The organism is Rhodococcus sp. PvR044 (assembly GCF_040548995.1).
GTDB classification, from domain to species: domain Bacteria; phylum Actinomycetota; class Actinomycetes; order Mycobacteriales; family Mycobacteriaceae; genus Rhodococcus_G; species Rhodococcus_G oryzae.
On sequence record NZ_JBEPSX010000011.1, the window covers coordinates 56410 to 114080 of the forward strand.

Annotated in this window: 49 protein-coding genes and 1 tRNA gene (1 of these 50 running past the window's edge); 31 read left to right on the forward strand and 19 right to left on the reverse strand. The window is 68.9% G+C overall.

Going from position 1 to position 57671, the window contains the following annotated elements:
• Positions 1-34: 34 nt before the first annotated feature.
• Positions 35-571 (reverse strand): hypothetical protein, encoded by a 537-nt coding sequence (locus ABIC28_RS22180; protein ID WP_097213166.1) that lies wholly within the window; start codon positions 569-571, stop codon positions 35-37.
• A gap of 488 nt (positions 572-1059) precedes the next feature.
• Here ABIC28_RS22180 and ABIC28_RS22185 point away from each other — a divergent pair, with 488 nt between their 5' ends.
• Positions 1060-1845 carry an SDR family NAD(P)-dependent oxidoreductase gene (locus tag ABIC28_RS22185; protein WP_097213167.1) on the forward strand — a complete coding sequence of 262 codons (786 nt, stop codon included), beginning with the start codon at positions 1060-1062 and terminating at the stop codon, positions 1843-1845.
• Between the two features lie 45 nt (positions 1846-1890).
• Here ABIC28_RS22185 and ABIC28_RS22190 read toward each other — a convergent pair whose 3' ends face one another.
• From ABIC28_RS22190 to ABIC28_RS22220, 7 genes are read right to left on the reverse strand one after another with little or no spacing between them, the layout of a single operon-like run.
• Complete coding sequence (locus ABIC28_RS22190; protein WP_354580899.1) at positions 1891-5349, reverse strand: protein kinase domain-containing protein; 3459 nt, start codon at positions 5347-5349, stop codon at positions 1891-1893.
• 6 nt (positions 5350-5355) lie between these two features.
• A complete protein-coding gene (locus ABIC28_RS22195) occupies positions 5356-6210 on the reverse strand; it encodes an alpha/beta fold hydrolase (protein WP_354580901.1) in 855 nt (284 codons plus the stop codon).
• A complete protein-coding gene (locus tag ABIC28_RS22200; RefSeq protein WP_354580903.1) occupies positions 6207-6659 on the reverse strand; it encodes a MaoC family dehydratase in 453 nt (150 codons plus the stop codon). Before ABIC28_RS22200 ends, ABIC28_RS22195 begins: the two co-directional genes overlap by 4 nt.
• Before the next feature lie 33 nt (positions 6660-6692).
• The gene (locus ABIC28_RS22205; protein ID WP_354580905.1) at positions 6693-8408 is read right to left on the reverse strand and encodes a PHA/PHB synthase family protein; all 1716 of its coding nucleotides are present in this window, start codon (positions 8406-8408) and stop codon (positions 6693-6695) included.
• Entirely contained in the window at positions 8405-9844 is a 1440-nt protein-coding gene (locus ABIC28_RS22210) for a phytoene desaturase family protein (RefSeq protein WP_097213172.1), read from the reverse strand. The genes ABIC28_RS22205 and ABIC28_RS22210 overlap by 4 nt, the downstream gene beginning before the upstream one ends.
• A complete protein-coding gene (locus tag ABIC28_RS22215) occupies positions 9841-11640 on the reverse strand; it encodes a DUF3556 domain-containing protein (RefSeq protein ID WP_354580908.1) in 1800 nt (599 codons plus the stop codon). The genes ABIC28_RS22210 and ABIC28_RS22215 overlap by 4 nt, the downstream gene beginning before the upstream one ends.
• 4 nt (positions 11641-11644) lie before the next feature.
• Positions 11645-13153, reverse strand: coding sequence for a class I adenylate-forming enzyme family protein (locus ABIC28_RS22220; protein ID WP_354580910.1), 1509 nt, complete (start codon positions 13151-13153; stop codon positions 11645-11647).
• Between the two features lie 251 nt (positions 13154-13404).
• On the opposite strand from ABIC28_RS22220, the gene ABIC28_RS22225 reads away from it, so the two are divergent.
• Together ABIC28_RS22225 and ABIC28_RS22230 are read left to right on the forward strand one after the other, a co-directional pair.
• Positions 13405-14694, forward strand: coding sequence for a PucR family transcriptional regulator (locus tag ABIC28_RS22225; RefSeq protein ID WP_097213174.1), 1290 nt, complete (start codon positions 13405-13407; stop codon positions 14692-14694).
• 438 nt (positions 14695-15132) lie between these two features.
• A complete protein-coding gene (locus ABIC28_RS22230; RefSeq protein ID WP_354580912.1) occupies positions 15133-15549 on the forward strand; it encodes a DoxX family protein in 417 nt (138 codons plus the stop codon).
• Between the two features lie 40 nt (positions 15550-15589).
• Here ABIC28_RS22230 and ABIC28_RS22235 read toward each other — a convergent pair whose 3' ends face one another.
• The 4 genes from ABIC28_RS22235 to ABIC28_RS22250 all read right to left on the reverse strand — a co-directional run bounded on the left by ABIC28_RS22235 (position 15590) and on the right by ABIC28_RS22250 (position 21403).
• Entirely contained in the window at positions 15590-16567 is a 978-nt protein-coding gene (locus ABIC28_RS22235; protein WP_354580914.1) for an NAD(P)H-quinone oxidoreductase, read from the reverse strand.
• Positions 16568-16668: 101 nt separating this feature from the next.
• Positions 16669-18099 carry an ATP-binding protein gene (locus ABIC28_RS22240; protein WP_354580916.1) on the reverse strand — a complete coding sequence of 477 codons (1431 nt, stop codon included), beginning with the start codon at positions 18097-18099 and terminating at the stop codon, positions 16669-16671.
• On the reverse strand, positions 18096-19754 hold the full coding sequence (locus ABIC28_RS22245; RefSeq protein ID WP_354580918.1) for an NAD(P)/FAD-dependent oxidoreductase: 1659 nt from the start codon (positions 19752-19754) through the stop codon (positions 18096-18098). Before ABIC28_RS22245 ends, ABIC28_RS22240 begins: the two co-directional genes overlap by 4 nt.
• 50 nt (positions 19755-19804) lie before the next feature.
• On the reverse strand, positions 19805-21403 hold the full coding sequence (locus ABIC28_RS22250; protein WP_209926573.1) for a Na+/H+ antiporter: 1599 nt from the start codon (positions 21401-21403) through the stop codon (positions 19805-19807).
• A gap of 66 nt (positions 21404-21469) precedes the next feature.
• On the opposite strand from ABIC28_RS22250, the gene ABIC28_RS22255 reads away from it, so the two are divergent.
• From ABIC28_RS22255 to ABIC28_RS22265, 3 genes are all read left to right on the forward strand, one after another.
• Positions 21470-21796, forward strand: a complete 327-nt coding sequence (locus ABIC28_RS22255) for a UBP-type zinc finger domain-containing protein (RefSeq protein ID WP_354580921.1) — start codon at positions 21470-21472, stop codon at positions 21794-21796.
• Between the two features lie 191 nt (positions 21797-21987).
• Positions 21988-22458, forward strand: a complete 471-nt coding sequence (locus ABIC28_RS22260; protein WP_209926568.1) for a hypothetical protein — start codon at positions 21988-21990, stop codon at positions 22456-22458.
• Positions 22459-22533: 75 nt separating this feature from the next.
• Positions 22534-22713: a tautomerase family protein gene (locus ABIC28_RS22265; protein WP_027502040.1), complete on the forward strand. Its 180-nt coding sequence runs from the start codon at positions 22534-22536 to the stop codon at positions 22711-22713.
• A 15-nt stretch (positions 22714-22728) separates the two neighbouring features.
• Here ABIC28_RS22265 and ABIC28_RS22270 read toward each other — a convergent pair whose 3' ends face one another.
• Positions 22729-23202 carry a MarR family winged helix-turn-helix transcriptional regulator gene (locus ABIC28_RS22270; protein ID WP_097213272.1) on the reverse strand — a complete coding sequence of 158 codons (474 nt, stop codon included), beginning with the start codon at positions 23200-23202 and terminating at the stop codon, positions 22729-22731.
• Between the two features lie 80 nt (positions 23203-23282).
• On the opposite strand from ABIC28_RS22270, the gene ABIC28_RS22275 reads away from it, so the two are divergent.
• Complete coding sequence (locus tag ABIC28_RS22275) at positions 23283-24065, forward strand: dioxygenase family protein (protein WP_354580924.1); 783 nt, start codon at positions 23283-23285, stop codon at positions 24063-24065.
• Between the two features lie 6 nt (positions 24066-24071).
• Here ABIC28_RS22275 and ABIC28_RS22280 read toward each other — a convergent pair whose 3' ends face one another.
• Positions 24072-24545 (reverse strand): peroxiredoxin, encoded by a 474-nt coding sequence (locus ABIC28_RS22280; protein WP_097213192.1) that lies wholly within the window; start codon positions 24543-24545, stop codon positions 24072-24074.
• An 81-nt stretch (positions 24546-24626) separates the two neighbouring features.
• Here ABIC28_RS22280 and ABIC28_RS22285 point away from each other — a divergent pair, with 81 nt between their 5' ends.
• From ABIC28_RS22285 to ABIC28_RS22345, 13 genes are all read left to right on the forward strand, one after another.
• Positions 24627-25343 (forward strand): hypothetical protein, encoded by a 717-nt coding sequence (locus ABIC28_RS22285; protein WP_354580927.1) that lies wholly within the window; start codon positions 24627-24629, stop codon positions 25341-25343.
• 49 nt (positions 25344-25392) lie between these two features.
• Positions 25393-26967, forward strand: a complete 1575-nt coding sequence (locus tag ABIC28_RS22290) for an anthranilate synthase component I (RefSeq protein ID WP_354580929.1) — start codon at positions 25393-25395, stop codon at positions 26965-26967.
• On the forward strand, positions 26960-27670 hold the full coding sequence (locus ABIC28_RS22295) for a TIGR02234 family membrane protein (RefSeq protein WP_097213195.1): 711 nt from the start codon (positions 26960-26962) through the stop codon (positions 27668-27670). Before ABIC28_RS22290 ends, ABIC28_RS22295 begins: the two co-directional genes overlap by 8 nt.
• Positions 27671-27752: 82 nt before the next feature.
• Positions 27753-28562 carry an indole-3-glycerol phosphate synthase TrpC gene (gene trpC, locus ABIC28_RS22300; protein ID WP_097213196.1) on the forward strand — a complete coding sequence of 270 codons (810 nt, stop codon included), beginning with the start codon at positions 27753-27755 and terminating at the stop codon, positions 28560-28562.
• 113 nt (positions 28563-28675) lie between these two features.
• Positions 28676-29935: a tryptophan synthase subunit beta gene (gene trpB, locus ABIC28_RS22305; protein WP_097213197.1), complete on the forward strand. Its 1260-nt coding sequence runs from the start codon at positions 28676-28678 to the stop codon at positions 29933-29935.
• Positions 29932-30753 (forward strand): tryptophan synthase subunit alpha, encoded by an 822-nt coding sequence (gene trpA, locus ABIC28_RS22310; protein ID WP_097213198.1) that lies wholly within the window; start codon positions 29932-29934, stop codon positions 30751-30753. The genes trpB and trpA overlap by 4 nt, the downstream gene beginning before the upstream one ends.
• A complete protein-coding gene (lgt, locus tag ABIC28_RS22315; protein WP_209926560.1) occupies positions 30750-31751 on the forward strand; it encodes a prolipoprotein diacylglyceryl transferase in 1002 nt (333 codons plus the stop codon). The genes trpA and lgt overlap by 4 nt, the downstream gene beginning before the upstream one ends.
• 30 nt (positions 31752-31781) lie before the next feature.
• Positions 31782-32366 carry a TM2 domain-containing protein gene (locus ABIC28_RS22320; RefSeq protein ID WP_257017639.1) on the forward strand — a complete coding sequence of 195 codons (585 nt, stop codon included), beginning with the start codon at positions 31782-31784 and terminating at the stop codon, positions 32364-32366.
• A 217-nt stretch (positions 32367-32583) separates the two neighbouring features.
• Positions 32584-37167, forward strand: coding sequence for a glutamate synthase large subunit (gene gltB / locus ABIC28_RS22325; RefSeq protein WP_354580933.1), 4584 nt, complete (start codon positions 32584-32586; stop codon positions 37165-37167).
• Complete coding sequence (locus ABIC28_RS22330) at positions 37160-38665, forward strand: glutamate synthase subunit beta (protein ID WP_354580935.1); 1506 nt, start codon at positions 37160-37162, stop codon at positions 38663-38665. Before gltB ends, ABIC28_RS22330 begins: the two co-directional genes overlap by 8 nt.
• A gap of 95 nt (positions 38666-38760) precedes the next feature.
• Positions 38761-40179: a pyruvate kinase gene (gene pyk / locus ABIC28_RS22335; protein ID WP_077041837.1), complete on the forward strand. Its 1419-nt coding sequence runs from the start codon at positions 38761-38763 to the stop codon at positions 40177-40179.
• Positions 40180-41082 (forward strand): acyl-CoA thioesterase, encoded by a 903-nt coding sequence (locus tag ABIC28_RS22340; protein WP_097213202.1) that lies wholly within the window; start codon positions 40180-40182, stop codon positions 41080-41082.
• Positions 41083-41248: 166 nt separating this feature from the next.
• The gene (locus tag ABIC28_RS22345) at positions 41249-43108 is read left to right on the forward strand and encodes an ABC transporter ATP-binding protein/permease (RefSeq protein ID WP_280923540.1); all 1860 of its coding nucleotides are present in this window, start codon (positions 41249-41251) and stop codon (positions 43106-43108) included.
• A gap of 9 nt (positions 43109-43117) precedes the next feature.
• Here the strand turns inward: ABIC28_RS22345 and ABIC28_RS22350 are convergent, their stop codons facing one another.
• Positions 43118-43309, reverse strand: a complete 192-nt coding sequence (locus ABIC28_RS22350; RefSeq protein WP_143548497.1) for a hypothetical protein — start codon at positions 43307-43309, stop codon at positions 43118-43120.
• Positions 43310-43614: 305 nt separating this feature from the next.
• Between ABIC28_RS22350 and ABIC28_RS22355 the strand changes: the two genes are divergently transcribed.
• Positions 43615-44598, forward strand: a complete 984-nt coding sequence (locus ABIC28_RS22355) for an alpha/beta hydrolase (protein WP_354580939.1) — start codon at positions 43615-43617, stop codon at positions 44596-44598.
• A gap of 15 nt (positions 44599-44613) precedes the next feature.
• Here the strand turns inward: ABIC28_RS22355 and ABIC28_RS22360 are convergent, their stop codons facing one another.
• The gene (locus ABIC28_RS22360; protein WP_097213205.1) at positions 44614-45075 is read right to left on the reverse strand and encodes an SRPBCC family protein; all 462 of its coding nucleotides are present in this window, start codon (positions 45073-45075) and stop codon (positions 44614-44616) included.
• Positions 45076-45190: 115 nt separating this feature from the next.
• Here ABIC28_RS22360 and ABIC28_RS22365 point away from each other — a divergent pair, with 115 nt between their 5' ends.
• From ABIC28_RS22365 to ABIC28_RS22380, 4 genes are all read left to right on the forward strand, one after another.
• A complete protein-coding gene (locus ABIC28_RS22365; protein ID WP_354580941.1) occupies positions 45191-46267 on the forward strand; it encodes a phosphatidylinositol-specific phospholipase C domain-containing protein in 1077 nt (358 codons plus the stop codon).
• Between the two features lie 205 nt (positions 46268-46472).
• Positions 46473-48173, forward strand: coding sequence for an ATP-binding protein (locus tag ABIC28_RS22370; RefSeq protein ID WP_354580943.1), 1701 nt, complete (start codon positions 46473-46475; stop codon positions 48171-48173).
• A complete protein-coding gene (locus tag ABIC28_RS22375; protein WP_354580945.1) occupies positions 48095-49153 on the forward strand; it encodes a hypothetical protein in 1059 nt (352 codons plus the stop codon). The genes ABIC28_RS22370 and ABIC28_RS22375 overlap by 79 nt, the downstream gene beginning before the upstream one ends.
• A 52-nt stretch (positions 49154-49205) precedes the next feature.
• Positions 49206-50603, forward strand: a complete 1398-nt coding sequence (locus ABIC28_RS22380; RefSeq protein ID WP_354580947.1) for an FAD-binding oxidoreductase — start codon at positions 49206-49208, stop codon at positions 50601-50603.
• 63 nt (positions 50604-50666) lie between these two features.
• Here ABIC28_RS22380 and ABIC28_RS22385 read toward each other — a convergent pair whose 3' ends face one another.
• The 3 genes from ABIC28_RS22385 to ABIC28_RS22395 form a co-directional block, all read right to left on the reverse strand.
• On the reverse strand, positions 50667-50906 hold the full coding sequence (locus ABIC28_RS22385; RefSeq protein WP_097213216.1) for a hypothetical protein: 240 nt from the start codon (positions 50904-50906) through the stop codon (positions 50667-50669).
• Positions 50907-51005: 99 nt separating this feature from the next.
• Positions 51006-51293, reverse strand: coding sequence for a hypothetical protein (locus ABIC28_RS22390; protein WP_354580950.1), 288 nt, complete (start codon positions 51291-51293; stop codon positions 51006-51008).
• 402 nt (positions 51294-51695) lie between these two features.
• Positions 51696-51772 (reverse strand) — tRNA-Leu (locus ABIC28_RS22395).
• Positions 51773-51878: 106 nt separating this feature from the next.
• On the opposite strand from ABIC28_RS22395, the gene ABIC28_RS22400 reads away from it, so the two are divergent.
• The 6 genes from ABIC28_RS22400 to ABIC28_RS22425 form a co-directional block, all read left to right on the forward strand.
• Positions 51879-52490, forward strand: a complete 612-nt coding sequence (locus tag ABIC28_RS22400; RefSeq protein WP_097213218.1) for an ANTAR domain-containing response regulator — start codon at positions 51879-51881, stop codon at positions 52488-52490.
• Between the two features lie 292 nt (positions 52491-52782).
• Positions 52783-54009 (forward strand): branched-chain amino acid ABC transporter substrate-binding protein, encoded by a 1227-nt coding sequence (locus tag ABIC28_RS22405; protein WP_097213219.1) that lies wholly within the window; start codon positions 52783-52785, stop codon positions 54007-54009.
• Between the two features lie 95 nt (positions 54010-54104).
• On the forward strand, positions 54105-55142 hold the full coding sequence (locus tag ABIC28_RS22410; protein WP_097213220.1) for a branched-chain amino acid ABC transporter permease: 1038 nt from the start codon (positions 54105-54107) through the stop codon (positions 55140-55142).
• Positions 55143-55261: 119 nt separating this feature from the next.
• Positions 55262-56398, forward strand: coding sequence for a branched-chain amino acid ABC transporter permease (locus ABIC28_RS22415; protein WP_373560279.1), 1137 nt, complete (start codon positions 55262-55264; stop codon positions 56396-56398).
• Between the two features lie 26 nt (positions 56399-56424).
• Positions 56425-57357, forward strand: a complete 933-nt coding sequence (locus ABIC28_RS22420; RefSeq protein WP_425467871.1) for an ABC transporter ATP-binding protein — start codon at positions 56425-56427, stop codon at positions 57355-57357.
• Positions 57344-57671: the 5' end (the start) of an ABC transporter ATP-binding protein gene (locus tag ABIC28_RS22425; protein ID WP_097213221.1), read on the forward strand. Its footprint extends 452 nt past the window's final position; only the first 328 of its 780 coding nucleotides appear in the window; it begins with the start codon at positions 57344-57346; its stop codon lies beyond the right edge, outside the window. Before ABIC28_RS22420 ends, ABIC28_RS22425 begins: the two co-directional genes overlap by 14 nt.

Consider the following 57671-nt stretch of genomic DNA (forward strand, 5'->3'; position numbering starts at 1 on the left):
AGACGATGGACCGTCCAATGTGGGGAGGGGCCGGTCAGAGATGTCCGGCGAAGAGCGCCGGTGCGACGCGGGCCGATCCGATACCGCGGTCCGACTTGCCGAGCCGGAACCGCACCCGCGACTTCAGCACGGTCCCCGACTGAGCCAATCCATCGATCAGCTCCTCACCGGCAAACAAAGTGAAGGTCCACCGATCATTGTGCTCAGAATCCGGAAGGAACGCGTTACCGGCCTGAAGCACGCGCGCACCCCACAACTGACGGGTCATGCCTGCACGAACGTCATTACCAGCGACGTCGAAATTCACCGCTTCGGCTCCCCGGATCTGCTGATAGCTACCCGCCGACACGCCATACCGACCAACACACGTGACGAAGAACGCCCCAGCCGCATCTTCCTGAACCGCGTCGACGCCGGCGTCCAAACGGCCATCGAAGACATCCCCGGTCAGGTCGGGATGCTGCTGCCGCCGAATGCCCGCCTCCACCGGCTGTCGGGTATCCAGCACCCGCACCGAGGGCACGAACAGCAGCCCGACCTCGACATCGTCGGCGAATCGCTTGTCCGCCACCCACTTCTCAAGTTCGCCCCCCAGCGTTTCAACCCTGCCCCACCACCGTCGCCCCTGCTTACTGAGGAATCGATGTGGATCGTTCGGCAGGAGCGTCCGCAACCCAAGAACCCGAGTCCACCCACTCTCCTCGAACCGCGCGACCTCCCGCTCCGCCGTCAGCCCACGGCGTGTGGTCACTGCCCTACACCGATCGTCTCGCATATATCGGGCGAGGGACGCGACTGAAAGAAACGGCGACGATCACGGCATCCACCTCCACTACGCACCGTACGACCCCACCCCGACAACCACCCCTGTGCGTGGGGTGAGGATTCGATGGGAGGGAGCCCGATGCACCGCGTTCCGGTACCTGCGGACCCGTCTGCTGGATATCCTCACTTCAGCCGGATGTCGTTTGTGACGGTCCGGGTCTGGGATTGCGGTGCTGTGCGGGGGAGTGCGCCCCGCAGGACGGGTATCGGTTCCGCCCCTTTTGGAGGGTGACGATGGATCTGCATCTCGACGGGAAGATCGCGGTGGTCACGGGCGCGAGCAAGGGCATCGGTCTCGCGATCACCGACCGCCTCGCCGAGGCGGGGGCACACATAGTCGCGGGATCACGCACCCGCAGCACACGGCTCGAGGAACTCGAGTCCGATGGACGGGCGACGTTCGTGCCCGCGGACCTGTCGACGAGCGATGGCCCTGTCGCGCTGGTCGAGGCCGCCGCGCGGCTGGGGGGCGTCGACATCCTGGTCAACAACGCGGGCGGGGTCACCCCGCGGCCGGGTGGGTTCGTCACGGTCACCGACGAAGACTGGAATGCCTCGTGGTCGCTCGGGGTGATGGCCGCGGTGCGCACCACGCGGGCGGCGATCCCGGAGATGGTCCGTCGCGGTGGCGGGGCGATCGTCACGATCGGCTCGGTCAACGCGTTCTACCCGGACCCCGGCGTTGTCGACTACTGCGCGGTCAAGGCTGCGGTAACGAACCTCACCAAGGCTCTGTCGAAGGAGCTCGGCCCGAAAGGTATTCGTGCGAACTCGATCAGCCCTGGCCCAGTGCTGACGGATCTGTGGCTGGGCGAGGGAGGTGTCGCCGAGGTGATCGCAAAGGCCAGCGGGGCCAGTCCGCAGGACGTCGCGGACGGCGCGGTGTCCGGCACACCCACCGGGCGGTTCACAACCCCCGACGAGGTCGCTGACCTGGCGCTGTTCCTGGCCTCGGACCGGGCGGCGAACATCACCGGCGCCGACATGACGATCGATGGCGGATTCATCACGACGGTGTGAGCAGGCGCAGCCCGTCCGTCATGGACCATCGGGGAGGTCCCCGGTTCAGCTCATCATGTCGGCAGCCGCAGTGAGGAATTCGGACGGTACAGGCGGCTGGCCCGATGGCCACCGGCCGGCACGCTGGTCCTCGAGGAGTGCCCGTAGAACAGACTGCAGCTGGGGGCCGCCGTCTGGAAGGAAGCGGATCATCCCGTGATCGGCGCACACTGACGCCGCTCCTGCGAGTATCGACTTGGCCTGGTCGGTCCGTCCAGCCGTGGCCAGGCAGGCTACGAGGAGCCGGGCGGATTGCAGGGCCGCGCGCTTACGGGCACCTCCCGCGAGTACCTGAACCCATTCCTCGGCCCACCCACACGCCGATTCGATCGAGTCCGGCTCCCCGGAGGCGAGCATCAGCCGGATCGCGGTGTCGTCCTCGAGTTGGGCGGTGATCGCCTCCGGGCCATCGGTCGAGCGGACCCGCCGCGGCCGCTGCACGGGCCGATAGCCGGGCCGCACCGGGAAATCCCACACCACCCGCTCGTTGTCCATCCGCGCCAACAGTCTTGGGAGCGAGAGCGATTCGGCCGCGGCCGTCCCGTCGCCCAGACGTAGCGCCGCCGCGGCGCGGTCGCCTCGGAGGGCCTTGATCCGGGCCCCGATGGCGTATTGGGAGATCATGAACTCGACCACCCCGCCACCCGAACCGAGCTCACTGCTCTCGTCCAGCAACCTCTCAGCCTCCTCGATCCGGCCCCGCTCGTAAAGCAACTGCCCGAGCAACGCGCCCCCCAGGCGTGCGGCGTGTGAGTGGGTCCCACCCGCCTCCACCGCGAGGCGACGAGCCGTCAGGAAACTGTCTTCGGCCTGATCGAGGTCGAGCTGCGCGTCCGAGACCAAGCCAAGGCAACAATGCCCGTACATCACGCTGAACGGGCCCCCTGTTCGATGGTGGTAGGTGCCGGCCCAGTGTTGGAGCCGGCGTGCGGCGTCGAAGTCGAAGCGGTGGAGGGCGAGAAAGGAGGCCACATTGGCCGCGACAGAGACGACCCAGGGGCGCAGGGTGTCCGGCCTGGACAGGCTGGGCGCGACGAGTTCGTCGACCCCGCTGACCTGGTCGGCGAAGACCATGAGGACGGCGCGCACCACATCGGCTTCGAGCTGCAGATCGGCGATCGCCTGATCGGGTTCGGCGCACTGGTCGAGCGCGGCGCATGCCCGATCGAGCGCGGACAGCCCGGCGGAGCCGCGCTGCAGGAGGACGTTCGCCCAGGCCTGCGCGAGTAGCAGTCGCGGCCGGGTATCCACGACGTCGGCGGGGAGCTTGTCGATCAGGGCGAGCAGGGTCGCCATCTGCGAGTGTTCGAGCAGGACGGTTCCGTCCCGCTCGACGAGCTCCACTGCGCGCCGTATGTCGCCTGCGGCCAGGCCATGGTGGACGGCCTCGCCGAGCAGACCGTGATCGGCGAACCACGATGACGCTGTGCGGTGCAGTGACCTGACACGGGCGGGCTGGTCGCGTTCGAGACGACGGCGTAGGTGGTCCGCGAACAGTCGGTGGTAGCGGAACCAGAAATCGTCCTCGGTTCTGCTCAGGAACAGGTCGCGCTCCTCGAGCGTTTCGAGCATCGCCTGCCCTCGGGGGATGTCGGCAAGATCCGCGGCGAGGTCGCCGCACACCCGCTCGGTGAGACACGTGGCAAGCAGGAAGTCGAGGATCTCCGGCTCCAGTGCGTCGAGTACGTTTTCGGCCAGGAACTCTCCCAGCACATGCTGGCGGCCTGCCAGCCTGCCGATCATCTCGGCGGGGTTCGCAGCCCCGCGCAAGGACAGTGACATCAGCTGTAGCGCGGCCGCCCATCCATCGGTCGACCGCGTCAGCTCGCTGACCTCGTCGGAATCGAGCGCCAGCCCGCCGACGTCGGTCAGAAAGGACATCGATTCGTCGAGATCGAATCGCAGGGCGGTGGCGTCTATTTCGATCAATTCGTCGCGTACCCGCATGCGGCTGAGCGGCAACCCGGTCTGGGTGCGGCTGGTCACGATGACCTGTAGGTGATGACAGGCGTTGTCCAGCAGGTAGGTCAGGGCCGCAACGGTTTCGGGTCCGGCCGCGCGGTGCCAGTCGTCGATGACGATCGCGAGACGCTCGCCGGTGTCGTGGAAATCGTCTATCAGCGAGGACAGTACGTACCGTTCGGCACGATCGGCGTGCTGCTCGAGCGTCTGCTGTAGTTCATCGGCGAGGGTCGGGCGCACCCGCCGAACCGCCTCGATCAGGTGCGCGAGGAACCACACCACGTTGGTGTCGTCCTCGTCGACGGCGAGCCAGGCGACGGTAACTCCCTCGTGGGTCAGTACTTCACGCCATTGAGCGGCGAGGGCGCTCTTGCCGAACCCGGCGGGTGCGTGGATCGCTACCAACCTCCGGCGCTCACCGCCGCGCAACATGTCGATCAGGCGGGTCCGGGGAACCAGCGGACGAGAGGAGGTCGGTGGCCGGAACCGGGTCGCCGGTGCCGGCGGCGTGTCGATCGAGACCATGCGAATTCCGCTGTGCCGAGCCGCCGACGCAACACGGCCTCCGTTGGTTTCGGCGCCCGGGAGGCCGGCGGCGAGGTCCGCGGGCAGTGGCAACTCGTCGACGACCAGTTCGTGGCGGGCCTGCACCGCACGAAACAGCTCACCCATTTCGAGGGCCGTCGCGGGCCGCTCGGTGGGATCGCGCGCCATCGCCTTCTCGACGGCCGCGGACACGTCCGGCGGTATGTCCGCCCCGTGCAGCACCGGAACCGGTTCGCGGGTGATCCGGACGAACTGGGCGATCAGCTTTTCCCCGCTGCGGCGTTCGAACGCGGCGTGCCCGGTGAGGGCGCAGAACAGAGTTGCCCCGAGCCCGTAAACGTCCGATGCGGGGGTCGGTGCCCGCCCCTCCAGTACCTCCGGAGCGGTGAAGGCAGGGGATCCGGCGATGTCGCCGGAGGTGGTCTCGAAGCCACCCGAGAGTCGGGAGATACCGAAGTCGGTCAGCTGCGGCTCCCCGTAGTCGGTGAGCAGGATGTTCGCGGGCTTGACGTCGCGGTGCAGCGCGCCGGCCCGGTGCGCGGTCTCGAGTGCGCCGGCCATCTTGATGCCGAGGTGCAGGGCCTCGCCCCAGGAGAGTGGGCCGCTGCGTCGGATCCGGGACTCCAGCGAATCGTGTGGGTGGTACTCCATCACCAGGTACGGGCGTCCCGATCCGGTCGCCCCCACCTGGTAGATCTTCACGATGTTCGGGTGCCCGGAGAGGCGCCCCATCGCCCGCTCCTCGCGCAGGAATCTATCGAGGCTCTCGGGATCCGGATCGGAAGTCAGCACCTTGATCGCCACCGTCCGGTCGAGGGACCGTTGCAGGCATCGGTAGACGACGCCGAATCCGCCGCGTCCGATCTCCTCGGCGTTCTCGAATCCCGCGGCCCGCAGCTCAGTCGCGATCCGCGGCGCCGGACCGCGCTGCGTCGCCAGCGGATCGGTCTCCGCCACGTCGGCTCACCTCTCGCTCGTCGCCCTCCCAGAATATCCCCGTCCGGGCCGCTCGGAATCGAGAAATCGCTCGATCAGGGGCCCGAACACGTCGGCACGGGTGAGCAGGTCGACGTGCCCGCCGGCGTGGAGTTCGAGGGTGGAGTTCGGGAGCAGTCGACGCATGATCCGGGCGTTGACGATCGGGATGATCGGGTCGTCGGTCCCGGCGATGAGGAGGGTGGGCTGCCGGATCAGGGGCAGGGTGAACAGGCTCGTCCAGACGGCACCGGCCGCGAGTTGGTGCAGGTAACCGCGCATCGACCCGCCCGTGCGCTGATAGCCCAGTGTCTCCACCAGATCCGCGCCGCCGTGCCTCGCGGTGCCTCCGTAGATCGTGTCGGCGACCATGGCCAGATGGTCGGGGTCGGTGAACCGGCGTGGGGTCATCATCTTCGCCAGCACCTCGAGCCGTGCCGGAACCATCAGCACGCCGGTTCCTGTCGCCGCCAGCACCACGCGGCGGCATCGGCGCGGATTCTGTAGGGCGAACTGCTGGGCCAAACCGCCGCCCCACGAGTAGCCGAATACGTCGACGCGATCGTGCTCGAGTGTGTCGAGCAGGCGACCGAGAGTGCATGCGAGGCGGGGAAACCCCTGTGGCAGTGCGCCGGTCGGCGAACCGCCTGACCCGGGGGCGTCGAATCGGATGACGGTGCGGTCGGGGCTGAGGTGGTCGACCAGCGGATCGAGCACCTCGAGTGATGCGCCGATCCCATTGCACATCACCAGGGGAGTCCCCGTTCCCGCCCGCACGTCAACCCGTAGTGGCTGCCCGCACACGGTCACGATCCGTCGGAAGTCACCCGTGTCCGCCGTCATCGGTAGATCACGACGCACTCGGCGACGCAGGCCGGCCTGGGCGAGCCGTCGACCTCGAACACCACCCCGAGCACGGCCTCGACCCCGGCGTCGCGTTGCTGCGCCGAGACGACCCGCGCGCTCGCCCGGACCTTCGAGCCCACCGGGACCGGCGCGGGAAAGCGGACCTTGTTCAACCCGTAGTTCACGGCCGCCTGGAGGTTCTCGATCGCCAGCAGCTCGGCGATCGCCCGGGAGGCGAGGGCGAGGGTGAGGTACCCGTGCGCGATGGTGCCCCGGAACGGCCCGGTGGCGGCGCGGGCCGGGTCCGTGTGGATCCACTGGCGGTCGCCGGTGGCGTCCGCGAACTCGTTCACCTGTTCCTGGGTGATCGGGTACCAGTCGGTGGTGCCGAGTTCCGTTCCGGCGAGATCGATCAGGTCCGTGGGGCGTTCGATGCTGGTGGTCATGACGAGCTTCCCTTCGAGAGTGTTTGTGGAGGTTCAGCGTTCGCGGACGTACGAGCCGGGTGCGGGCATCAATGGCGGCAGGTCGTCGCCGCCGAGCGCCGACGGCGCGGCCTTCTGCGGCCCACTCCGGTCGGCGAGCCAGGAGGTGTAGTGCCGCCACCAGGAGTCCGGGTGCTTCCCGGCTGCCGCAGCCCACTCGTCCGGGCTCTCCGAATCAGGGGCGCCGACGCGGAACGACGCGCGGGGGTTGCCGGGCGGGTTCACCAGCGAGGCGATGTGGCCGCTGGTGGACAGCACGAAGTCGACGTCGCCGCCGAGGAGTCTGGCACTGCGGTAGCAGGCCTGCCAGGGACTGATGTGGTCGGCCACGCCGGCCACCACGTAGGAGTCCGCGGTGACCTTCGACAGGTCGACCGCGGTGCCGAGCATGGTCGCGGCGCCGGGCTCGGCGAGTGCGTTGGTCAGGCCCGTCTGCACCATGTCGCGGTGCAGGGCGGCGGTCATCCGGGTGGTGTCCGCGTTCCAGAACAGGACATCGAACGGGGGCGGCGTCTTGCCCTGGATGTAGTTGTTCACCACGTACCGCCACACCAGATCGGTCGGGCGCAGCCAGGCGAAGACCTCCGCGAGCGACCGGCCGTCGAGGTATCCCCGCGCCGCCGAGACGCGGACGGCCTCCTTGGCGGTGTACTCGTCCAGCGCGGCAGACGCGAACCCGGCGCGATTCTGGTCGAGTACCGTCACCGCCAGCGCCAGACTCGCCACCCGGTCGCCCTCGCCGATGTCCGCCAGATGCGCCGCCACCATCGCGGCAAGCATCCCGCCCGAGCAGGTGGCGAACAGGTGGGTCCGATCGCTTCCGGTGATCTTCTCGACCGCGTCCAAAGCGTCGACAATGGCCTTACCGTAGGTGTCGAAACCCCATGTGCGGTGGCGGGTTTGCGGGTTCCTCCAGGAGATGGTGAACACCTGCTGGCCCTGGTCGAGGAAGTACTCGGTGAGGCTGCGTCCGGGAGACATGTCCACTGCGTAGAACTTGTTGATCACAGGCGGCACGATCAGCACCGGCGTCGTGCAGACCTTCTCGGTCCGCGGGGTGTACTGGATCAGCTCGAGCACGCGCGACTGAAAGATCACCGATCCCGGTGTCGCGGCGACGGTCCCGCCGACGGTGAACGCGTCGGGTTCGACCATTGCCGGCACCCGCGGCATGGTGGTGAGGTCGCGGATCAGGTGGCCGGCGCCGCGCACCGCGCTCGCGCCGCCGGTGTCGATGATCGCCTTGTAGCCGAGTGGGTTGAGCAGCGGGTTGTTGGTCGGTGCCGCCGCCTCGACGAGGTTGTCGACGACGAACTGCATGCGTTCGCGGTCGCGCCAGTTCAGATCGGCGTCGCCGAGCAACTGGTTTGCGGTCTCGGAAGTCGCGAGGTAGGACTGCATGATCCTCCGCAACAGCGGGTTGCCGGACCACGCCGGGTCGGCGAACCGCTTGTCGGACTTGGCGGGTTGCCGCGCCGAGCGGCCGCGCGCGATTTTGGCCAGCTCCACGGTGAGCCCGCGTCCGCGACCGGCCACGAAATGGGGTGCGGAGGCGAGGCTGGTGGCCAGGCGAAGCCACGAGCGGTTGGGCAGCATCCGTCGGGTCAGGCCCAGCGCCGACTCGGCCAGCAGGAGGTCGAGCGGCGCGGCGAGTTCGTCGGCGCCGGCTTCCCCGTTCTTCGTAGTGGTCACAGCCTTCTTGGTGGTCATGAGATGTAGTCCTTCGTGTCGTCTCGGGTGAGCGCGTTCAGCGCGGAGGTGGCGGCGTTGTATCCGCCCATGCCGTGCACGCCCGCCCCGGGCGGGGTGGCGGCCGAGCAGATGTAGACGCCGGGGATGCCTGTCTTGTAGGGGTCGAGCGCGATACGCGGCCGCATCGCGACCTGCAGTGGGTCGTTGGAGCCGGTGAGGATGTCGCCGCCCACGTAGTTCGGGTTGTAGGCGGCCATCGCGGACGCCGAGCGCGCGTGTCTGCCGACGATCCGATCGCGCAGGCCGGGCGCGAACTGTTCGATCCGGTCGATCACGATTTCGGTCGCGTCGACCGGATAGCCGTGCGGGACATGGGCGTACGCCCATACTGGGTGTACGTCACCCGCGGAGCGGGACGGGTCGGCCAGGTACTGCTGACCGACGAGAACGAACGGGCGCTCGGGCATCACGCCCGCCGCGACCGCCCGTTCGGCGGCGGCGATCTCGCCGAAGGCGCCGCCGACGTGCACGGTCCCGGCCCGGCGGGAGTCCTCGTTGATCCACGGGACCCCGCCTTCGACTGCCAGGTCGACCTTGAACGCCGATGGGCCGTAACGCCATCGCCGGTAGGCGCGGGCGACCCTGGGCGGCAATCGATCCCCGGCGATGTGGGCCACGGCGGTGGGCGAGAGGTCGAGCATCACGATGTCGGCGGCGGGCAGCTCCGACAGCGACCGGACGAACCTACCGGTCTCGATGCTGCCGCCGTTCGCGAGGAGCAGCGATGCGAGCGCGTCGGTGACGGCGCGCGAACCGCCCTTGGCTACCGGCCACCCGTATCGGTGCCCGGCGGCGATCATCATCAGTGCCACTGCGGAGGTGGTCGGCCGCGACAAGGGTTGAAGGGCATGCGCCGCGATCCCGCCGAACAGGGCCCTGGCCTCTGGGGTGCGCCAGCGCCGCGCGGTCCACGTCGCGGGGGTCGCGGCGTCGAGCCCGAACCGGGCGAGCGCCAACGGGTGCCGCGGCGCGTGCAGTATCGGCCGGAACAGCTCGCCCGCGAGGACGTCGAAGTTCGCCGCGCGAGGACCGAAGTAGCGAGCCCAGGCCGCGCCGTCGCGGCCGAGGCCTGTCGCGGTGTCCTCGATCGACCGGTGCAGGACCCCCGCCGCACCGGATTCCAACGGGTGCGCGACGGCGACCTCGGGGTGGAGCCACTGGAGCCCGTGCGATTCGAGGTCGAGGGACCGGAAGAACGGGGACGCCACGCCCATCGGGTGGACCGCCGAGCAGTGGTCGTGCAGTACGCCCGGCACGGTCAGTTCGCTGGTGCGGGTGCCGCCGCCGATCGTGTCGGCGGCCTCGACAACGGTGACGTCGATGCCGGCCTCGGCCAGGGTCACGGCGGCGGCGAGGCCGTTCGGTCCGCTGCCGACGATGATTGCGTTCGTCATCGCCGCTCACCCTTCGCGCTCAGCGCGCCAGGAACGTATCCCGGCCTGGTCCATGCGACGGTGAGCGGGATCGGACCATCGGGCAGCCACGGCTGCTCGCTGACGGCATCCGACACCCGCCAGGTCCCACGTTCGACCACCCCGAGTGCCGCGTCGATGACCCGGTAGGACTGGGTCTTGGACTGGACGGGCTGGGACTCGACGTACATCACCTGCAGTTCGCCGGGGGCGAAGTTCAGGCGGCTCTGGACCGCTCTGATCAGCCCCTCGTCGTGCAGGTGCCCGTCCCCGAAGTTCCAGCCGACCAACGTGTTGCACACGAACTCCGCCTCCCGCACGGTGCGGGTGTCGAGATCGTCGACGTGCCGGATCAGCAGCGAGTTCAGTCCTCGCCCCTGGCTGTGCATGGATCGCCAGGCAAGCGTCATCTGCATGGTGATCTCGGCGGCATCGGGCTCGTAGCCCATCGCCTGCAGCTGGTCGACCTGGTTGCGGGCTGGATTGTCGAGCTCGTTGAGTCGCGCCTCGCACCCGGGCGCGAAGACCCAGATCGCCGACGCCCAGTTGCCGGCGTACTGACGCATCGATGGCAGGAAGGAGACCAGGTCCGGACGAAGGGTTCCCAGCACCGGGAAGAACAGCAGTCCGGCCACGATCACGGGCAGCATCCAGGGCTGGGAGAAGTCGAACACGCTGAACCCGTCGCCTGCCGGGTACCCCACGAAGAGAAACACCGCGGCGAACGCGAACAGGACGTTCCATTCCAGCGGCACCGCCAATGGGAAGGTCGAGATGATGAACAGGTGGAACGCCACCATCGCGATTGCCGCGATCACGGTGATCGTGGGGTTGGTGGAGAACAACAGGACCAGCGGGATCGCGATCTCGACGGTGGTGCCTGCCACGTGCGCCATGAACCAGGCGAGGCGTGAGGGCCGCAGGTCCGCGGGGTACTCGCGGTAGTGCTCGCGCTTGAGTCTGCGGAACGGGTTGAACGGCGCATTGGAGACCATCGGCGGGATCACGTTGATGAAGTGCTCGCCGATCTTCGAGAACCCGGCGCCCATCCAGGCGACGAGGATCACCAGCTTGAAGGCGATGATCATGTCGACGAAGCCGAGAGTCGCCGAGAACAGCAGGACCGGAAGGTACTGCTCGGCCCGCGCGGCGAGGAAGACGACCTTGTCGCGCAGCCCGATGATCACGAGCAGCGCCATGATCGGCACCAGAGATCCGGCCCGCAGCAGGCCGCCGGTGCTGTCCGGGACGGCCTCGCTGAGGCCGTGGCTGGCCACCCCGGGCAGGGCGAGCGCGACCACGAGGCTGATCAGCAACGCCAGGTAGAGCAGGACGTCGCCGGTCGTGCGACGGTCGCCGCCGGTGAAGGGGACCTTCGTCGGCCACGGCGCGAGGCGTATGGTGCCGGGGCGCAACCAGTAGGTGATCCCGCCGGTCATCGGCTTGAAGTGCCCGGCCAGCGGACCCCAACTGCCTGCCAGTCCGCAGACCTCGAGCAGGACGGTCCACAACACCAGCTTCTGGTAGACGATGGGTTCGTTCCACCACGAAGCGATGTCGAACGGCGAGCCGACGTCCGAGGTGAGCGTCGCGACTGCCACGCCGCCGACGATGTACAGCAGCGCCAGCTTGGCCAGGTAGATGACGTGCACGATGCGGGGTGTGCCGAACCCGTTGTCGACCCAGTGAGTCGCCAAAGTTCGCATGCGGTCGAAGAACGGCTGTCGAAGGAAGGTCGACGGGTCGACCTGAGGGGATGTCTGTGTGAGGAATCCCATGACGTCACGCTCCTTGGCGTGTAGTGGAGGGGGTGGTGGGAACCGAGCGGCCGGCGGGCGTCAGCGTGCGCAGGGCACGTTTGTCCACCTTCCCGATCGGGTTCTTGGGGAGGTCGTCCAGGATGTGAATCGCGACCGGGACCTTGATCTTGGTGAGGTGGGTGCGGCACAGCGTGCGCAGATCATCGGCGTCGAGCGCGACGTCGGGATAGGTCGAGACGTAGGCGACGGGAACCTCGCCGTAGAGGGCGTCGCCGGCGCCCACGACCGCGGCCTCCAGCACATGCGGGTGGCTGTGCAGGACGGATTCGATCTCCTTGGGATAGATGTTCTCGCCGCCCCGGATGATCATGTCCTTGATCCGATCGACCAGGGTCAGGTAGCCGTCCTCGTCGAGCACGCCGACGTCGCCGGTGTGCAGCCAGCCGTCGCCGAGCGCGTCCGCGGTGGCCTCCGGACGATTCAGGTAGCCCTGCATCACGTTGGGGCCCTTGACGACAACCTCACCGCGCTCGCCGGGTGGCAGGACGGTGCCGTCGTCGCCCATGATCGCGACGCGTTGCCCGGGCAGTGGTACTCCGACGGTGCCGAGTTTGCGTGGCCCGTCGACCGGATTGGCGGTGCACGCGCAGGTGCTCTCGGTGAGCCCGTACCCCTCCACGAGCCCGAATCCGAATCGCTTCTCGGTCGCGGCGAGCAATTCCCTTGACGCGGGCGCCGCACCGCAGATCGCGAATCGGATCGAGGAGGTGTCGGCGACGACATTTGCGGGCTGCGAGACGAGGTGCGCGTAGATCGTCGGCACAGCCGAAAAATAAGTCGGGCGAAGGGTTTTCACCGCAGCCAGGAACTCCAGCGGGCGGAATCGCTCCTGGAGGGTGAGCTGTCCGCCCACCGAGATCGGCGTGACGAAGCCGACGCAGATCGCGTTGACATGGAACAGCGGCAGGACGAGCAGGCAGTGGTCGTCTCGGGTGATACCCAGGTGCTCGGACATCATCGATGCCATCGACCCGACGTTCCCGTGGCTGAGCATGACGCCCTTCGGCCGGCCGGTCGATCCGCTGGTGTAGACGAGTAGCGCGATCTCGTCGGCGGTCGTGGCCGGTTCCGGCAGCGGACAGAGGCCAAGGGGTACCCACCGCAGGTCCCTCACCGCGATACTCGGGCGCCCGGCGTCGGGTGCTTCAGGTCCGGCGTTGACGACGACCACGGCGTCGGCGTCGTTGATCTGGTAGGTGGCCTCGGTGGCGGTGAACACGGGGTTGATCGGTGTCACCGCAGCGCCGAGCCGCCATGCCGCGACCATCGCGACGAGCAGCTCGACCCGGTTCGGGAGCATGATGGCGACGGTCGAGCCGGGGACTACGCGGTGGTCGGCGAGCTGCTCGGCCACTGCGTCCACCCACTGCGAGAACTCGGCGTAGGTCAGTGCGCATCGTTCGTCGCGCACGCAGGGCAGCTCGTCGAAGGCCCGCGGCCGCAGCCAGGGCAGGTAGGCGAGTGTTGTCACGATGAGGTCTCCTCAGGGGCTGGTGTGGGGAATTGCCGTCTCCCGCCGGGTCTTCGGCCGGATGGGGTGGTGGCGATGAATTCACGCTAGGAGCGGGAGGCGTCCGGATTCCTGTGCCCGAGACACCAAGGTTCGCGACACGTTCGTGCCCGGCCGCCGATCTTGCGGCCGAATTGTCTTGTCAGAACCAGCGACACGGCGCAGAGTTGGTTCCGGGACACAAACGCGGCGATGTCGACGGGAGGTGTTCGATGGCTTCCGCAGAGGACCCCGACCTGCATCGCCGGGCGGCTGCACTGGTCGTGGAGGTCGCGACCACGCTCAGTATCGACGCGCCGAGGCTGACGAGGCCCCTGGCCGCTGAGCTGGCCCGATCCATCGAGGACGTCCGGGAGGGTCCGCAGATCCTCGACCTCCTGCGGGCAAGCGTCGAGAGCAACCTGGAGATGCTCGCCGACACGCTGCGGTACGACATACCCGTGGGCGAGATCTCGTCGCCGTCGGTGGCCAAGGAGTATGCCCGGCGGCTCGCCCAGCGGGGGATCTCACCGAATGCGTTGGTGAGGGCCTACCGTCTCGGGCAGCAGCACGTTCTCAATTGGGCCTTCGACGAGATCTCGAAACGTGAAACGGATGCCAGGGTGGCCTTCGCCGCCGGTCAGCTCATCATGGGAACCACGTTCGAGTACATCGACGCGATCACGGAGCAGGTCGTCGACGAGTACGAATCCGAACTCGAGCGTTGGCTGGCGACCCGCAACACCGTCCGGTCCGTCACGCTCGACGAGTTGCTCGGAGGCAGGCGGATCGATGTGGCCTCCGCCGAGGCCTCTCTCGGGTACCGCCTGCGGCAGCATCACCTGGGCGTGGTTCTCTGGAGATCCGATCGCGGGGATTCCGGCGCAGACCTGCGACGATTCGAACGCGTGCTGCAGCAATTGAGCCGGACGGCTGGCGCGGCGGGGGATCCGCTCTTCCTTCCGAAGGACAGTATTACGGCTTGGGGATGGATCGGTCTGGGACGCACACCCGCCCCGCCCGCCGTGGACGGCCTGGAAGCGGTGTTGGACCACGACGGGAGAGGCGTGTTCGTGGCGGCCGGCAGTCCTGTCGCCGGCGCCACCGGCTTCCGGGTCAGTCACCTCGAGGCGGTCCGTGCCCAACAGGTCGCCCTGGTCGCGCAGGGCGACGCCCGCGCGCTGACCAGTTTCTCGGATGCCGAGGTGCGGGTGGCCGCCATGCTCGCTGCGGATGTCGAGGGCGCGCGACGGATGGTCGGTCGGGCCTTGGGCCCGCTTGCCGCCGACACCGAGCACGCGGCCCGGCTCCGGGACACGCTGCTGACCTTCCTCGATGCGCAGGGGAGCTACACGGCGACTGCCGATCGCGTCCACCTGCACAAGAACACGGTCAAGTACCGCGTCGACAAAGCGCTCGAGGAGCGGGGCCGGCCGCTCGACGACGAGCGTCTCGACCTCGAGTTGGCCCTCATCGGGTGCCGGTGGCTCGGACGGTCGATACTCACGCCGCCCGCAACGTGAGTGTCTCAGTCGCTCCGAGGTCTGTTCCGTGGCCAAGGCTGTCCTTCGTGCACAGAACCCCGGAACGCCCGAATCGTGATGGTTCCTCTGCCAACACGTAGCGCCGAGCCAAGGCCAGAAGTGGCTATCTCGGAATGGAACATGCTGGGGGAGGCAGCTCAGTCCCGCAGGCTGGTCGCCGGGGCCGGGGCCGGGGCCGGAGCCGGAGCGGGTGGCCGTGCGCGGCGTTATGGACGTGGTGTTCGTACCTCGCACTCAGTTGGTAACCTCGACTGCGCGCTCTACGTCTGGTCATCGGACACCGTCGTCCGCAAGATCGCAGCCAACCATGCTCCCTCTGGTACGCGACACCCTCGCCGAGTCGGCGAGCGGAGGTCGGCAGGCAAAGCCGCCGCCGGCGCACTACTGACCAGCCTCACAAACACCTGGAGGTAGGCAATGGACATCGTCGTTCTCATCGGCCGAATTCTCTTCGCCGCGTTGTTCCTCTCATCCGCGCTGGGCCACCTGACCCAGTCCAAGGCCATGGCGCAATACGCCGCAGGCAAGGGCGTGCCCATGCCGCAACTCTCCGTCCTGTTCTCAGGTGTGCTCTTGGTCGTTGGCGCGCTGAGCGTGCTCCTCGGTGTGTGGGCCGATCTCGGCTCGCTCCTGCTGGTGGCCTTCCTCGTCCCGACCGCGGCGATCATGCACAACTTCTGGTCCGAATCCGACCCTCAGGCCCGGCAGATGGAGATGATCCAGTTCAACAAGGACATCGCGTTGGCCGGTGCGGCACTGATGCTGTTCGCCTTCTTCGCCCACACCGGTGATCTCGGGCTGACCATCACCGGACCGCTGTTCACGATCTCCTGATCCGGTGCGTATGGGGAATCCCGTCCCTTCTCCGGATGGTTCACGGCGCGACGAGGACGACCTTGCCGAAGGCTCGGCCGCTGTACAGGAATTCGTGCGCCTCGGCGGCCAGGGGCATGGGTAGGACGGTGTCGACCACTGGGGCGATCACCCCTTGGTCGATCAGAGGCCACATGTACTTGCGGACCCGGGCGACGATGGCGGCCTTCTGGTCGGGTGGTCGGGAGCGTAGTGATGTTGTCGCCACGCTGGCACGCTTGCTGAACAGCAGTCCGAGGTCGAGTTCGGTGGGTGCGAGGGTTCCACCGATGATGACGAGATGTCCGTCAGGTCCGAGACATTCGAGGTTTTCCTGCAGATACGGCGCACCAGCGATGTCGAGGATCGCGTCGACGCCGCGGCCGTTGGTGGCGTCGAGCGCACGCGCCACGAAATCGTCGGTTCGATAGTTCACAGCGACGTCCGCACCGAGACGCATGACGGGGTCGAGCTTGGCGTGGTTTCCGACGGTGGTGATCACCCGGGCGCCGGATGCTTTGGCCCATTGGACGGCAATCGTCCCGATGCCACCGCCGCCGCCGTGCACGAGAACCCACTGCCCAGGGCGCAGGTGGGCCTTGAGCGTCAGGTTGGCGTACACCGTGCACGACGCCTCGGGCAGCGCCGCCGCGTGCGGAAAGTCCAGGCCGTCAGGGATGGGAAGCAGCTGGCGTGCCGGCACCACGGCCTGTTCGGCGTACCCGCCGCCGTTGAGCAGCGCACAGACCCGATCGCCCTTCGACCACCCGATCACCCGATCGCCGACCCAGCGGATCGTGCCCGCGCACTCGAGGCCGAGAACGCGGGGTGCCCCGGTCGGGGCCGGATACCGGCCTTCGCGCTGGAGGAGGTCGGCCTGGTTGATCCCGGCGGCCCGGACGTCGACCACGACGTCGGACGACGTCGGCTCGGCCAGTGGCGTCTCCCGCCACTTCAGCACCCCGGGAGGTCCCGGTTCGTCGAAGTCGATTCCTCGCATGTATCCACTGTCGACCAACCCGACCAGCAGGTCGAGCACATAGCTATCTCGGTGTCCCGGTCTGCTTCGCTGATGCGGGCGTCATGGCGCCACTCACGATCTCAGTCATCGTGGTCTCCCTCCGGGCCGGCGAGCGGAATGCGGACCACGAATTCGGTATGTCCGGGCCGCGATTCCACGCGGATGTCGCCCCGATGTTTGTTGACGATCCGCCACGAGATGTCGAGTCCGAGCCCGGTACCTTCCCCGACCGGCTTCGTGGTGAAGAACGGCTCGAATATGCGGTCGCGGGCCTCGTCGGGGATGCCCGGTCCGGTGTCCCCGATGGCCACGCCCAGGCAGTCGCCGTCCCGGTAGGTGCGGACGGCGAGGGTGCCGCGGCCGCCCATCGCGTCCACCGCGTTGTCGATGAGGTTGGTCCATACCTGGTTGAGTTCGGCGGCGTGCACAGGCACGCGGGGCAGGCCGCGGTCATAGTCCTTGACCACGTCGATGTCGCCGACCTTTCGGCTGAGCATGACCAGTGTGCTGTCGAGCAGTTCGTGCACGTCCGAGACTTGGAATGGGGCGCGGTCCATTTGCGAGTACTGCTTGGCGGCGCCGACGAGCGAGGAGATCCGCTTGGTGGAGTCCGAGATCTCGTTCATCAACAGCTCGGTCTCGATGGTGTAGTTCAGCCAGGCGACGGCGCCCCCGAGGATGGACGGCGTGGTCGAGGCCGCGACCCGCTCGAGCCAGGCGACGTCGAGGCCGGCCTGCACGAAGGTCGGCGCGAGGTTCCACCCGCCGGCGATGCCGTGGTCGTCGAGCCACTCGCTCAGTGCCTCTTCTCGGTCCGATTCCTCCAGCGGGCTCAGGGTCGGGGCCTTGGCGACCAGTCTCACGGCCTCCTCCTGGATCTCGATGAGCGCCTGGAGGGTGGCGGGTTCGTATGCCCCCGAGGCGATCATCCCCAGTTTGTGCCGCATGCCTGCGACCCGGTCCCGCAGCGAGTCCGTTGCCCGGACGGCGGCCGCGGCGGGGTTGTTGAGCTCGTGCGTGAGTCCGGCAGACAGGGATCCGAGCGCGAGTAGCCGCTCCCGTTGGTCGAGGATCTCTCGGGAGTTCTGGTTGCCGAAGAACAGCCCCTCCAGTAGATGCAGGGCCATCGGGAACCATTCCTCCATGAACCGCGCGAAGTCGCCGGCGTCCAGGACGAAGAAGGTGGAGCGCTCGGGGACGGTCATCGATGCGCTGTAGAGCTGCGGTACCCGGTCGCCCATGTAGGCGGTCCACGCGCCCGAATACGAGCCGCGATGAGAGGTGCGCACCATCTCCACCTCGTGACCGCCCGAGAGTTTCGTGAGCACCACCGCGCCCTCGATGAGTACGTAGAAGCAGGTGGCCGGGTCGCCCTCGCGGTAGACCGGGCCCGGCTCGAGCACCTCGAGTCGCCCGGCGCGGCTCAGCTGCCCGAGTTGCTCGTCGTCGAGCTTCTCGAACAGGAACAGCGTCCGCAGTTCCTCCGCCGTGACCGCTCGTTCGGCGGTCACGGCTTGGCCAGGTATCGGTGCACGAGCATCACTGCCATTGCTCCCTCTCCCACCGCGGACGCGACCCGTTTCGCGGAGTCCGAGCGCACGTCCCCGGCCGCGAAGACCCCGGGCACGCTGGTCTCCAGGTGCTGGGGCATACGCTCGAGTTCCCAGCCGCGCGGCCGTTTGCCGTCGACGACCAGGTCCGGACCGGAGACGACGTACCCGTGGTCGTCGCGCACCACGACGCCGTCGAGCCAGTCGGTGCGGGGCGCCGCGCCGATGAACAGGAAGAGCCAGTGCGCGTCGACGGTCTCGGTGCGGCCCGTGGTGTTGTCACGCAACGTGATCCGCTCCAGATGATCGTCACCCTTGACGCCAACCACCTCCGAGCACGCCCGGACCACGATCCTCGGGTTCTGTCTGATCTGCTGGATCAGGTAGTGCGACATGGAGTCGTCCAACGAGCGGGCCCGCACCACGATCGTCACCGAACGCGCGCCCCTGGCGAGATAGACGGCGGCCTGCCCCGCCGAGTTCGCGCCGCCGACGATGTACACGTCCTGGTCGCTGCACCGCGCGGCCTCCGTCACCGCGGATCCGTAATACACCCCGCGGCCGGTGAACTCGCCCAGTCCGGGGACCGACAGCTGCCGATAAGAGACCCCGGTCGCCAGGATCACGGTGTGTGCGTCGAGCGACGCGCCGTCGGCGAAGCGGACCGTGCGCGCGGACCCGTTCACCTCCAACGCGACGACGTCCCGGGTGGTGATCACCTCGGCGCCGAACTTGGCGGCCTGCCTGCGGGCCCGGTCGGCCAGCTGGGCGCCGGACAGGCCATCCGGGAATCCCAGGTAGTTCTCGATCCGGGAGCTCTGCCCGGCCTGCCCACCGGTGGCGGTGCGTTCGATCAGAACGGTGCGCAGACCCTCGGACGCCCCGTACACGGCCGCGCCGAGCCCGGCCGGTCCGCCGCCGATGACGACGAGGTCGTAGAAGTCCGACGCGGGGGTGGTGGCCAGACCGACGTGATGCGCCAGCTCCGAGTCGCTCGGCTCCACCAGGGCATGCCCGGCGCATGTGATCACCACGGGCAGACACATGCCGTCAGCGCCCGCGGCCTCGAGCAGACGCTGACCCTCCGGTTCGTCGGACATGTACCACCGGTAGGGGAGCTGGTTGCGCGCCAGGAACTCCCGTACCTCCGAAGACCGCGCCGACCACCGGTGTCCGACGACCTTGGTCTCGGTCACCGGCTTGCGATCGGAGGTCACCCAGGCGTCGAGCAGGGCGTCGAGCACCGGGTACAGCTTCTCCTCTGGCGGATCCCACGGCTTGAGCAGGTAATGATCGAGATCGACGACGTTGATCGCGTCGATCGCGGCATCGGTGTCGGCATAGGCGGTGAGAAGCACACGCTTCGCCGCGGGATACAGGTCCATGCCCTGTTCGAGGAACTCGATGCCGCTCATACTCGGCATCCGGTAGTCGGCGAGCAGGACCGCGACCGGGTCGCCGCGCAGCTTCATCTCCTTGAGCGCGGCGAGTGCCTCCTCGCCGGACTGCGCCCGGATGATCCGGTACTTCTCGCCGTAGTTGCGACGTAGGTCCCTCACGATTGCCCGGGACACGCTCGGATCGTCGTCGACGCTGAGAATTGCCGGCTGTACCATCGGTCTCCCATTCGCGGCTGCCGTTCGCCACACCGCCTTCCAGTATGGTCCTACTCCCGGTTCATGGTCGCCTCCTCGAGGTCGAGTTCGCGCAGCACCTGTCGCAATACCTCGTCGTCTATTCGTCCGTTATCACGCTCAGCGACGAAGACGCCTCGCTCTGTGTCCAGCATCTGCAGGCGCAGCGCGCGGAATGCGGCGGACGGGCTCTCGCCCAACTCGGCTTCGCTGCGCCCGAGTCGCTCCCATGCCGCGTGAGCGCGGTGCTCGCTCCACGTACGTAGGATCGCTGCGGCCCGCTCACGGACGGCGGCGGGGTCCCCGTCAGCGTTTGCGACGAGGCTGTCGAGCAACTCCGTCGCGGCCCGTGCAGCCTTGTCCTGCGCGGCGGCCAGCGCCAGCGCGTCCTTACGGCGCTCTTCCTCGTTGTCGACCCCCAGTCTGGTGATCAGCCACGGCAGGGTCAGCCCGTGCAGGAGGAGGGTGCCGACCACCACAGCGAAGGTGATGAACAGGATCATGTCGCGCCCGGGGAACGGGGCGCCCGAATTTACGGTGAGGGGAATCGCGAAGGCCGCGGCCAGCGAGACCACACCGCGCATGCCGGACCACGCGACCACGAACACCCCGCGGGGAGGCGGCGCCGGCTCCCGCTCGCGGATCCGTACCGACAGCAGACGGGGGAGGTAGGTCGCGGGGTAGACCCACAGCAGCCGGACGGCGATCACGGCGGCGAGCACGGCAATGGACGCTCCGATGACTTCGGCCACACTGCGGCCGTGGAGCCCCTGGACGACGCTCGGCAGTTGCAGCCCGATCAGCAGGAAGACGAACGACTCGAGGACGACATCGATGGCCTTCCACACCGCGGTGTCCTGCAGGCGGGTCGCGTATCCGGCGCGGGTCGACCGCTGGCCCAGGTACAGGCCGGCGACAACGACCGCGATGACCCCGGAACCGTGCACTTCCTCGGCCGCCAGGTAGGCGACGAAGGGAACCACGAGCCCGATGGCACTCTCCATCACCGGGTCCGTGAGCCTCGAACGGATCACGGCGACGACGATCCCCACCCCGAGGCCGATCAGCGTGCCGCCGACCGCGGCACCGAGGAAGGTGCGCACTCCCTCCAACAGGGTCACACCGGTTCCGACCGCCGCGGCGAGCGCGACACGGTAGGCGGTGAGCGCCGTCGCGTCGTTGAGCAGGCTTTCGCCGCCGAGCAGTGTCATGATCCGTCGGGGCAGGCCGAGGCGTCGTCCGATCGCGCTGGCGGACACCGCATCCGGCGGAGCCACGACCGCCCCGAGTACCAGCGCGGCGGCGAGGGGAAACTCGGGAATGGTGAGGTATGCGACGACCCCGACGACGGCGGTGGTAGCCAGCGGCAACCCGACCGCGAGGAGCCCGATTGCACGCGCATTGCGGCGCAACGCCAGCGAGGAACTGTCGAGTGCGGCCGAGTAGAGCAGCGGCGGTAGTACCGCGAACATCACGAGATCGGGGTCGAGCGCGGTGTCGGGAAGTCCGGGGATCTGCGACCCGGCCAGTCCGACCGGGACCAGCAGCAGCGGTGCCGACCAGTTCAAGCGGCGCGCGAGGGCGGCGGTGAGCAGTGCCGCCACCGCGACGGCGAGCAGGGCCACGTTCACGGCGGTCTCCGTCCGAGCGGTCGGATGTGTGGATATCCCACCCTGCAGCATGCAGGATGAGAGGTGATGAAGAGAGTTCTCCGACGCGCGGCCGACCACATTCGTGTCGGGTCCCCGGATCCGGCCGCCGAGTCCTGCGACGAACTCGCGGCGGCCACCGGGCCGGATCCAGAGCCGCGCACACCCGGCCTTTGCGAGGAATGCACGGCGCTCGGTGAACAGAACTGGGCGCACCTGCGGATGTGCCTCACCTGCGGGCACGTCGGGTGCTGCGACTCGAGCCCTCACCGGCACGCGACCGCGCATTTCGAGCAGACCGGACACCCCGTCATGCGATCGCACGAGCCCGGCGAGTCATGGCGGTGGTGCTACCAGCACGCCGAGATGGGCTGACTCTGTGGGAGCACAGTGACCCACCTGCCGCTGCGTTGCTCCAGGGCGGTCACCGCGGAGGCAGGGTATCGAGGAATGTTTGCCCTCGATCAGCTCCCTTCCGTGATGTTCGCGCGAGTGGTGTGCTGGATGTATCACCGACCCCGGCTCTTCGGGACCGGAGCGGATCATCCAAGTGTCAGGAAGCGGCCATGACCACGATCCATCTCCACCAGACGACCACCGCGACGCCCGAGCAGGTCCTAGCAGGCCTCACCGACTTCGGGCCGGGTCGCGAGGAAATCTTCGGCAACAGCGCAGACAGTTACCTCAAGGTGCACCACGAAGGCCCCCACGATGCCGATGTCACGGAGGGGTCGAACGGTATCTGGGAAACTCTGCACTACGACTGGACCGACCCCCATCGTGTCGTGATGACGACCACCGATTCCAACCTGTGGGGTGGTGCCTCGGGCCACACCTACACCCTCACGCAGGAGCCCACGGGTGTGACCGACGTGGACGTCGTCGTGGTTCGCGATGGCAAGAACCTCAGGGGACGGCTTCTCGCGGGCGTGCTCGGACTCTTCGGTACCCGCGTTCTGGGAAAGCCGTTCAGGAAGTCCATCGAGGCCATCGAAACTCACAACAACGGCGCGACCGGAGAGAACACGCAGACGTGAGAAGGGTGAGTGGACATCACGTCGGTGTGCCTTGGGGTATGAAGTGCTGAATGAGACTGTGGCACAGTTTTTCCTATGCCACTGATTCAGATCAGCCAGACGCCCGGACTCACCACCGAACAGAAGAAGGCGACCATCGAGGCCGTCACCAAGGCATACGCCGAGGCCACTGGGAAGAACCCCGCGCAGGTGTGGGTCACCCTCACCGACGTGCCGCGGGAGAACTGGGGCGTCGGCGGGGTCCCGCTGGGTTGATCGAGCGGCCCGCCCTCAGGCCTGGCCGTTGCCCGCGGCGAGGCCGCGGTCGAGCTGCGCGACCATCGCCGTGCCGAGGGTGAGGAGCTCGCGCACCTGCCGCTCGTCCAGCCCGTCGAACAGCAGCGCCTGCACCGTCTCGGCGTGGCCGGGCGCCGCCTCGACGACCTTCTGATAGCCGGTGTCGGTGAGTACGGCCAGAGATCCGCGGGCGCCGATGATGCTCTCGCGGCGCACCCAGCCGACCTTCTCCAGCTTGGTCACCACGTGCGAGAGCCTGGAGAGCGAGGCATTCGCCGCATTCGCCAGCGCGCTCAGCTGCAGCCGGCGGTTCGGTTCCTCGGAGAGTGCCGAGAGCACGAAGTACTCGAAGTGCGTCAGCCCGGAGTCGCGCTGCAGCTGGGTGTCCAGCGCCGCGGGCATACGGGTCATCACGTTGACCAGCTCGCGCCAGGCCTGCTGCTGCTCCGCGCTCAACCACCGTGTCATCGCGACCTCCATCGGAAATATTCGTCGTGCTGCTACGTTGACTCCTCAAGATACTTGAAGCTTCAATGTTAGGAGTCGTTATGAGCGATCACGCTATGCCAGCGCTCTACCTCAGCCACGGCGCCCCTCCGCTTGTCGACGACGATCTCTGGGTCTCCCAGCTCGGGGCCTGGTCGAGCCGGCTGCCGCGCCCGACCGCGATCCTGGTGGTCTCCGCGCACTGGGAGTCGGCTCCGCTCACCATCGGCGCCACCGCCACCGGGACCCCGCTGATCTATGACTTCGGTGGGTTCCCCCGCAAGTACTACGAGGCGACCTACTGTTCGCCCGGCGCCCCCGAGCTCGCCCGGCAGGTCGCCGCGCTGATGCCGGACAACGAGCCGGTCGCGCATCAGGAGAGCCGCGGCCTCGACCACGGCGCGTACGTGCCGCTCAGCGTCATGTACCCCGACGCCGATGTCCCGGTGCTGCAGATCTCGCTGCCCACCCTCGACCCCGAGCGGCTGATGCACCTGGGCGAACGACTGCGTCCGCTGCGCGAACAGGGCGTGCTCATCGTCGGATCCGGATTCACCACCCACGGACTGCCGTTTCTGCGCGATCCGTCGCCCACCGCGCAGGCGCCCGGCTGGTCAGCCGAGTTCGACGCCTGGGCGGGGGAGCGCTTCGCGGCCGCCGATGTGGACGCGCTGATCGACTTCCGCGCCAAGGCGCCCGGGATGCCCTACGCGCACCCGACCATCGAGCACTTCGCCCCGTTGTTCGTCACGCTCGGTGCGTCCAGCGACCCCGAGCAGGTGCCCTCGCAGGTGATCGACGGGTTCTGGATGGGCCTGGCCAAGCGCTCCATCCAGGTCGCGTAGGAGGGCTCAGTTCTCCCGCGCGGTGTTGCGGCTGCGCAGGAACTCCAGGGCCTGGTCGCCGTGGGTGTTCGCGCGCAGCTCGCTCGCGATCACCTTGAGCACCGTCCGGTCCGTGTCGATCACGAAGGTGGTGCGCTTGACCGGCGACAGCTTCGCGAGCAGCCCGCGACGCACGCCGAACTGCTCGGCCACCACGCCGCCGACGTCGGCGAGCAGCGGGTAATCGAAGGACTGCGCCGCCGCGAACGAGGCCTGCTTGTCGACGGTGTCGGTGCTGATCCCGGCGCGCGACGCGCCGACCGCGGCGAACTCGCCCGCCAGATCGCGGAAGTGGCAGGCCTCGGCCGTGCACACGGGGGTGGAGGCGGCGGGGTAGAAAAAGAGCACGAGGGGCCCGTCCGCGACCAGTCCGCTCAGGGTCCGGACGGTGCCGTCCTGGTCCGGGAGCGAGAAGTCGGGGGCCTGCTGTCCGGTCTGCATTCGGGTGAGGCTACAACGTGCGCTGCCCGGCTCCTCGGGACTAGCCTGCGTGCGGCGGACGACAGGGACACGGGGGAGCCGATGCGGAGGGTGGTGCGGGGCTTCTGGGGTCCTCGGCGCGAGTCGGTCGATGCGCTCGCCACACGCTGGATGACAACCCTGGACCAGCTCGCGCTGATGCTCCCTGCGGCAGGTTCACCGTGTGGGCCGGGCGAGCCGTGGAACTGGCGGCACATCCACGGGTCCGGCCCCGAGACCGACCTCCCGGCGGACCGGGATTCGCTGCTGGTGGCCCTGCGCGCAGCACAATCGGCCGACGACTGGTCGGACGTCGTCGGCATCGGACTGCGGCTTGCCACCGCGGGCGAGCCGCGCTGGGAGGTGGAGGTCAGCGCACTGGCGGGCGGCGCCCCGGAGTTCCTGCTGCAGTCGATCGTGATCGCGGTCGATGCCCCTGTCGAGGCCGCGGTGCCCGAGGTCGACCTTCTCGCGGCCGTCGCGCGGGCGTGGGAGCCGGACTTCGGCGACGTGACCGACGACGACGTGCTCGACGCTCTGGAGGACTCGGGTTTCACGATCGGCGATCCGGTCGTCGGACGTCTCGGCTACCTCTCCGCCGGCCGCGCGGCGGTGTTGCCGGACGACGTCCAGGCGGCGCACGAGAGCTCGACCGGGGGAGTGCTGATGCGCATCGCGGCACCGGGGGAGGTCGGCGACGTGGTCAGGGCCTACCGACGATTGCGCGAAGCGGGCGCACTCGAGCCGCTGGCCCGACCGATGGACCGGTCCGCATTGTAGGCGGGGCCACCACCTGTCCCCGGTCGCTCCGCCTGCGATGATGGACGGTATGTCCGGCGAGTCAACCACCGTCCAGCCCGCAGTCGCCGTCGCCGATGCGGATGACCACACCACCACCAGGGCGCAGTTCCGTGCCCTCGCGGCCGACCATCGAGTCGTCCCGGTGACGCGAAAGGTGCTGGCGGACTCCGAAACCCCGCTGTCTGCGTACCGCAAACTCGCGGGCGACCGGCCCGGCACCTTCCTGCTGGAGTCCGCGGAGAACGGCCGCTCGTGGTCGCGCTGGTCGTTCATCGGCGCAGGCAGCCCCGCCGCACTGACCGTCGTCGACGGGCAGGCCGGCTGGCTCGGCAACGTCCCGGCCGGCGCGCCGTCGGGCGGCGACCCGATCGCCGCCCTCGGACAGACCCTGGAACTGCTGCGCACCGAACGGCTGCCCGGCCTGCCCCCGCTCACCGGCGGCATGGTCGGCTTCCTTGGCTACGACATCATCCGCAGGCTCGAGCGGCTGCCCAGCCACGCGACCGACGACCTGCAGATCCCCGAGATGGTGATGCTGCTTGCCACCGACCTGGCCGCCGTCGACCACCACGAGGGCGCCATCACGCTCATCGCCAACGCCGTCAACTGGAACGGCACCGACGAGCGGGTCGACGAGGCATACGACGACGCCGTCGCCCGGCTCGACGCGATGACCCACGCGCTCACCGCGCCCGCGCCGTCCACCGTGTCCACCTACGCCAAGACCACCCCCGACTACCGCCGCCAGCGCACCGCCGAGGGCTTCGGGGCCGACGTGAAGCGCCTGATCTCGGAGATCGAGGCAGGCGAGGCGTTCCAGGTGGTGCTCTCGCAGCGCTTCGAGATGGACACCGACGCCGACCCGTTCGACGTGTACCGGATGCTGCGCGCGTCCAACCCGAGCCCGTACATGTACCTGGTGCACGTCCCCGGCGAGGACGGCGAGACCGCCTTCTCCATCGTCGGCTCGAGCCCGGAGGCCCTGGTCACCGTGAGCGAGGGCGTGGCGACCACCCACCCGATCGCGGGCACCCGCTGGCGCGGCGCCACCGAGGAGGACGACATCCTCCTCGAGAAGGACCTGCTCGCGGACGAGAAGGAGAACTCCGAGCACCTGATGCTCGTGGACCTGGGTCGCAACGACCTCGGCCGGGTGTGCGAGCCGGGCACCGTCAAGGTGCACGACTACCGGCACATCGAGCGCTACAGCCACGTCATGCACCTGGTCTCGACGGTCACCGGCCGGCTGGCCGAGGGCATGCACGCGCTGGACGCCGTCACGGCCTGCTTCCCGGCAGGCACCCTCTCCGGGGCGCCGAAGGTGCGTGCGATGGAGCTGATCGACGAACTCGAGCCGACCCGCCGCGGCATCTACGGGGGAATCGTCGGATACCTCGACTTCGCGGGCGACGCCGACACCGCGATCGCGATCCGGACCGCGCTGATCAAGGACGGCACGGCCTATGTGCAGGCCGGTGCCGGCGTCGTGGCCGACTCGGACCCCGTCTACGAGGACACCGAGGCGAAGAACAAGGCGATGGCGGTGCTCAGCGCGATCGCGGCGGCGGGCACGCTCCGGGCCGTGGGCGGCACCGATGACTGAGCAGGAACCGGACCGGGACCCGGCCGCCGCGCCCGCAAGGGGGCGGGCGTCCGCGGCCGCCGTGCCGGTGCTGCTGCTCGCGGTCGCGGCGCTGTGCCTGTGGGCGTCCTCGCGGATGACCTGGGTGCGGGTGGAGTCGTTCGACGGCCTCGGTGGGGCCCGCACCAGCGAACTGATCGGCGGCACCTGGGCGGCCGCGACGACGCCGCTGGCCCTGACGCTGGTCGCGGCCATCGCCGCCTCCTTCGCCGTGCGCGGCTGGGCCCTGCGGGTGGTCGGGCTGCTGGTCGCGCTGGTCGCGGTCGCGGCGATCGTGCCGGCCGCGTCCCTGCTGATAGGCGGTGTCGACGACGACAAGGCCGGACGGCTCGCCGAGCTGCCCGGCCGCGCGGAGGTCACCGCGACCGAGGCCTTCACCCTGCCTGCGGTCCTCGTGCTGCTGGGTGGGGTCACGGCCCTCGTCGCCGCGGTCGCGCTGATCCGCAAGGCGGGCGCGAGTGCCGGGCTGTCGTCGAAGTACGCTGCCCCCGCCGCCCGCAGGGAAGAGGCGGGCAACCGCGCGGCGACCTCGAAGGAACCGCTCAGCGAGCGAATGCTCTGGGACGCACTGGACGCGGGGGAGGACCCGACCACGGGCGACGTGGCCGGGCCAAACGACCAGGACGGACCCGAGCCTGCCGGAGGCACAGACACCCGCCGTTAGTCAATATGGTGGCGCCCTCTAGGCTTGCCCAATCCGATGAGGTTGCTCACACGGCAACGGCCCAGAAAGGACTCGGGACACGATGACGGTTCTCGATTCGATTCTCGACGGGGTGCGTGCAGACGTCGCAGCCCGTGAATCCGTTCTGGACTTCACAGCCGTGAAGGCGGCCGCGGCCGCCGCTCCGGCGGCACTCGACGCCGCCGCCGCGTTGCGGGCTTCCGGTATCGGGGTGATCGCCGAGGTCAAGCGGGCCAGCCCGTCCAAGGGCACGCTCTCGGACATCGCGGACCCCGCCGAGCTTGCGTTGGCGTACCAGCAGGGCGGCGCGCGGGTGATCAGCGTGCTGACCGAGGAGCGTCGTTTCCGTGGCTCGCTCGCGGACCTCGACGCCGTGCGGGCGGCCGTGACGATCCCGGTGCTGCGCAAGGACTTCATCGTCGGCCCGTACCAGATCCACGAGGCCAGGGCCCACGGCGCCGATGTGATCCTGCTGATCGTCGCCGCCCTCGAACAGGACGCGCTCGCGTCGCTGCTCGACCGCACCGAGTCCCTCGGCATGACCGCCCTCGTTGAGGTGCACACCGAGGAGGAGGCCGACCGGGCCCTCGAGGCGGGCGCGAGCGTCATCGGCATCAACGCGCGCAACCTCAAGACCCTCGAGGTGGACCGCGACACGTTCGCCCGTATCGCCCCCGGGCTGCCGACCGAGGTCGTCAAGATCGCCGAGTCCGGAGTCCGCGGGACCGCGGATCTGCTGGCGTACGCGGGCGCGGGCGCGGATGCGGTCCTCGTCGGCGAGGGCTTGGTCACCAGCGGCGATCCGCGCACGGCCGTCAAGGATCTGGTGGCCGCCGGGGCGCACCCGTCCTGCCCCAAGCCCGCTCGCTGACCGACCCCTGGCGGTCGGACCCGACGTGAGTTCGGTCGCACCGACTAAGGCAGACTGGACGGGTGAGCACAGACGATCCCGTACTTTCCGCCAAGGGCCGCGGCCTTCCCCGCATGAGTGCCGGTGTGACCGAGCGCAGCGCCCACGAGCCCGATCAGGGCGGCCATTTCGGTGTCTTCGGCGGACGGTACGTCCCCGAGGCACTGATGGCGGTGATCGAGGAGGTCACCGCCGAGTACGACAAGGCCCGCGGGGACGACTCGTTCCTGAACGAGCTGGATCGGCTGCAGCGTGACTACACCGGCCGTCCGTCGCCGGTGTACGAGGCCACTCGGCTCAGCGAGCACGCGGGCGGCGCCCGGCTGCTGCTCAAGCGGGAAGACCTGAACCACACCGGTTCTCACAAGATCAACAACGTTCTCGGGCAGGCGCTGCTGGCCAAGCGGATGGGCAAGACGCGCGTCATCGCCGAGACCGGCGCCGGCCAGCACGGCGTCGCCACCGCCACCGCCTGCGCGCTGCTCGGCCTCGACTGCGTGGTGTACATGGGTGAGGTCGACACCAAGCGTCAGGCGCTCAACGTCGCTCGGATGCGTCTGCTCGGCGCCGAGGTGATCCCGGCGATGACCGGCTCGCGCACCCTCAAGGACGCCATCAACGAGGCGTTGCGTGACTGGGTCACCAACGCGCACAACACCTATTACTGCTTCGGCACGGCCGCCGGGCCGCATCCCTTCCCGGTCATGGTCCGCGACTTCCAGCGCATCATCGGTCTCGAGGCGCGGGCGCAGGTGCTGGCGCACACCGGTCGGCTGCCTGACGCGGTCGCAGCCTGCGTCGGCGGTGGATCCAACGCCATCGGCATCTTCCACGCGTTCATCGACGACCCGTCGGTTCGGCTCGTCGGCCTCGAGGCCGCGGGCGACGGCGTCGAGACCGGCAGGCATGCCGCGACCATCACCGGTGGCTCCCCGGGTGCACTGCACGGGGCCTACTCGTACCTGCTGCAGGACGAGGACGGTCAGACCATCGACTCGCACTCGATCTCCGCCGGGCTCGACTATCCGGGCGTTGGACCCGAGCATTCGTTCCTCAACGACATCGGCCGGGCCGAGTACCGCCCGATCACCGACACCGAGGCGATGGACGCGTTCGCGTTGCTCAGCCGCACCGAGGGCATCATCCCCGCCATCGAGTCGGCGCACGCCGTGGCAGGCGCCCTCAAGCTCGGCAAGGAGCTCGGCGAGGGCGCGATCGTTTTGGTCAACATCTCCGGCCGCGGCGACAAGGACGTCGACACCGCCGCGAAGTGGTTCGGCCTGATGCCGGACAGCGACACCGACCACTCCAACGAGGAAGGCCAGGCGAAGTGACCGCACCGCAGCCGCACGCCGCAGCACCGTCCCGCCTGGGTGAGCTCTTCGCGCAGTGTCGAGCGGAGAAGAGGGCCGCGCTGGTCGGGTACCTGCCCGCCGGCTACCCCGACCTGCCCGGCTCGATCGAGGCGTTCGAGACGCTGGTCTCCTCCGGCTGCGACCTGATCGAGGTCGGCATCCCGTACAGCGACCCGGTGATGGACGGACCCACGATCCAGGCGGCCGCGGACGCGGCCCTGGTCGCCGGGTTCCGGGTCCGGGACGTGTTCACCGTCGTCGAGGCGATCAGCAAGGCCGGTGGCAAGGCGGTCGTGATGACCTACTGGAACCTGGTCCTCAAGTACGGCGTCGACGAGTTCGCCCGGGACCTCGCCGCCGCGGGCGGCCTGGGGATCATCACCCCCGACCTCATCCCGGACGAGGCCGCCGACTGGCTGGCCGCCTCCGAAAAGTACGGACTGGACCGGACCTTCCTGGTCGCGCCCTCCTCGACCAACGAGCGCCTCGCCAAGACCGTCGACCTGTGCCGCGGCTTCGTCTACGCGACCTCGACGATGGGCGTCACCGGCGCCCGCGACGCGGTGTCCAACATGGCGCCGGAGCTGGTGGCGCGGGTGCGTGAGCACTCCGACATCCCGGTCGGCGTCGGGCTCGGCGTGCGCTCCGGCGCGCAGGCCGCCGAGATCGCCGCCTACGCGGACGCGGTCATCGTCGGCTCGGCGCTGGTGACGGCTGTGGCCGAGGGCCAGGAGGCGTTGCGCGCGATCACCACCGAACTCGCCGCGGGAGTCCGCTCGGCTACCGTGGCGTCGTGACTTCGACTGCCGACATCCTTGCCTATATCCCGAGCCCGCCCCAGGGCGTGTGGTCGATCGGCCCGATTCCGCTGCGCGCCTACGCGCTGTTCATCATCCTCGGCATCGTCGTCGCGGCGGTGTGGGGCGACCGGCGCTGGGTCGCCCGCGGTGGCGAGAAGGGCACGGTCCTCGACATCGCGATCTGGGCCGTCCCGTTCGGGTTGATCGGTGGCCGGCTGTACCACGTGGCCACCGACTGGAGCACCTACTTCGGTGAGGGCGGCAACCCGGTCGATGCGCTGAAGATCTGGCAGGGCGGCCTCGGCATCTGGGGTGCCGTGCTGTTCGGTGGTATCGGGGCCTGGATCGGCTGCCGACAGCGTGGGGTTCCGCTGCCCGCCCTCGGTGACGCCGTCGCGCCGGGAATCCTGCTCGCGCAGGCGATCGGACGGATCGGCAACTACTTCAACCAGGAGCTGTACGGGCGCGAGACGACCGTGCCCTGGGGCCTGGAGATCTTCGAGCGGGTCAACGCGGACGGCCGGCTGGATCAGCTGGCCGGCACCTCCACCGGGGTGGTGGAGAAGGTCGTGCACCCCACCTTCCTGTACGAGCTCGTCTGGAACCTGCTGATCGTCGTGCTGCTGGTCTGGGTGGACCGCCGCTACCGGATCGGCCACGGCCGGTTGTTCGCGCTCTACGTCGCCGGATACTGCATGGGCCGTCTCTTCGTCGAGCTCCTGCGCGACGACTACGCGACCCACATCGCCGGGATCCGAATCAACGTGTTCACGTCGATCATCGTGTTCATCGGAGCGGTGATCTACTTCCTCGCGGCGAAGAAGGGCCGGGAGGCCCCGGAGGAGCTCCAGCCGAAGCATCCTCGGGAGCCTGTGGCGACCGCAGTCGCGGCGACCGGTTCATCCGCGACCGGGGGGTCGGAAGGAGCACCCGACGCGGGCCCCGCGGGCCCCGCGGAATCCGGCGGTACCGAGGCGGGCAAGACCGACAGTTAGCTCATGAACAACCAGGGGGGAGATATCGACATGTCTGAGGTACCAGAGGGCGGATCGACACCGGGTCCCGTGTACGGACCCGAGGGCACCGGCCCGGGATGGCTCATGGACGCCGGCGCGACCGCGCCGCAGCAGGAGGCTTACGGGCAGCAGCCCACGCAGCCGCAGCCACAGGCTTATGGGCAGCAGCCCACGCAGGCACAACCGCAGGCCTACGGGCAGCCGCCCGTGCAGCCCTTCGGCCAGCCCTACGCGCAACAGCCCTATGGTCAGCAGCCCTTCGTGCAGCCGGCGTATTTCGGCGGCGCCCCGGAGGCGCCCTTCGGACGCGACCCGCTGACCGGCGAACCGCTGTCGGACAAGTCGAAGGCGACCGCGGGCCTGCTGCAGATCCTGCTGCCCTTCGTCGGGATCTGCGGTGTCGGCCGCCTCTACGTGGGCAGTACCGGCATCGGTCTGGCGCAGCTGCTGCTCTTCTGGTTGGGCGTCATCACGACGTTCCTGCTGATCGGTTTCGTCATATTCCCGGTCGTGTGGCTCTGGTCGTTCATCGACGGGATCATGATGTTCTCCGGCAACGTCAAGGACGGGCAGGGCAGGCCGCTCAGGGGCTGATCGGTCCTGGTTACGCCCCTATACTCGGGCGTTTCTGCTGCTAAACTGAGCACGCCCGAGTGTGACGCTCGGAGTTTTCTTTTCGGGCCAGAGTCGTCCCGGAACCCCGAACTGGTGTGATCTCCACCCGACCCGGTGGGACCCGCCAGCCGAGGCTCCGTGCGATGGCCCCGCGCGCCACACCCGGCAGCCTTCCCGGCCGATGTGGAGGTGCCCGTTGCTGTTCTCTCGCTCGCCCGCGCCGCAGGGTCTGTACGACCCGGCCCAGGAGGCCGATTCCTGCGGCGTCGCGATGGTGGCTGACATCCTCGGCAGGCGCTCACACTCGATCGTCGCGGACGGGCTCCTCGCCCTGGCGAATCTCGAACACCGCGGGGCCGCGGGCGCCGAGCCGAACAGCGGTGACGGCGCGGGCATCCTGCTGCAGCTGCCGACCGCCCTGCTGGCCGAGGTGGCCGGGTTCGAGCTGCCCGAGCCGAACCCCGACGGCGCGAACACATACGCCGCCGGGATCTGTTTCCTCCCGCGGGACCCGGATCGACGCGCCGCCGCCGTCGAGCGGATCAGTGCGATCGCCGAGGACGAGGGACTCGAGGTGCTCGGCTGGCGCGAGGTGCCCGTCGACCCCGACGGCGCCGACATCGGCCACTCCGCGCGCGACTGCATGCCGCACATGAGCCAGCTGTTCGTCGCGGCACCGGCGGGTCCGGACGGGCGGCCCGCGGACCTGGTACTGGACCGCCTGGTCTACGGGCTGCGCAAGCGCGCCGAGCAGGTGAGCCCCGAGGTCGAGGCGGATGGCACGGGGGTGTACTTCCCGTCGTTGTCGAGCCGGACGATCGTCTACAAGGGGATGCTGACCACCGCGCAGCTGCCCGCGTTCTTCCCCGACCTGCGCGATGACCGCTGCCACAGCGCGATCGCGATCGTGCACAGCAGGTTCTCCACCAACACCTTCCCGTCCTGGCCCCTCGCGCATCCGTTCCGATTCGTCGCGCACAACGGCGAGATCAACACCGTGCGCGGGAACCGCAACCGGATGCACGCCAGGGAGGCGCTGCTCGCCAGCGCGCTGATCCCCGGCGATCTCACACGGCTCTTTCCGATCTGCACACCCGAGGCCTCGGACTCCGCGTCCTTCGACGAGGTGCTCGAGCTGCTGCATCTCGGCGGACGCAGCGTGGCGCACGCGGTGATGATGATGGTCCCGGAGGCGTGGGAGAACGACGCCCAGATGAAGGCCGAGCGGCGCGACTTCTACCGCTTCCACGCCTCGCTGATGGAGCCGTGGGACGGCCCCGCCTGTGTGACCTTCACCGACGGCACCGAGGTCGGGGCGGTGCTCGACCGCAACGGCCTGCGTCCCGGCCGGTGGTGGCAGACGGCGGACGGGCGGGTGATCCTCGCCAGCGAGAGCGGCGTCCTCGACGTGCCGCCGTCCGAGGTGGTGGCCAAGGGCAGGCTCGAACCCGGCCAGATGTTCCTCGTCGACACCGCGGTCGGTCGGATCGTGCCGGACGCGGAGGCCAAGCTGCGGCTGGCCAGGGAGCGTCCGTACTCGGAGTGGCTGCACAGCGGGCTGCTCGAGCTCAGGGAGCTGCCCGAACGCGCGCACATGCAGCATCCGCACGAGTCGGTGGTGCTGCGGCAGGTTGTCTTCGGATACACGGAGGAGGACCTCCGGATCCTGCTCGCCCCCATGGCCTCCGCGCCGGGTGAGCCGCTGGGCTCGATGGGCACCGACACCCCGGTGGCGGTCATGTCGCAGCGTTCGCGGTTGCTCTACGACTACTTCATCGAACTGTTCGCACAGGTGACCAACCCGCCGCTGGACGCGATCCGGGAGGAGGTCGTCACGTCCCTCTCGCGGGTGATGGGACCGGAACAGAACCTGCTCGAACCGACCGCGGCCTCGTGCAGGCAGATCGTGCTGCCCTGGCCGGTCCTCGACAACGACGAGCTCGGCAAGATCATCCACATCAACGACGACGGCGACAACCAGGGCCTGGCCGCCACGGTGCTGCGTGCGCTCTACGACGTCGAGCGCGGCGGCACGGGCATGGCCGAGGCGATCGAGGAGTTGCGGTCGGCGGCGAGCGAGGCGATCGCGGCGGGGTACCGGACGCTGATCATCTCCGACCGCGACTCGGACCATGCCCGCGCGCCGATCCCGTCGCTGCTCGCGGTCTCCGCCGTGCACCACCACCTGGTGCGGACGAAGGAGCGCACCAAGGTGGCGCTGGTCGTCGAGACCGGCGACGCGCGCGAGGTGCACCACCTGGCGCTGCTGATCGGTTTCGGCGCCGCCGCGGTCAACCCGTACCTGGCGATGGAGTCCATCGAGGACCTGGTCAGTGAGGGCGAGCTGGTCGGCGTCGAGCCGCAGATCGCGGTCCGCAACTACCTGACCGGGCTGGGCAAGGGCGTGCTGAAGGTGATGTCTAAGATGGGCATCTCGACCGTCGGGTCCTACACGGCGGCACAGGTTTTCGAGGCCATCGGACTCGACCGCGAACTGGTCGACGAGTACTTCACAGGCACCGTCAGCAAACTCGGCGGCGTGGGCCTCGACGTGCTCGCCGAGGAGGTCCGGATCCGGCAGCGGATCGCGTACCCCGACAACCCGACCGATCGGGCGCACCGCCGCCTGGAGGTGGGCGGCGAATACCAGTTCCGGAGGGAGGGCGAGCTGCACCTGTTCACCCCCGAGACGGTGTTCCTGCTCCAGCACGCGACCCGATCGGGCCAGCACGAGGTGTTCGCCCGGTACAGCGAGGAGGTCAATCGGCTGGCCGCGGCCGGCGGCGCGCTGCGCGGGCTGTTCCGGTTCCGTGAGGGGCTGCGCGAGCCCGTACCGCTCGACGAGGTGGAGTCGGTGGAGTCCATCGTCACGCGCTTCAACACCGGCGCGATGAGCTACGGCTCGATCTCGGCCGAGGCGCACGAGACGATGGCGATCGCGATGAACAACCTGGGCGGGCGGTCGAATTCGGGGGAGGGCGGCGAGGACACCGATCGGCTCTACGATCCGCGCAGGCGCAGCGCGGTCAAGCAGGTCGCCAGCGGCCGGTTCGGCGTCACCAGCGACTACCTGGTGAACGGCACCGACATCCAGATCAAGATGGCGCAGGGCGCGAAGCCGGGGGAGGGCGGGCAGTTGCCCGCCTACAAGGTGTACCCGTGGGTGGCCAAGACCAGGCACTCGACGCCCGGCGTCGGACTGATCTCCCCGCCGCCGCACCACGACATCTATTCGATCGAGGATCTCGCCCAGCTGATCCACGATCTGAAGAACGCCAACGAGCAGGCCCGCGTGAACGTGAAGCTGGTCAGCTCGGTCGGCGTCGGCACGGTCGCGGCCGGGGTGTCGAAGGCACACGCCGACGTGGTGCTCATCTCCGGCCACGACGGCGGCACCGGGGCGTCCCCACTCACCTCCCTCAAGCACGCGGGCGCGCCATGGGAGATCGGGCTCGCCGACGCGCAGCAGACGTTGGTGCTCAACGGCCTTCGGGACCGGATCACCGTCCAGTGTGACGGTGGCATGCGTACCGCCCGCGATGTCATGGTGGCGGCACTGCTCGGCGCGGAGGAGTTCGGGTTCTCCACGGCGCCACTGATCGTGGCCGGCTGCATCATGATGCGGGTCTGCCACCTCGACACCTGTCCGGTCGGGGTGGCCACCCAGAACCCGGAGCTACGCAAGCGGTACAACGGCAAGCCGGAGTTCGTCGAGGAGTTCTTCCGGTTCATCGCCCAGGACGTCCGGGAGTACCTGGCGCAGCTCGGGTTCCGCAGTGTCGACGAGGCGGTGGGCCGAGCTGACGTGCTCGAGACCGCGGAGGGCATCGCGCACTGGAAGAGCCGTGGGCTCGACCTGTCGGCGATCTTCGAGATCCCGACCGACCGCGACGGCACACCGATGACCCAGCGCCGCAGGCAGCGCGATCAGGACCACGGGCTGGAGCTGGCGCTGGACCGCACCCTGATCCAGCTCGCCGAGGGCGCGCTGGAGGACGCGCACCCCGTCCGGCTGGAGCTGCCCGTACGCAACGTCAACCGCACGGTCGGCACCCTGCTGGGGTCGGAGGTGACCCGCCGCTACGGCGCGGAGGGTTTGCCGGACGACACCATCCGGTTGGAGCTGACCGGCTCGGCGGGCCAGTCGCTTGGCGCCTTCCTGCCGCCAGGGGTGACGATCGACATGATCGGCGACGCAAACGACTATGTCGGCAAGGGGCTCTCGGGTGGCCGGATCGTGGTGCGGCCGTCCCCGGACGCGACGTTCGTGGCGCAGGCCCAGGTGATCGCGGGAAACACGATCCTCTACGGCGCCACGTCCGGCGAGGTCTACCTGCGTGGACTGGTGGGTGAGCGGTTCTCGGTGCGCAACTCCGGCGCCACCGCGGTCGTCGAGGGGGTCGGGGATCACGCCTGCGAGTACATGACCGGCGGGCGCGTCGTGGTGCTCGGGCGCACCGGGCGCAACCTCGCGGCGGGCATGTCGGGCGGCATCGCGTACGTGCTGGATCTGGATCCGGAGATGGTGAACCCGGCGATGGTGACGCTGCAGCCGCTCGATGCAGACGACCTCGCGTGGCTGTCCGAGGCGGTCGCGCAGCACCGGCACTGGACCGGGTCGCCGTTGGCGGCCTCGGTGCTGGCGGACTGGCCGCGCCGAAGCGCGTTGTTCACCAAGGTGCTGCCGGTCGACTACCAGCGGGTGCTCGACGCGACCCGGCTCGCGCGCGCCGAGGGCCGGGACGTGGACACGGCGATCATGGAGGCGGCTCGTGGCTGATCCCCAGGGCTTCATGAAGGTGGTCAAGAAGGACGCGCCCAAGCGCCCGGTCACCGAGCGCATCGGCGACTGGGACGAGGTCTATGCGGAGCAGCCCGCCGCCGAGCGGGTCAGGGAGGTGGCCGAGCAGGCGACCCGGTGCATGGACTGCGGGGTTCCGTTCTGCCACTCCGGTTCCGCGGGATGCCCGCTGGGCAACCTGATCCCCGACTGGAACGACCTGGTACGCCGGGACCGGTGGGGTGCGGCCAGCGAACGGCTGCACGCCACGAACAACTTTCCGGAGTTCACGGGGCGGGTCTGTCCGGCGCCCTGCGAGGCGGCGTGTGTGCTGTCGATCGCCGAGAACGACACCGGCGGCTCGGTGACGATCAAGCGGATCGAGCAGGCCATCGCGGACGCGGCGTGGGAGGGCGGCATCGTCGTGCCCCAGCACCCGGTGATCAGCACGGGCAAGAAGGTCGCGGTGGTCGGCTCGGGACCCGGTGGCCTGGCCGCGGCGCAGCAGCTCACCCGGGCAGGGCACGACGTGACGGTGTTCGAGCGCGACGACCGCCTCGGCGGACTGCTGCGGTACGGCATCCCCGCGTTCAAGATGGACAAGTCGATTCTGGAGCGGCGCCTGTCCCAGATGCGATCGGAGGGAACCCATTTCGTCACCGACTGCGAGGTGGGCGTCGATCTGACCGTCGAACAACTGCGCGCCCGGTTCGACGCCGTGGTGCTGGCCGTCGGTGCGCTGCGGGCGCGGGACAACACGATCGTGGAGGGCCGCGAACTCAAGGGCATCCACCTGGCGATGGACCACCTGGTGCCGTCGAACCGGGAATGCGAGGGCGACGGCGCGAGCCCCGTCACCGCGAAGGGGAAGCACGTGGTGATCATCGGGGGCGGCGACACCGGGGCCGACTGTCTCGGGACCGCGCACCGTCAGGGCGCGGCGTCGGTGACGCAGCTCGACTACAACCCGGAGCTGCCAACCGAGCGCGACGACGAGCGTTCCCCGTGGCCGTCCTGGCCGATGGTGCTGCGCACCTCGCCGGCGCACGCCGAGGGCGGCGTCCGGCGCTACGAGGTGGCGGTGCAGCGCTTCCTCGGCGACGAGCAGGGCAACGTGCGGTCGATGGTGCTGGCGGAGGTGAAGGTCAGCCGGGACGAGGAGGGGCGCAGGCACGTCCGGCCCGTCGGCGAGGAGGTCGAACTGCCCTGTGAGATGGCGCTGTTCGCGATCGGATTCGAGGGCGTCGAGTACAGCCGGATGCTCGACGATCTCGGGCTGTCGCTGACCAGGCGCGGCGTGCTGTCGTGCGGCCCGGACTGGCAGACCACGGCGCCGGGCGTCTTCGTCTGCGGCGACGCGCACCGCGGGGCCTCGTTGGTGGTGTGGGCGATCGCCGAGGGCCGGTCAGCGGCGCGCGGTGTCGACGTGTACCTCACCGGGCACTCGGACCTGCCGTCGCCCGTGCACCCGACGGCGCTGCCGCTCGCCGTCGTGTGAATCGCAGGCAAACGCAAAGGGTCTAATTGTTTGTATGTATGCACAATTCACCGCCTGCGATGGAGATGAGTGAGGGCACCGACTAGGCTCGACGCGTGACCCGACGGACGAAAATTGTGTGCACGCTCGGCCCCGCAACCGCGACCGGGGATCGCATTCGTGAGCTCGTCGAGAGCGGCATGGACGTGGCCCGGTTGAACTTCAGTCACGGCGAACACGCCGACCACGAGGAGAACTATCGCCGGGTCCGCGAGGCCTCGGACGTGACCGGCAAGGCCGTCGGCATCCTCGCCGACCTCCAGGGCCCCAAGATCCGGCTCGGCCGCTTCGCCACCGGCAGCACCGTGTGGGAGAACGGCGAGGAGGTGCGGATCACCGTCGAGGACTGCGACGGCACCCACGACCGCGTCTCCACCACCTACCGCGAGCTGGCCAAGGACGCCAAGCCCGGCGATCGGCTGCTGGTCGACGACGGCAAGGTCGGACTGACGGTCACCGCCGTCGACGGCAACGACGTCGTCTGCGAGGTGACCGAGGGCGGTCCGGTCAGCAACAACAAGGGCGTCTCGCTGCCCGGCATGGATGTCTCGGTGCCTGCCATGTCCGAGAAGGACATCGAGGACCTCGAGTTCGCGCTGCGGCTCGGCGTGGACTTCATCGCACTGTCCTTCGTGCGGTCGCCCGCGGACATCGAGCTCGTGCACGCGGTCATGGACCGCCTCGATCGCCGCGTCCCGGTGATCGCGAAGCTGGAGAAGCCCGAGGCGATCGAGAACCTCGAGGCCGTGGTGCTGGCCTTCGACGCGGTGATGGTGGCCCGCGGCGACCTCGGCGTCGAGCTGCCCCTCGAGCAGGTGCCGCTGGTGCAGAAGCGCGCCATCCAGATCGCGCGGGAGAACGCCAAGCCCGTGATCGTCGCGACGCAGATGCTCGAGTCGATGATCGAGAACTCCCGGCCGACCCGCGCCGAGGCCTCGGACGTCGCGAACGCCGTCCTCGACGGCGCCGACGCGGTGATGCTGTCCGGCGAGACCTCGGTCGGCAAGTTCCCGATGGAGACCGTGCAGACGATGGCCCGGATCGTGGAAGCGGTCGAGGCCGAGTCCACCCGGGTGCCCCCGCTGACCCACGTCCCGCGGACCAAGCGCGGCGTGATCTCCTACGCGGCACGCGACATCGGCGAGCGCCTCGATGCCAAGGCGCTGGTCGCGTTCACCCAGTCAGGCGACACGGTCCGCAGGCTGGCCCGGCTGCACACGCACCTGCCGCTGCTCGCGTTCACCCCGTTGCCGGAGGTGCGCAGCCAGCTGACCCTGACCTGGGGCACCGAGACCTTCCTGGTGTCGCCGGTCTCGACGACGGACCAGATGATCGGGCAGGTCGACACCGCGCTACTGTCCCTCGGCCGGTACAACAAGGGCGACCTCGTCGTGATCGTGGCCGGTTCGCCCCCGGGCACCGTCGGCTCGACCAACCTGATTCACGTGCACCGCATCGGAGAAGAGGACCACTAGGTGACTGACCTGGGGGCACAGCCCCGCCCTGTTCGGGCGGGGGATCTCGACACCCTTCTCAGCGTGCTCGACCTCGAGCAGCTCGACGAGGACGTGTTCCTCGGGCAGCACCCGCCCCAGGCCCAGCTCGGCAGCCGGACGTTCGGCGGCCAGCTGGTGTCCCAGGCGATCATCGCGGCCGGGCGTACGGTCTCCGGTGACCGGCCGGTGCACGCAATCAACGCCCATTTCATCCGGGGCGGCGATGTGAAGCGGCCGATCGAGTACCGGGTGCAGCGCCACCGCGATGGCAGGGCCTTCGCGAACCGCCAGGTCGTCGCCTACCAGGACGATCAGGAGCTGTTCGTGATGCTCGTGGCCTTCCAGGACTGGGGCAAGGGTCTCGAGCACGCGGTCGAGGTCCCGGACGTGCCGTACCCGGACACCCTGCCGCCGCTCGGCGATCACTTCGTCGGGTACGAGGACCGGCTGCAGATGTTCGTCAACGCCCTCAAGCCGATCGACATGCGCTACGCGAACGACCCTAGCTGGATCCTCAAGGGCACAGGGGAGAAGCTCAACCACAACCGGGTCTGGATGAAGGCGGACGGCGAGCTGCCCGACGACCCGCTGCTGCACGTCGCGACGATGGGCTACTCGTCGGACACCACGGTGCTCGACTCGATCATCACCACCCACGGGCTGTCCTGGGGCCTGGACCGGATCGTCGCGGCCACCGTGAACCACTCGATCTGGTTCCACCGACCGTTCCGGTTCGACGAGTGGGTGCTGTACGCGACCGAGTCGCCTGTGGCGGCCGGCTCCCGCGGGTTGGCGACCGGCCGGTTCTTCTCGCTCGAGGGGCAGCTGCTCGCGACCGTTGTGCAGGAGGGCCTGATCCGGCACTTCCCGAGCCGGAAGTAGTCGCGCGTCCCCTCGCTACTGCGGGCGAAACTCGTTGACGCCGTGCAGGAACGGCACGACGGTGCCGTTGGTCGCGCTGCGCGGGTGTCATCGGGGTTAGACTTCGCCATCTCTACGGCGCGGGCGTCTGGTCGCTCGGGCCGTGAACGCGCGAATGGGGTGGCGTATGTCGGAAGACGGCGGGCTCGACTGGGACCACGAGGTCGTCACCAGCCTGATATGGACATTCCGGGCATTTGCCATTGCGGCGGTGTGCTTCGTCCTGATCGCCTACGTGCTCTTCCGGACCACCAGGTGGGGCAGGCAGTTCTGGCGGATCAGCGGCGACTACTTCAAGGGCCGCGAGAGCGCGCCGGTGTACGCACTGCTGGCAGTGGTGCTGTTCATGACGGTCTTCGCGGTCCGCATGACGGTGCTGTTCTCATACCAGGGCAACGAGATGTACACCGCTCTGCAGATGGCCGCGCAGTCCTTCGCTCAGGGCGATGTCGGGGCCTTGGACGCGGCGAAGGCGACGTTCTGGCGGAGCCTGTGGATCTTCGGGGTGCTGGCCACCATCCACGTTGCCCGTTCACTGCTGATCTACTACATCGGCCAGGCCTTCGACATCCGCTGGCGGGTGTGGTTGACCGAGCACGTGACCACCGACTGGCTGGAAGGGCGCGCGTTCTATCGCGACCGGTTCGTCGACGAGACCATCGACAACCCCGATCAGCGGATCCAGGCCGACATCACCGATTTCGTCACCATCTCGCGCTCGCTGTCCATGGGCGCGGTCGGCGCGATCGTCTCCCTGGTGTCGTTCACGACCATCCTCTGGGACCTGTCCGGGCCGATGACGGTGTTCGGCACCGAGATCCCCCGCGCCATGGTCTTTCTCGTGTTCGGGTACGTGCTGCTCTCGACCATCGTCGCGTTCTGGATCGGCCGGCCGCTGATCCAGCTGAACTTCTGGAACGAGCGGCTCACCGCGAACTTCCGCTACGCGCTGGTCCGGGTCCGCGACAGCGCCGAGAACGTCGCCTTCTACCGAGGTGAGGGCGTCGAGCGGCACGGGCTGCTCTTCCGCTTCGCCGCCGTCATCCGCAACTACTGGCGAATCGTCTTCCGTACCTTGAAGTTCAACGGCTGGAACCTGGTGGTCAACCAGATCGCCGAGGTGTTCGCGTTCATCATCCAGGCGCCGCGGTTCTTCAACGGAACGATCACGCTCGGCGACATGACGCAGTCCGCGACCGCCTTCAGGCAGGTGCACGACTCGCTCTCGTTCTTCCGCGAGTCCTATGACGTCTTCGCCGGGTACCGGGCCAGCCTGATCCGTCTCAACGGTCTGATGGACGCCAACTCGGACTCGCGGGAACTGCCCGCGATCGCGGTCTCGGAGCTCGAGGGCGCGCTCCGGGTCGAGCGGGTGCAGGTGCGCAGGCCGGACGGGTTCTCGCTGATCGCGGACCTGGACCTGTCGATGGAGCCGGGCGACACCCTCGTGGTCAAGGGGCGCTCGGGCAGTGGCAAGACCACCCTGCTGCGCAGCCTCGCCGAGATGTGGCCCTTCACCGAGGGGCAGGTCAGGCGGCCCGCCGGAACCAAGACGCTGTTCCTGTCCCAGATGCCGTACCTGCCGCTCGGTGACCTACGGACCGCAGCCGCCTATCCGGGCACGCCGGACGAACTCGACGACGAGTCGATCCGGGAGGCCCTGCGGAAGGTGCAGCTCGCGAACCTGGTCGATCGGCTCGACGAGCAGGCGGACTGGGCGAAGATCCTCTCGCCGGGAGAGCAGCAGCGGATCGCGTTCGCCCGCATCCTGCTGATCCGGCCGGAGCTGGTGTTCCTGGACGAGGCCACCTCCGCGGTCGACGAGGGACTCGAGTATTCGCTGTACAGCCTGATCCGCACGGAGGTGCCCGACACCATCCTGGTGAGCGTCAGCCACCGCAGCACTGTCGACCAGCACCACGCGCAGCAGCTACAGCTCGCGGGCGACGGACCCTGGGACCTGTCCCCGGTGCCGGTGCGGGTGTAGGACGGGCGGTCAAGCCGGGCGCCAGCCGTTCGGCATGTGCTCGTCGGCGAACGCCAGCTTGATCCGGATCAGTTCCGATCGGTTGGGCTTGCCTGACTTCATCAGCAGCCCCTCCTGCTGGGCCTGTGCGTCGTACTCTTCGATCCGCACGGCGTCCATCTTCACCCCGACAAGGGGCCGGACCGGGCCCGGCCTAGGCATGACCGACCGCCCTCCGGCGTCCCCGAATCGACCACGTTCCCCGCATGATGCCGCCCCTCCCCAAGGATCTTTGTGGCCGTGCCACATTCGCCGGTCAATGTATCCAAACCGGACAAACCTATCGGTTGGTTTGATGGTAAATCTTGGGCCGGTCTCGCCAGGACACCGGGGCGTTTCAGGGTCGCGGAACGGTGTCGTTTCGGGCCACGTGCAGGTAACGATTGCGCGGAGGAGGCGACTCGGGTGCAGTCGAGGGGAATAGCGTGGTGCCACTGTGACTCATGTCACGACGGAGGTCGATGGCGATGCGCGGATCTACGAGGGGTGTCCGAGACGGAGCGCGGACCGCGGTGCTGCTGCTGATCGCGGCACTGGTGCTACCGCTCGGACTGGCGCTCGGCGCCGCCGCGCCCGCCTCGGCCAATCCGTACGACCGGTTCCACGAGGACTGGGTGCCTGCGCCGGGAGGGGTCGGGCATATCAAGGTCCGGATGTGGCTGGCGAACAACGGCAGCAACAAGGCCGTCTACCTTCTCGACGGGATCCGGGCGACCAACGACGTGAGCGGCTGGGAACACGAGACCAACGCCGCCTGGCTGTCGGATCACGGCGTCAACGTGATCGAACCGGTCGGCGGCGAGTCCAGCTTCTACGCGGATTGGTACGCCCCGAACAACTTCACCAACCAGCCGTACAAGTACATGTGGGAGTCGTTCCTCACCCAGAACCTGCCCGACCACCTGGCGGCCAGGTACGGCATCAGCCGGACCAGCAACGCCGTCGTCGGGTTGTCGATGGGCGGCAATGCGGCCCTGATCCTGGCGGCCCACCACCGCAACCAGTTCACCTTCGCCGGCGCGATGTCGGGCTACCTCAACCTGTCGGCACCCGGGATGCGGGAGGCGATCCGCATCGCGATGCTCGACGCGGGCCTGTACAACTCGGACTGCATGTGGGGCCCGCCCTGGGACCCGGCCTGGTTGCGGCACGACCCGTTCGTCCAGGCCGAGGGCCTGCGCGGGCTACCGATGTGGATCTCGGCCGCCAGCGGTCTGCCGGGCGTGCACAACCGTCCGGTCTATCCGATCGACTACGTCAACACCGCGACGGGGATGGGACTCGAGGCGCTCTCGCTGGCCCAGACCAGGGCATTCCAGGTGCGGTTGATGACCATGGGCATCGATTCCGCCCACTTCGACTTCCCGGCGACGGGAACCCACGCGTGGCCGTACTGGCAGGACCAGCTGTGGGCGATGCTGCCGATGCTCAAGGGCTCTATCGGGGCCTGACCCGGCGAACCGGAGTCAGGCCGCCTCGGCGGCGGCCGCTATGTCCCGCAGATCCTGCGTCATCATCTTCGCGGTGGCCTTCGCGCCGAGCCCGCCGAAGGACTTCATCAGCAGCTTCGCCAGGAAGGTGGATTTCCCGGGGTCGGCGTTGAAGGTCATCGAGAGGTCGGTGCCGTCGCCGCTCGGGGCGAGGGCGAAGGAGGTCGTGTAGTCGGCGCCGCGGGAGTTCGCCTTCACCACGGTCCGGCGCTCCGGGTCCACCTCGGCGACCCACATCTCCTCGGTGGCTTCCTTGCCCAGCATCTTGCGGGTCTCACGCCAGCGGGTGCCGACGGCGTAGCCCTCGCCGGCGACCCGCTCCGTGCTGATCACCCCGGTGAGCGTCGTCGCGGCCGCGTCGAGGTCGGTGAGCACCGCCCAGACCTTCGCCGGCGTCGCCGCCACGTGCCGGGTGAGCTGAATCTCGGTGTTCGACAAGGTCGGTGCCCTTCGTTCGGGAGATATCCAGCTCGGCTAGAACGGAACCAGGGGGCGCTCGGTGCCCGTACGCTGCCGGGTGTTCACCCTCCGTTCATCGTAAAGGCAGCACCAAGTGAATCCTTCTCGACAGGCAGGCATCGCCGCCCTCGCCGCCACCGCCGCGGTCCTGCTGGTCAGTGCCGTGCCCGCCCAGGCGGATCCGGCGGCCGCATCCGGATCGCCGTACTCGGCGACCACCGCGGTCGGCGTGCACAACGCCTACGAGCAGCAGACGTACGAGCACCTCGCGGACGCGTTGGACTCGGGAGCGGGCCTGATCGAACTCGATGTCTGGACCAACAGCTTCGACGTGGTCGCCAAGGGTGGCGGCATGAGTGATTGGCGGGTCGCGCACGAGAATCCGCTGGCGAACGTCAACAACTGCGCGAACGCGGCCGCGCCGGAGCAGTTGCGGGGCCTGTCCCGGGATCAGGATCTCGCCGGGTGCCTCGCCGATCTCCGGGTCTGGCACGACGCGAACCCCGGTCATCGGCCGGTGATGATCAAGATCGAGATGAAGGACGGCTTCAACGCCCCCGGTGGGCTCGGCCCGCGCGAGTTCGACGCCCTCCTGGACGAGCGGCTCGGCTCCGCGCTGTTCCGGCCGTCCGACCTGACCGGCGGCGCGTCCGTCACCCTCGACGAGGCCGTGCGCGCCGACGGCTGGCCAGGGCGGGGCGAGCTGGCGGGCAAGTTCATCGTCGAGCTGATCCCGGGAACAGTGGAGGAGAAGAATCCGGCCGATCCGCTGTGGACGGACGTCGAATACGCCACCCACCTCCGGGATCTGGCCGCGGCGGGCGCGCTGGACGAGGCCGTCGCCTTCCCTGCCGTGCATCGCGCGGAGGCGGGCGACCCCCGCCAGACCCGGTATCCGGACGCCACGGTCCGGCCGTGGTTCGTGATCTTCGACGGGGACGCCGCCGCGTTCGTGAACGGTGGCATCGACACCGCCTGGTATCGCGATCGCGGCTACCTGCTGGTGATGACCGACGCGCACCAGGTCGCCCCCGCGATCGACGGCACCAGCCCGTCGGAGGAGGCGGCGCGGGCCCGCGTCGACGAACTCGCGGCAGGCAACGCGAGCGTGGTGACCGCGGACTGGCACCCGCTGCCCGGGGTGCTCTCGCGGGTCGTGCCGAGGGGCTGAGACGGCCCGGGCGGGCAGGCGAGTCCGGTAACCTCTGGCGCTCAGGGGAATCGGCGGCGCTGAGGAGGGGGCGGGCCATGCCGGAAAGCCTGGAACTACGGGTGCTCGGGCCCGTCGCCGCGCTCCGCGACGGACGCCCGATGACCTCGCTGGTGCCCGTCAGCGCGCGCTGCTCGCGGCGCTCGTCCTCGCCTACCCGCACTCCGTGTCCGCCGACCGTCTGCTGGCCCAGGTGTGGCACGACCTGGATCAGCCCAAGCTCAGTTCGTTGCACGTCGCGATCTCCAAACTGCGCGACCTGCTCAGTCCGGACAGGGCCAGGCGCGAGGACGGGGTGCTGGTGCGCGATGGCAGCCGGTACCTGCTGTCCGCCGCGCGCGGAAGCGTCGACGTCGCGCGGTTCGAGGAGTTGGTCCGGACCGGCGCCGAGGTCGCGGAGACCTCCGCGGACGCGGCGGCGGCCGCCTACCTGGAGGCACTGTCGCTGTGGCGGGGCTCGCCGTACGCCGACATCGCCGGTTCCGAGTTCACGACGCCCGAGATCGCCCGGCTGACCGCGATGCATCTCGAGACCCGCAGGTCGTTGCTCGAGGTGGGCCTGCGCCGGGAGCGATTCGCCGAGGTGGCGGCGGAGGCGGAGGCCTTGGCCGCCGAACATCCCCTGGACGAGCGGATCTGGGAGATCCTGGTTCTCGCGCTGTACCGCGGTGGTCGACAGTCCGACGCGCTGGGCGCGCTGCGCCGGATCAGGGCGATCCTGGACGACGAACTCGGCATCGATCCCGGAGTGGCCCTGCGACGGCTCGAGGCGGCCGTGTTGGCGCAGGACGCCGCGTTGCACGGTCAGGCGGCGCCGCGCCCGGCCCAACCCGACCCGCCGCGGGCGCCGAACCTGCCTTCTCCGCGGAGCCTGCTGGTGGGCCGGGCGGCCGACATCGAATCGGTGGCCACGGCGCTGGGTGAACACCCCCTGGTCACCCTCGTCGGACCGGGTGGGGTGGGCAAGACCCGACTCGCGATCGAGGTCGCGCGGCGCAGACGTGCCGCGGACGGCCCGTGGATGGTGGATCTCGGCGCACTCACCGACGGCGCGCTGATGGTGCCTGCGGTGGCATCGGCGCTCGGACTGCCGGGGGTCGGCGGCGCGGAGCATCTCGCCGGAGTGCTGGCAGGGCGAACGATGCTGATGATCCTCGACAACTGTGAGCACGTCGTCGCGGACGCCGCGGCACTGGCCGTCACGCTCGCCGATCTGTGCCCGGGGGTGCAGTTGCTCGCCACCAGCCGCGAACCCCTCGAGGTGGACGGCGAAGCGCTGCACGAGGTCCCGCCGCTCGCGCCGGACGAGGCGCGGGATCTGTTCGCGGCGCGCGAAGGCGGCGTGGTGCCCGGGTGGGCCCTCGGCGAGGCCAATGTCGCGTCGGTGCGCACGATCTGCGCCGAACTCGACGGCATCCCGCTCGGCATCGAACTCGCGACCGCACAGCTGCGGGTGCTCTCCGAGCAGCAGATCGCCGACGGGTTGGAGGATCGCTTCACCCTCCTGCGCGGTGGGTCTCGAAGCGCCCCACCGCGACAGCGCAGGCTCGCGGACACCATCGACTGGAGCTACCGGCTGCTCGACGACGAGCAAGCGGTGGTGCTCAGGCAGGTGGCGGTGTTCGCGGGCAGCTTCGACATCGACGGAGCCGCGGCCGTGACCGGGGCTCCGTCTGCGGTCGCCTCGGTGCAGCCGCTGACCGCCCTCGTGCGCCGATCGCTGCTCACCGTCCTGCCGGGCACCGCGCCCCGGCGCTATCGGATGCTGCGGACAATCAAGCACTTCGCGTGGCAGCAGTCCGATCCGGCGGAGCGTCGGTCGCCGCCCGCCAGTCCGCGCTCTACGGCCCGAATTCGGCGGAGGTGATGGGGGAGCTCTCCGCGGACCAGGCCGAGCACCGCGCGGCGCTGGTGTCCGCGCTCGCCGCGGGTGAGGCGCATTGCGCCCTCGGGCTGGCCGGTGGCCTGTACTGGTTCTGGTACCGGATGGGTCGCATCGGGGAGGGGCTCGGCTTCCTGCATGCGGCGCTCGACGCGGTCGTGGCGGACCACCTCGCCCCCGAACGGCGACAGTTCGCGCGCGCGACGGCAGGCGTCGCATCGTTGACCTATCTCACCGGGAACAGGCCGGCCGCGTCCGACGCCGCGCGGGAGTCCGCCGCCGCGTGGGCGGCGGCCGGTGACCGCGCGGAGGCGGCCCGATTGAGCGCATGGTGCGGCTACTTCCTGTCGATGGACGGTGACCATGACGCGGGGCTCGACCTCGTCCGCGACAGTGCCGCGACCGCACGCGCTCTCGGGTCCGGCTTCGCCGAGGCGGACGCCCGGATGGTGTTGGGGATGTTGTTGCGCAACCACGGCCGCCCCCTCGAGGCGCGCGGGGAGCTGGTGACGGCGATCGCCATCGCCGAGCGCATCGGCAACAGGTGGTCGGTCGGCTCCTCGACGTGGGCCCTGATGAAGTCGGCGATGGACGCGGGTGACGTGGATGCCGCGATGTCGGCCGCTCGGGACATGCAGTCGGTCCTCGAGGTGGACGGTGACGTGACGTCCTGGCTGGTGTTGATGCACCACCGCCGCGGTCCTGGCTGGCGCCGGGCACCCCGTGGAGGCCGCCGTGCTCGCGGGGGCGGTGCAGTCACTGGGCGGCCGGATCGGGTTCCTGCCCGAGGGGATGGACCCGATCGACGGTCCCCTGGAGGCGGCTGCGGTGCGCGATGCGCTCAGCGCACAGGACTATGCACTGCACTCCGCGCGCGGAGCGGACCTCGACCGGGCCCAGATCAACGCACTGCTGTCCAGCCTGGTCGGGGAGAGTGCGCCAAGCCGGCCGTAAGAGCGCGGTAAGAGCGGTGGGCTGTCCTGAGGTGGACAGTTCCGATCGAGCGAAGGGATGCCCGTGTCCACCAGCATCGAAGAATCCTCACCCGTCCTGCCCTCACTGGCCGAGCGCCTTGGCGCCGCAACGGCCGGGCCGGTGCACGCGCCGGGCGACGGCGGCTTCGACCTGTCCGTCGCGTCGTTCAACACCGCCACCGCGCACCGTCCCGCGGCGGTGCTGGTCGCGTCCAGCGCCGCGGACGTCGCGGCGGCCGTCGGGATCGCGGCCGCCGCCGGGTTGTCGGTCGCGGTCCAGGCCACCGGGCACGGCGCCGCGGCCGCCGGGCCCGGGTCGATCCTGATCAACACCCGGCTCCTCGACTCGATCGTCATCGACCCGCACGCCGGGATCGCGACCGTCGGCGCGGGCGTGCGGTGGCAGCAGGTGCTCGACGCCGCGTCGCCACATGGGCTAGCAGCGCTGTGTGGGTCCGCGACGGAGGTCGGGGTCGTCGGCTACACACTCGGCGGCGGGATCGGCCCGGTGGCCCGGACCTACGGTTTCGCGGCCGACCATGTCATCGAGATCGAGGCGGTGACCGCCGACGGCCAGCTGCGCCGCGTCAGCGAGACGAGCGAACCGGACCTGTTCTGGGCACTGCGCGGCGGCGGGGCGGCGTTCGGGATCGTCACGCAGATCACGTTCCGGCTCTTCCCGATTCAGACAGTGTATGCCGGCGGCATGTTCTTCGACTTCCTCGACGCGCCGCGGGTCCTGCACGGCTGGCGGGACTGGGTGCACCGGATTCCCGAGTCGGTGAGCTCCTCGGTCGCGGTGGTGAACTTCCCGCCGCTGCCCGTCCTGCCCGAGGCCCTGCGCGGCCGCACCGTGCTGCACCTGCGTTATGCGCACGTCAGCGAGACGGAGGACGGTGAGGAGCTGCTGGCACCGCTGCGCGCTCTGGCCGAGCCGATCATCGATACCGTCACCGAGATCATGTACGCGGATGTGGGGTCGATCCACGCCGATCCCACCGACCCGATGCCGGGAGCGGAGCGGTCGATGCTGTTGCGCCGGCTGCCGGCCGAGGCGATCGACGAGTTCCTCGCCACGGTCGGGCCAACTGGACGCCTGCCGTTGGTGCTGGCGGAGATCCGGGCGATGGGTGGGGCGCTGGCCCGCGGCGCCGAGGTCCCGAACGCGGTGGCGGGCCGGGACGCGGCGTTCAGCCTGTTCGCGGTCGGCGTGCTCGCGCCACCCATCGCGGGCGTCGTCCCGGGTGCGTTGGACTCGGTGCTGGCCGCGATGGAGCCGTGGGGGACCGGAGGGGCCTTGATGAACTTCGCGGGCGGAGCCGAGGGTGCCCCAGCCGACCGGGTGCTGGCGGCCTGGGGTCCGCAGGAGCGCCGACGGTTGTCCGAGATCCGCGACCGGTTCGACCCGAACCGGGTGTTCGCCGCCGCCGCGCGCTGGTGACGGCACGCCGGGACGGTTCGGCGCGCACGAGGGGTTCGCGCCGAACCGTCCCGGCGGGCGACGTCACTGCGGAAGTCGGGCCTCCAGGGTGCGGGTCAGGATCTCGAGGGCCAGGTTCCAGCCCCGTGCCATGTCCTGCGTGAGCGCGACCCCGTGCGCAGCCAGCGCGGGTCCGGCGAGGTCGTTGACCTCGTCGGGACCGACGCGGGTCTGTGCCAGCTCGACGATGTCGAGCAACAGGCGGACGCGGTCGCCGTCGCTCATCGGGAGGCAGGCGCGGTCGGCAAGGCCGGCGTTCGTCATGGTGCAACCGTATCGGTGCGGATTTCCGTCTCATCGCCGCGGAGGGCGACCGCACCCGGCGCTGATGCGGGGTGGACGCGGGGCGCGTGGCGGGTGCCGTCAGGCGAGGCAGATCGGGAAGGCGACGTTGGGCCCGATGAGCGGGATGAGTCCCCAGGGTGCGCAGGCGAGGACGGTGCCGAGGGCGCCTTGCCACGTCGTCTGCCCGGGCAGGAGTACCACAGGAGTGATCAGGTCGGGGGCCACCGGTGTCGTCTCGATGACGGCAGGGGGAGCGGTGGGAGGCTCTGACGCCGTGGCCCCGGCCGGCCCGGCCCCGAGTGCGAGTGCGAGTGCGGGGGCGATCAGGGCCGCAGCGGTCGCCGTACGCAGTGTGATGGTGTTCATGACGTCCTCCTAGAGCAGCAGGCTCGGCCACGCGAGGGAGCACGGTTGCGGTCGCGGTCCGCTCATCTGAGCCCGAGTCCTCCACTTATCGTGCGCTTCCTGTTGGCCTATTGCGAGGGGTCAGTTGGTGCGTGCACGGGCGTGCGCAGGGCGCCCGCGCGCAGCCATGGCCGCCCACGCGAGATCGCGCTCGGGTTGATGCGTTGTGATTCCGGTGGTTCGAGCGAAAACAACTGGCGGACAGGATATTTCGCATCGGAGTCAGGGTTGTCATGTCGTCGAACGGATGCGCGCAGGTGTCCAGTCGTGGGTATGGACATCAGTGCGTCGGGACGAGTTCCATGACGTGGGACGCGGGTCGACGTCAGGAGCTCGAAACGGGGGTTCGAGCCTGAATCTTCGTGGTGCCCTCGGTGAGACTCGAACTCACACTGCACGGGTTTTGAATCCGTTTCCTCTGCCAATTGGGATACGAGGGCTGGCGGTTGTCCACTGTAGAAGATCGTGTCTACGCGTCAAGCACCGGTACCCTTCAACGGTGCGGCGCCTGACTCGGGCGAGGCTGACGACCGAGGGGGATTGGTGATGACGAACGCTCCGGCCGCGCAGGGTGACGGCGCCGTCGCCCGCCGAGTGGTGGTCGCCGAGGACGAGACCCTCATCCGGATGGACCTGGTGGAGATGCTCCGCGAGGAGGGCTACAACGTGGTCGGCGAGGCGGGCGACGGCCAGCGCGCGGTCGAGCTGGCGGAGACGCTCAAGCCGGACCTGGTGATCATGGACGTCAAGATGCCGCTGCGCGACGGGATCGATGCGGCCTCGGAGATCGCGGCCAAGCGCATTGCGCCGGTGGTGATCCTGACCGCCTTCAGTCAGCGCGAGCTCGTCGAGCGGGCCCGCGATGCAGGCGCCATGGCCTATCTGGTCAAGCCGTTCTCGAAGGCGGATCTGGTGCCTGCCGTGGAGTTGGCCGCGAGCCGGTTCGCCGAGATCTCCGCGCTCGAGCGGGAGGTCGCGACGCTGGCCGATCGGCTGGAGTCGCGCAAGCTCATCGAGCGCGCCAAGGGTGCGTTGATGAGGTCGCAGTCGCTGACCGAGCCCGAGGCGTTCAACTGGATCCAGCGGGCGGCAATGGACGGGCGGACCTCGATGAAGGCCGTCGCCAAGATCGTGATCGAGACGCTCGACTCGAAATAGTCCGCGACACGCAATGTAACCATTGCGCTAACGAAGTGTTTCGCGACGAAGATGCGGCCTTTCGGCATTGGGTGACGAAATAACCCCGGTCCCGCAAGTATCGCTGTCACCTGCGGGTTCTTCATTGTGACGCCATTCTTGGTCGCTCGTATAGTTAGCCCGTCGCAATTGAGGCGGCGCGGCGAACTACTTCAATGTGATGCACGGGCATTGCCGCACGGTTATGTTTTGTCCGGGCTGGCGGACGGCCCCTCCGGAATTGTCCGGGGCGCACAGATTTCGGAGGTGGGACGTGCACCGTCGTACAGCGAGAGGCGCGTTGATCGTTGGAGTCGCAGCAGCGCTAGCCGTCGCGGGCTGTAGTAGCAAGACGACCGACGGCGGATCGTCGGAAACCAGCGGAACGGGGGAGTCGAGCGCGCTCAGCATTCAGCCGGGGGTGCTCCTCGATTCGGCGGGCAACGAGGTCGCGAGCGCCGACGTCACCGACGCGGCCGATCCCGCAGGCAGCGGCAACGCCACCTGTTCGGGGGTCTCGCTTGCGATGGCGGGAGCGCTGACCGGCGCCAACGCCGCGCTCGGACAGAACATCCTCTACGGGGCCAAGCTCGCCCTCGACAAGCACAACCAGGCCAACCCGAACTGCCAGGTCGAGATGGAGACCTTCGACACCGAGGGTGACCCGCAGAAGGCGACCCAGGTGGCGCCGAACATCGTGAGCAACGCATCGATCGTCGGTTTGCTGGGACCGGCCTTCTCCGGCGAGACCAAGGCAACCGGCCCGATCTTCAACCAGAGCGGGCTGCCCTTCCTCACCGCGTCGGCCACCAATCCCACGCTGACCGAGAACGGCTGGACCACCTTCTTCCGGGGCCTCGGCAACGACAACAGTCAGGGTTCGGTCGTCGCCAAGTACCTCACCGGCACGCTCGACGCGAAGAAGGTGTGCGTTGTGCAGGACGATTCCGACTACGGCGTCGGCCTGGCCCGGGTGGTGACCGAGACCCTCGGCGCCGCAGCGGATCCCGCCTGTTCGGCCAGCGTCAAGACCGGTCAGAAGGACTTCTCGGCGACCGTGTCCCAAATCAAGGGCGAGTCGCCCGACGCGATCTGGTACTCGGGCTACTACGCCGAGGCGGCGCCGTTCGTGACCCAGCTCCGCGAGGGCGGGGTGACCGCGACCTTCAGCTCCGGTGACGGCACCAACGATCCCGAGTTCGTCAAGCAGGCAGGCGAATCCGCGAACGGCGCGGTCCTCACCTGCCCCTGCGTCCCGGCGCCTGCCGCGCTGGCAGATCAGTACGAGGCACTCAACGGCCAGGCGCCCGGCGTCTACTCGGTCGAGGGCTACGACCTGACCACGATCATGCTCAAGGCCATCGACTCCGGGGTGAAGGACCGCGCCGGAATGCTGGAGTACGTCAAGAACTATGACGGGCAGGGCGTCGGCAAGAAGTACCAGTGGAACGACAAGGGTGAGCTGTCCAACGCCCTGATCCAGATTTACAAGGTCAACTGACAGAACGGATCTCGCAGCCGGGTGCCTGCTCCAGTGCAGGCCCCGGCTGCGTCGTCGGGGCGCGGTAGCGCCTCCCGACCTTGAAAGTGACTTCGATGATCGCGACTTCCCTCGCCGCCTCGGCAACCCTCTACGCGGGCAATATCGACTTCAACATCGAGGGGCTCACGACGAGCTTCTGGCAACTGACCATCGACGGACTGAGCTACGGCGCCATCTACGCACTGGTGGCGATCGGTTACACGCTGGTCTACGGCGTGCTGCGGCTGATCAACTTCGCGCACTCCGAGGTCTTCATGCTCGGCATGTTCGGTCAGTACGTGGCGCTGGAGCTGCTCGGCTTCACGCCGAGCGGTAACGCGTACAACGAGGGCGTCGTCATGACGGTCGTGTTCCTCGGTCTGGCCATGCTGTTCGGAATGGCCGTCTCGGGTGGCGCCGCGGTGGGGCTCGAACGCGTCGCCTATCGGCCGCTGCGCAAGCGCGGGGCGAAACCACTGACCTTCCTCATCACCGCGATCGGAATGTCGTTCGTGCTGCAGGAATTCGTGCACTACGTGCTCCCCGAGATCTGGCCGGGGCTCGGCGGCACCAATGCGCAGCAGCCCATCAAACTGGTCCAGCCGGTCGAGGTGTTCAGCATCTTCGGTGCCTCGGTGAGCAACGTGACCATCGTGATCATCGTGGCCGCGTTGCTGCTCACCCTGGTCACCGACATGATCATCAACCGGACCAAGTTCGGCCGGGGGATCCGGGCGGTGGCCCAGGACCCCGACACCGCGACGCTGATGGGCATCTCACGCGAGCGCGTGATCATGCTGACCTTCCTGCTCGGCGGCATCCTGGCGGGCGCCGCGGCGCTGCTGTACACCCTGAAGATCCCGTCCGGGATCATCTTCAACGGCGGCTTCATCCTCGGGATCAAGGCGTTCTCCGCGGCGGTGCTCGGCGGAATCGGCAACCTCCGCGGGGCCCTGCTCGGCGGCCTGCTGCTCGGTGTCATGGAGAACTACGGCCAGGTGCTGTTCGGCACCGAGTGGCGCGACGTGGTCGCGTTCGTGCTGCTGGTCGTCGTGCTGATGTTCAGGCCCACCGGGATCCTCGGTGAGAGCCTGGGAAGGGCGCGGGTATGAGTACCGAGAATCCGGCTGCGGCGCAGCCAGACCCGACCGAGCTGCTCCGGGGTCCCCAGCCCGACAAACACGGTGTCGGCGACGCAATCCGGAGCTGGTGGAACGGCCTGGCCCGGCCGATGCAGTGGCTCTTCGGGGTCCCGGTGATCGCCCTGATCGCGATCCTGCCGGTCTGGCGGCCGCCGATCCTGGATACGCCGGGCACCGACTTCGGCGGGGTGATGGCCCAGTTCGCGATGTACGCGCTCATCGCCATCGGCCTCAACGTGGTCGTCGGCCAGGCCGGCCTCCTCGACCTCGGCTACGTCGGCTTCTACGCCGTCGGCGCGTACACCGTCGCGCTGCTCACCAGCCCGAACAGCCCGTGGAACAAGATGACCGAGAGCGGATTCTTCTCGGAGGACTGGGCGTGGCTGTCCTGTCTGCCGATCGCGGTGGCCATCACCGCGTTCACCGGGCTGATACTCGGCACCCCGACGCTGCGGCTTCGGGGCGACTACCTGGCCATCGTGACCCTCGGCTTCGGCGAGATCGTCCGGCTGCTGGCCGACAACCTCACCGACGTCACCAACGGCGGTCAGGGGCTCTCCCAGATCGCGTACCCGCACCTCGGCGAGACCGAGGACAAGCCGTACGGGGTGTTCTCGGCGGGCAACACCGGCGGCAACCTGAACTCCGGTGTGTGGTGGTTCTGGGTCGGGATGGTGATGGTGATCATCGCGCTGCTGCTGGTCGGCAACCTCGAGCGCAGCCGGGTCGGCCGTGCCTGGGTCGCGATCCGGGAGGACGAGGACGCCGCCGAGATCATGGGCGTGCCGACCTTCAAGTTCAAGCTATGGGCGTTCACGATCGGCGCCTCGATCGGTGGCCTGTCCGGCGCGCTCTACGCCGGGCAGGTGCAGTTCATCAACCCGACAGGGTTCAACGTCATCAACTCGATGCTCTTCCTGTGTGCGGTGGTCATCGGCGGTCAGGGCAACAAGCTCGGCGTCATCGTCGGCGCGTTCATCATCGTGTACCTGCCCAACCGGGCGATGTCGATCGAGATCGGCGGGCAGTCGCTCGGCGACTACAAGTACCTGTTCTTCGGCCTGGCGCTGGTGGTGCTGATGATCTTCCGCCCGCAGGGGCTCTTCCCGGCGCGGCAGAAACTGCTGGCCTACGGCAGGCAGATCTACCAGGCTGTACGTAGACCCAGCGACGCGCCGGGCACTGGTCCGGCGCCGAGCGGAGCAACGACGGAGGTCGGCGGATGACGGCGGGACCTGGAGCGGGCGACGCGATGTTCGACAACGAGGACATGGCTGCGAACCTCGCGCCCGAGGTGGATGTGCCGACCGCGGGTGTGGTGGACGTCGCGGCCATCGACCCGGCGCTCGTCGACCCCGAGGCGGTCGCCGAGGCGGTGGCCCCGCAGCGGGAGATCGAGACCGCCGAGGGTCAGGCGCTGCTGAAGACCGAGGGCCTGACCGTGCGTTTCGGCGGGCTCGTCGCGCTCGACGACGTGTCCTTCGAGATCCGGCGCGGCGAGATCCTCGGCCTGATCGGGCCCAACGGCGCGGGCAAGACCACCTGTTTCAACGCCATCACCGGGGTATACAAGCCGTCGGCCGGGCGGGTGATGTTCGACGGTGAGCCGCTGGCCAAGACGAAGCGCAACGAGATCACGCGGCTCGGCATCGCCCGAACCTTCCAGAACATCCGGCTCTTCGGCGAGATGACCGCGCTGGAGAACGTGGTGGTCGGCACCGATGCCCGGCACCGGACCTCGGTCCCAGGCGCGATCTTCCGGACCCGCCGTCATCGCCGCGAGGAACGCGACGCCGTTGCCCGCGGGATGGCGCTGCTGGAGTTCGTCGGCATCGCGCCCCGCGCGGTCGAAAAGGCGAAGAACCTCTCGTACGGCGACCAGCGGCGACTGGAGATCGCCAGGGCGCTTGCCACCGAGCCCAAGCTGTTGTGCCTCGACGAGCCCGCCGCCGGTTTCAACCCGAGCGAGAAGTCCGCCCTGATGGACCTGATCCGCAAGATCAGGGACGACGGCTTCACGGTGCTGCTGATCGAGCACGACATGCGCCTGGTGATGGGTGTGACCGATCGCATCGTGGTCCTCGAGTTCGGCAAGAAGATCGCCGACGACCTGCCCGCCGCGATCCGCGAGAACCCGGCCGTGATCGCTGCCTACCTGGGGGTGCCCGACGATGCCATCGCATAGGAAGACCGACGAGGCCGGCCAGGCCGGTTCGGTCGCGACCGCCGAGGGGCCGCTGCTGGAGGTGACCGACGTCGCGGTGAGCTACGGGCGCATCCAGGCGCTGCACGGGGTCTCGCTGCATGTCGACCGCGGCGAGTTGGTGACCCTGCTCGGCGCGAACGGGGCTGGTAAGTCCACCACCATGCGGGCATTGTCCGGGCTGCTGCCGCTCACCCACGGCCGCATCGTGTTCGACGGCCGGGACATCACCCATGTGAAGGCGCACGAGCGGGTGAAGATGGGGATGGTGCAGGCGCCAGAGGGGCGCGGCGTGT

Excerpts from the sequence above, each read along its gene's own strand:
- ABIC28_RS22195 (WP_354580901.1), bottom strand. The coding sequence starts at position 6,210 with ATGACGGCGGACACGGGTGACTTCCGACGGATCGTGACCGTGTGCGGG.
- ABIC28_RS22275 (WP_354580924.1), top strand. The coding sequence starts at position 23,283 with ATGAGCGATCACGCTATGCCAGCGCTCTACCTCAGCCACGGCGCCCCT.
- ABIC28_RS22245 (WP_354580918.1), bottom strand. The coding sequence starts at position 19,754 with ATGGTACAGCCGGCAATTCTCAGCGTCGACGACGATCCGAGCGTGTCC.
- ABIC28_RS22265 (WP_027502040.1), top strand. The coding sequence starts at position 22,534 with ATGCCACTGATTCAGATCAGCCAGACGCCCGGACTCACCACCGAACAG.
- ABIC28_RS22400 (WP_097213218.1), top strand. The coding sequence starts at position 51,879 with ATGACGAACGCTCCGGCCGCGCAGGGTGACGGCGCCGTCGCCCGCCGA.
- ABIC28_RS22185 (WP_097213167.1), top strand. The coding sequence starts at position 1,060 with ATGGATCTGCATCTCGACGGGAAGATCGCGGTGGTCACGGGCGCGAGC.
- ABIC28_RS22285 (WP_354580927.1), top strand. The coding sequence starts at position 24,627 with ATGCGGAGGGTGGTGCGGGGCTTCTGGGGTCCTCGGCGCGAGTCGGTC.
- ABIC28_RS22215 (WP_354580908.1), bottom strand. The coding sequence starts at position 11,640 with ATGGGATTCCTCACACAGACATCCCCTCAGGTCGACCCGTCGACCTTC.
- ABIC28_RS22410 (WP_097213220.1), top strand. The coding sequence starts at position 54,105 with ATGATCGCGACTTCCCTCGCCGCCTCGGCAACCCTCTACGCGGGCAAT.
- ABIC28_RS22235 (WP_354580914.1), bottom strand. The coding sequence starts at position 16,567 with ATGCGAGGAATCGACTTCGACGAACCGGGACCTCCCGGGGTGCTGAAG.
- ABIC28_RS22420 (WP_425467871.1), top strand. The coding sequence starts at position 56,425 with ATGTTCGACAACGAGGACATGGCTGCGAACCTCGCGCCCGAGGTGGAT.
- ABIC28_RS22210 (WP_097213172.1), bottom strand. The coding sequence starts at position 9,844 with ATGACGAACGCAATCATCGTCGGCAGCGGACCGAACGGCCTCGCCGCC.
- ABIC28_RS22290 (WP_354580929.1), top strand. The coding sequence starts at position 25,393 with ATGTCCGGCGAGTCAACCACCGTCCAGCCCGCAGTCGCCGTCGCCGAT.
- ABIC28_RS22295 (WP_097213195.1), top strand. The coding sequence starts at position 26,960 with ATGACTGAGCAGGAACCGGACCGGGACCCGGCCGCCGCGCCCGCAAGG.
- trpC (WP_097213196.1), top strand. The coding sequence starts at position 27,753 with ATGACGGTTCTCGATTCGATTCTCGACGGGGTGCGTGCAGACGTCGCA.
- ABIC28_RS22230 (WP_354580912.1), top strand. The coding sequence starts at position 15,133 with ATGGACATCGTCGTTCTCATCGGCCGAATTCTCTTCGCCGCGTTGTTC.
- ABIC28_RS22205 (WP_354580905.1), bottom strand. The coding sequence starts at position 8,408 with ATGACCACCAAGAAGGCTGTGACCACTACGAAGAACGGGGAAGCCGGC.
- ABIC28_RS22280 (WP_097213192.1), bottom strand. The coding sequence starts at position 24,545 with ATGCAGACCGGACAGCAGGCCCCCGACTTCTCGCTCCCGGACCAGGAC.
- ABIC28_RS22350 (WP_143548497.1), bottom strand. The coding sequence starts at position 43,309 with ATGCCTAGGCCGGGCCCGGTCCGGCCCCTTGTCGGGGTGAAGATGGAC.
- ABIC28_RS22200 (WP_354580903.1), bottom strand. The coding sequence starts at position 6,659 with ATGACCACCAGCATCGAACGCCCCACGGACCTGATCGATCTCGCCGGA.
- ABIC28_RS22355 (WP_354580939.1), top strand. The coding sequence starts at position 43,615 with ATGCGCGGATCTACGAGGGGTGTCCGAGACGGAGCGCGGACCGCGGTG.
- ABIC28_RS22415 (WP_373560279.1), top strand. The coding sequence starts at position 55,262 with ATGCAGTGGCTCTTCGGGGTCCCGGTGATCGCCCTGATCGCGATCCTG.
- trpB (WP_097213197.1), top strand. The coding sequence starts at position 28,676 with ATGAGTGCCGGTGTGACCGAGCGCAGCGCCCACGAGCCCGATCAGGGC.
- ABIC28_RS22260 (WP_209926568.1), top strand. The coding sequence starts at position 21,988 with ATGACCACGATCCATCTCCACCAGACGACCACCGCGACGCCCGAGCAG.
- ABIC28_RS22225 (WP_097213174.1), top strand. The coding sequence starts at position 13,405 with ATGGCTTCCGCAGAGGACCCCGACCTGCATCGCCGGGCGGCTGCACTG.
- ABIC28_RS22255 (WP_354580921.1), top strand. The coding sequence starts at position 21,470 with ATGAAGAGAGTTCTCCGACGCGCGGCCGACCACATTCGTGTCGGGTCC.
- ABIC28_RS22390 (WP_354580950.1), bottom strand. The coding sequence starts at position 51,293 with ATGAACACCATCACACTGCGTACGGCGACCGCTGCGGCCCTGATCGCC.
- ABIC28_RS22385 (WP_097213216.1), bottom strand. The coding sequence starts at position 50,906 with ATGACGAACGCCGGCCTTGCCGACCGCGCCTGCCTCCCGATGAGCGAC.
- ABIC28_RS22345 (WP_280923540.1), top strand. The coding sequence starts at position 41,249 with ATGTCGGAAGACGGCGGGCTCGACTGGGACCACGAGGTCGTCACCAGC.
- ABIC28_RS22270 (WP_097213272.1), bottom strand. The coding sequence starts at position 23,202 with ATGACACGGTGGTTGAGCGCGGAGCAGCAGCAGGCCTGGCGCGAGCTG.
- ABIC28_RS22320 (WP_257017639.1), top strand. The coding sequence starts at position 31,782 with ATGTCTGAGGTACCAGAGGGCGGATCGACACCGGGTCCCGTGTACGGA.